The organism is Candidatus Methanarcanum hacksteinii (assembly GCF_964305265.1).
Taxonomy (GTDB): domain Archaea; phylum Thermoplasmatota; class Thermoplasmata; order Methanomassiliicoccales; family Methanomethylophilaceae; genus Methanarcanum; species Methanarcanum hacksteinii.
Genome location: NZ_CAYATA010000003.1, coordinates 456,601 through 508,131, shown reverse-complemented (window position 1 = coordinate 508,131; position 51,531 = coordinate 456,601). Strand labels below are relative to the sequence as shown.

The 51,531-nt window shown below is 48.4% G+C and carries 51 protein-coding genes, 2 tRNA genes and 1 rRNA gene (1 of these 54 only partly in view); 33 read left to right on the top strand and 21 right to left on the bottom strand.

The annotated features are described in order from the left end of the window. The 11 genes from ACI2NF_RS07415 to ACI2NF_RS07365 all read left to right on the top strand — a co-directional run. A 23S ribosomal RNA gene (locus ACI2NF_RS07415) occupies positions 1 to 400 on the top strand; the annotation flags it as partial. A gap of 118 nt (positions 401 to 518) precedes the next feature. Continuing rightward, positions 519 to 1,166: an MBL fold metallo-hydrolase gene (locus ACI2NF_RS07410; protein WP_400196486.1), complete on the top strand. Its 648-nt coding sequence runs from the start codon at positions 519 to 521 to the stop codon at positions 1,164 to 1,166. Next, a complete protein-coding gene (locus tag ACI2NF_RS07405) occupies positions 1,166 to 1,801 on the top strand; it encodes an L-threonylcarbamoyladenylate synthase (protein WP_400211288.1) in 636 nt (211 codons plus the stop codon). Before ACI2NF_RS07410 ends, ACI2NF_RS07405 begins: the two co-directional genes overlap by 1 nt. After that, positions 1,794 to 2,696, top strand: a complete 903-nt coding sequence (gene map / locus ACI2NF_RS07400) for a type II methionyl aminopeptidase (protein ID WP_400147193.1) — start codon at positions 1,794 to 1,796, stop codon at positions 2,694 to 2,696. Before ACI2NF_RS07405 ends, map begins: the two co-directional genes overlap by 8 nt. Positions 2,697 to 2,748: 52 nt before the next feature. Continuing rightward, positions 2,749 to 2,833 (top strand) — tRNA-Leu (locus tag ACI2NF_RS07395). Positions 2,834 to 2,947: 114 nt separating this feature from the next. After that, positions 2,948 to 3,883 carry an ABC transporter ATP-binding protein gene (locus ACI2NF_RS07390; protein WP_400147196.1) on the top strand — a complete coding sequence of 312 codons (936 nt, stop codon included), beginning with the start codon at positions 2,948 to 2,950 and terminating at the stop codon, positions 3,881 to 3,883. A 4-nt stretch (positions 3,884 to 3,887) separates the two neighbouring features. Beyond that, complete coding sequence (locus ACI2NF_RS07385; protein WP_400211287.1) at positions 3,888 to 4,670, top strand: ABC transporter permease; 783 nt, start codon at positions 3,888 to 3,890, stop codon at positions 4,668 to 4,670. 188 nt (positions 4,671 to 4,858) lie between these two features. Continuing rightward, positions 4,859 to 5,335, top strand: coding sequence for a 30S ribosomal protein S13 (locus tag ACI2NF_RS07380; RefSeq protein ID WP_400147201.1), 477 nt, complete (start codon positions 4,859 to 4,861; stop codon positions 5,333 to 5,335). A 13-nt stretch (positions 5,336 to 5,348) separates the two neighbouring features. Next, the gene (locus tag ACI2NF_RS07375; RefSeq protein ID WP_177971259.1) at positions 5,349 to 6,014 is read left to right on the top strand and encodes a 30S ribosomal protein S4; all 666 of its coding nucleotides are present in this window, start codon (positions 5,349 to 5,351) and stop codon (positions 6,012 to 6,014) included. Continuing rightward, a complete protein-coding gene (locus ACI2NF_RS07370) occupies positions 6,014 to 6,400 on the top strand; it encodes a 30S ribosomal protein S11 (protein WP_177971257.1) in 387 nt (128 codons plus the stop codon). Before ACI2NF_RS07375 ends, ACI2NF_RS07370 begins: the two co-directional genes overlap by 1 nt. Before the next feature lie 12 nt (positions 6,401 to 6,412). Continuing rightward, entirely contained in the window at positions 6,413 to 7,240 is an 828-nt protein-coding gene (locus ACI2NF_RS07365; RefSeq protein WP_400147206.1) for a DNA-directed RNA polymerase subunit D, read from the top strand. Between the two features lie 45 nt (positions 7,241 to 7,285). Here ACI2NF_RS07365 and ACI2NF_RS07360 read toward each other — a convergent pair whose 3' ends face one another. Genes ACI2NF_RS07360 through ACI2NF_RS07350 form a run of 3 tightly spaced genes read right to left on the bottom strand, consistent with a single transcriptional unit; the run spans position 7,286 to position 15,724 of the window. Beyond that, positions 7,286 to 10,699, bottom strand: a complete 3,414-nt coding sequence (locus tag ACI2NF_RS07360; protein WP_400147208.1) for a DNA polymerase II large subunit — start codon at positions 10,697 to 10,699, stop codon at positions 7,286 to 7,288. Further along, the gene (locus ACI2NF_RS07355) at positions 10,699 to 11,676 is read right to left on the bottom strand and encodes an NOG1 family protein (protein WP_400147210.1); all 978 of its coding nucleotides are present in this window, start codon (positions 11,674 to 11,676) and stop codon (positions 10,699 to 10,701) included. The genes ACI2NF_RS07360 and ACI2NF_RS07355 overlap by 1 nt, the downstream gene beginning before the upstream one ends. Positions 11,677 to 11,722: 46 nt before the next feature. Beyond that, positions 11,723 to 15,724: a lamin tail domain-containing protein gene (locus ACI2NF_RS07350; RefSeq protein WP_400211286.1), complete on the bottom strand. Its 4,002-nt coding sequence runs from the start codon at positions 15,722 to 15,724 to the stop codon at positions 11,723 to 11,725. A 145-nt stretch (positions 15,725 to 15,869) separates the two neighbouring features. On the opposite strand from ACI2NF_RS07350, the gene tes reads away from it, so the two are divergent. The 3 genes from tes to ACI2NF_RS07335 are packed head-to-tail and all read left to right on the top strand — an operon-like array spanning position 15,870 to position 18,859. Further along, a complete protein-coding gene (gene tes, locus ACI2NF_RS07345; protein ID WP_177971249.1) occupies positions 15,870 to 17,483 on the top strand; it encodes a tetraether lipid synthase Tes in 1,614 nt (537 codons plus the stop codon). 9 nt (positions 17,484 to 17,492) lie between these two features. Continuing rightward, positions 17,493 to 17,663, top strand: a complete 171-nt coding sequence (locus tag ACI2NF_RS07340) for a DUF362 domain-containing protein (protein WP_177971247.1) — start codon at positions 17,493 to 17,495, stop codon at positions 17,661 to 17,663. After that, complete coding sequence (locus tag ACI2NF_RS07335; RefSeq protein WP_400152359.1) at positions 17,660 to 18,859, top strand: NAD(P)/FAD-dependent oxidoreductase; 1,200 nt, start codon at positions 17,660 to 17,662, stop codon at positions 18,857 to 18,859. Before ACI2NF_RS07340 ends, ACI2NF_RS07335 begins: the two co-directional genes overlap by 4 nt. A 30-nt stretch (positions 18,860 to 18,889) precedes the next feature. Here the strand turns inward: ACI2NF_RS07335 and mvk are convergent, their stop codons facing one another. Genes mvk through ACI2NF_RS07320 form a run of 3 tightly spaced genes read right to left on the bottom strand, consistent with a single transcriptional unit; the run spans position 18,890 to position 21,547 of the window. Further along, the gene (mvk, locus tag ACI2NF_RS07330; RefSeq protein ID WP_400151028.1) at positions 18,890 to 19,825 is read right to left on the bottom strand and encodes a mevalonate kinase; all 936 of its coding nucleotides are present in this window, start codon (positions 19,823 to 19,825) and stop codon (positions 18,890 to 18,892) included. A gap of 1 nt (position 19,826) precedes the next feature. Then, positions 19,827 to 20,405, bottom strand: coding sequence for a hypothetical protein (locus tag ACI2NF_RS07325; RefSeq protein ID WP_400196475.1), 579 nt, complete (start codon positions 20,403 to 20,405; stop codon positions 19,827 to 19,829). Between the two features lie 11 nt (positions 20,406 to 20,416). Further along, a complete protein-coding gene (locus tag ACI2NF_RS07320) occupies positions 20,417 to 21,547 on the bottom strand; it encodes a pyridoxal phosphate-dependent aminotransferase (RefSeq protein ID WP_400211285.1) in 1,131 nt (376 codons plus the stop codon). A 170-nt stretch (positions 21,548 to 21,717) separates the two neighbouring features. Between ACI2NF_RS07320 and ACI2NF_RS07315 the strand changes: the two genes are divergently transcribed. Both ACI2NF_RS07315 and ACI2NF_RS07310 read left to right on the top strand, forming a co-directional pair. Next, positions 21,718 to 22,230, top strand: a complete 513-nt coding sequence (locus tag ACI2NF_RS07315; RefSeq protein WP_400206298.1) for a hypothetical protein — start codon at positions 21,718 to 21,720, stop codon at positions 22,228 to 22,230. A gap of 55 nt (positions 22,231 to 22,285) precedes the next feature. Further along, the gene (locus tag ACI2NF_RS07310) at positions 22,286 to 23,431 is read left to right on the top strand and encodes a YfbR-like 5'-deoxynucleotidase (RefSeq protein ID WP_400211284.1); all 1,146 of its coding nucleotides are present in this window, start codon (positions 22,286 to 22,288) and stop codon (positions 23,429 to 23,431) included. A 7-nt stretch (positions 23,432 to 23,438) separates the two neighbouring features. On the opposite strand, the gene serS is transcribed toward ACI2NF_RS07310, so the two are convergent. The 4 genes from serS to ACI2NF_RS07290 all read right to left on the bottom strand — a co-directional run bounded on the left by serS (position 23,439) and on the right by ACI2NF_RS07290 (position 26,432). Continuing rightward, entirely contained in the window at positions 23,439 to 24,710 is a 1,272-nt protein-coding gene (gene serS, locus ACI2NF_RS07305; RefSeq protein ID WP_400147231.1) for a serine--tRNA ligase, read from the bottom strand. A 10-nt stretch (positions 24,711 to 24,720) separates the two neighbouring features. Next, positions 24,721 to 25,014 (bottom strand): YhbY family RNA-binding protein, encoded by a 294-nt coding sequence (locus ACI2NF_RS07300; protein ID WP_177970875.1) that lies wholly within the window; start codon positions 25,012 to 25,014, stop codon positions 24,721 to 24,723. Further along, positions 25,011 to 25,331 carry a ribonuclease P protein component 4 gene (locus ACI2NF_RS07295; RefSeq protein WP_400196472.1) on the bottom strand — a complete coding sequence of 107 codons (321 nt, stop codon included), beginning with the start codon at positions 25,329 to 25,331 and terminating at the stop codon, positions 25,011 to 25,013. Before ACI2NF_RS07295 ends, ACI2NF_RS07300 begins: the two co-directional genes overlap by 4 nt. 75 nt (positions 25,332 to 25,406) lie before the next feature. After that, complete coding sequence (locus tag ACI2NF_RS07290; protein ID WP_177970879.1) at positions 25,407 to 26,432, bottom strand: hypothetical protein; 1,026 nt, start codon at positions 26,430 to 26,432, stop codon at positions 25,407 to 25,409. A gap of 181 nt (positions 26,433 to 26,613) precedes the next feature. Here ACI2NF_RS07290 and ACI2NF_RS07285 point away from each other — a divergent pair, with 181 nt between their 5' ends. The 6 genes from ACI2NF_RS07285 to ACI2NF_RS07260 all read left to right on the top strand — a co-directional run bounded on the left by ACI2NF_RS07285 (position 26,614) and on the right by ACI2NF_RS07260 (position 30,706). Beyond that, positions 26,614 to 27,132: a 50S ribosomal protein L16 gene (locus ACI2NF_RS07285; RefSeq protein ID WP_177970882.1), complete on the top strand. Its 519-nt coding sequence runs from the start codon at positions 26,614 to 26,616 to the stop codon at positions 27,130 to 27,132. Beyond that, positions 27,132 to 28,121 carry a diphthamide biosynthesis enzyme Dph2 gene (gene dph2, locus ACI2NF_RS07280; RefSeq protein ID WP_400147240.1) on the top strand — a complete coding sequence of 330 codons (990 nt, stop codon included), beginning with the start codon at positions 27,132 to 27,134 and terminating at the stop codon, positions 28,119 to 28,121. The genes ACI2NF_RS07285 and dph2 overlap by 1 nt, the downstream gene beginning before the upstream one ends. Before the next feature lie 62 nt (positions 28,122 to 28,183). Then, on the top strand, positions 28,184 to 28,933 hold the full coding sequence (mtxX, locus tag ACI2NF_RS07275) for a methanogenesis marker protein Mmp4/MtxX (protein WP_400152970.1): 750 nt from the start codon (positions 28,184 to 28,186) through the stop codon (positions 28,931 to 28,933). Further along, the gene (locus tag ACI2NF_RS07270) at positions 28,930 to 29,403 is read left to right on the top strand and encodes a 6-pyruvoyl trahydropterin synthase family protein (protein WP_400211283.1); all 474 of its coding nucleotides are present in this window, start codon (positions 28,930 to 28,932) and stop codon (positions 29,401 to 29,403) included. Before mtxX ends, ACI2NF_RS07270 begins: the two co-directional genes overlap by 4 nt. A 2-nt stretch (positions 29,404 to 29,405) precedes the next feature. Further along, positions 29,406 to 30,077, top strand: a complete 672-nt coding sequence (gene queC / locus ACI2NF_RS07265; RefSeq protein ID WP_400147352.1) for a 7-cyano-7-deazaguanine synthase QueC — start codon at positions 29,406 to 29,408, stop codon at positions 30,075 to 30,077. 5 nt (positions 30,078 to 30,082) lie between these two features. Then, positions 30,083 to 30,706: a 7-carboxy-7-deazaguanine synthase QueE gene (locus tag ACI2NF_RS07260; RefSeq protein ID WP_400150895.1), complete on the top strand. Its 624-nt coding sequence runs from the start codon at positions 30,083 to 30,085 to the stop codon at positions 30,704 to 30,706. On the opposite strand, the gene ACI2NF_RS07255 is transcribed toward ACI2NF_RS07260, so the two are convergent. Together ACI2NF_RS07255 and ACI2NF_RS07250 are read right to left on the bottom strand one after the other, a co-directional pair. Beyond that, on the bottom strand, positions 30,703 to 31,038 hold the full coding sequence (locus ACI2NF_RS07255) for a NifB/NifX family molybdenum-iron cluster-binding protein (RefSeq protein WP_177972130.1): 336 nt from the start codon (positions 31,036 to 31,038) through the stop codon (positions 30,703 to 30,705). The two genes, ACI2NF_RS07260 and ACI2NF_RS07255, sit on opposite strands and share 4 nt — an antisense overlap. 2 nt (positions 31,039 to 31,040) lie before the next feature. Then, positions 31,041 to 31,853 (bottom strand): Mrp/NBP35 family ATP-binding protein, encoded by an 813-nt coding sequence (locus tag ACI2NF_RS07250; RefSeq protein WP_400147248.1) that lies wholly within the window; start codon positions 31,851 to 31,853, stop codon positions 31,041 to 31,043. A gap of 84 nt (positions 31,854 to 31,937) precedes the next feature. On the opposite strand from ACI2NF_RS07250, the gene ACI2NF_RS07245 reads away from it, so the two are divergent. Continuing rightward, complete coding sequence (locus ACI2NF_RS07245) at positions 31,938 to 32,327, top strand: VOC family protein (RefSeq protein WP_400211282.1); 390 nt, start codon at positions 31,938 to 31,940, stop codon at positions 32,325 to 32,327. A 37-nt stretch (positions 32,328 to 32,364) separates the two neighbouring features. Here ACI2NF_RS07245 and putP read toward each other — a convergent pair whose 3' ends face one another. The 4 genes from putP to ACI2NF_RS07225 all read right to left on the bottom strand — a co-directional run bounded on the left by putP (position 32,365) and on the right by ACI2NF_RS07225 (position 37,236). Continuing rightward, entirely contained in the window at positions 32,365 to 33,900 is a 1,536-nt protein-coding gene (gene putP / locus ACI2NF_RS07240) for a sodium/proline symporter PutP (protein WP_400211281.1), read from the bottom strand. Between the two features lie 104 nt (positions 33,901 to 34,004). Then, a complete protein-coding gene (locus tag ACI2NF_RS07235; protein WP_400211280.1) occupies positions 34,005 to 35,177 on the bottom strand; it encodes an MFS transporter in 1,173 nt (390 codons plus the stop codon). A 113-nt stretch (positions 35,178 to 35,290) separates the two neighbouring features. Next, positions 35,291 to 36,505, bottom strand: a complete 1,215-nt coding sequence (locus tag ACI2NF_RS07230; RefSeq protein ID WP_400150256.1) for a SufB/SufD family protein — start codon at positions 36,503 to 36,505, stop codon at positions 35,291 to 35,293. Then, positions 36,481 to 37,236, bottom strand: a complete 756-nt coding sequence (locus ACI2NF_RS07225) for an ABC transporter ATP-binding protein (protein ID WP_400147260.1) — start codon at positions 37,234 to 37,236, stop codon at positions 36,481 to 36,483. Before ACI2NF_RS07225 ends, ACI2NF_RS07230 begins: the two co-directional genes overlap by 25 nt. A 149-nt stretch (positions 37,237 to 37,385) precedes the next feature. On the opposite strand from ACI2NF_RS07225, the gene ACI2NF_RS07220 reads away from it, so the two are divergent. Next, positions 37,386 to 37,958, top strand: a complete 573-nt coding sequence (locus ACI2NF_RS07220) for a flavodoxin family protein (protein WP_400147262.1) — start codon at positions 37,386 to 37,388, stop codon at positions 37,956 to 37,958. A 2-nt stretch (positions 37,959 to 37,960) separates the two neighbouring features. On the opposite strand, the gene ACI2NF_RS07215 is transcribed toward ACI2NF_RS07220, so the two are convergent. Further along, positions 37,961 to 38,683 (bottom strand): hypothetical protein, encoded by a 723-nt coding sequence (locus ACI2NF_RS07215; RefSeq protein ID WP_400211279.1) that lies wholly within the window; start codon positions 38,681 to 38,683, stop codon positions 37,961 to 37,963. 97 nt (positions 38,684 to 38,780) lie between these two features. Here ACI2NF_RS07215 and ACI2NF_RS07210 point away from each other — a divergent pair, with 97 nt between their 5' ends. From ACI2NF_RS07210 to ACI2NF_RS07200, 3 genes are read left to right on the top strand one after another with little or no spacing between them, the layout of a single operon-like run. After that, a complete protein-coding gene (locus ACI2NF_RS07210) occupies positions 38,781 to 39,272 on the top strand; it encodes a PUA domain-containing protein (protein ID WP_400147268.1) in 492 nt (163 codons plus the stop codon). A gap of 2 nt (positions 39,273 to 39,274) precedes the next feature. Further along, positions 39,275 to 39,616 carry a hypothetical protein gene (locus tag ACI2NF_RS07205; protein WP_177971770.1) on the top strand — a complete coding sequence of 114 codons (342 nt, stop codon included), beginning with the start codon at positions 39,275 to 39,277 and terminating at the stop codon, positions 39,614 to 39,616. A 4-nt stretch (positions 39,617 to 39,620) separates the two neighbouring features. Next, positions 39,621 to 40,949: an HD domain-containing protein gene (locus ACI2NF_RS07200; RefSeq protein WP_400211278.1), complete on the top strand. Its 1,329-nt coding sequence runs from the start codon at positions 39,621 to 39,623 to the stop codon at positions 40,947 to 40,949. Here the strand turns inward: ACI2NF_RS07200 and ACI2NF_RS07195 are convergent. Next, on the bottom strand, positions 40,939 to 42,390 hold the full coding sequence (locus ACI2NF_RS07195; RefSeq protein WP_400211277.1) for an RtcB family protein: 1,452 nt from the start codon (positions 42,388 to 42,390) through the stop codon (positions 40,939 to 40,941). The two genes, ACI2NF_RS07200 and ACI2NF_RS07195, sit on opposite strands and share 11 nt — an antisense overlap. A 36-nt stretch (positions 42,391 to 42,426) precedes the next feature. Then, positions 42,427 to 42,500 (bottom strand) — tRNA-His (locus ACI2NF_RS07190). A 284-nt stretch (positions 42,501 to 42,784) separates the two neighbouring features. On the opposite strand from ACI2NF_RS07190, the gene argF reads away from it, so the two are divergent. Then, positions 42,785 to 43,699: an ornithine carbamoyltransferase gene (argF, locus tag ACI2NF_RS07185; protein ID WP_400150673.1), complete on the top strand. Its 915-nt coding sequence runs from the start codon at positions 42,785 to 42,787 to the stop codon at positions 43,697 to 43,699. Here the strand turns inward: argF and ACI2NF_RS07180 are convergent. Continuing rightward, entirely contained in the window at positions 43,692 to 45,098 is a 1,407-nt protein-coding gene (locus ACI2NF_RS07180; protein ID WP_400211276.1) for a single-stranded-DNA-specific exonuclease RecJ, read from the bottom strand. The two genes, argF and ACI2NF_RS07180, sit on opposite strands and share 8 nt — an antisense overlap. Beyond that, entirely contained in the window at positions 45,088 to 45,840 is a 753-nt protein-coding gene (locus ACI2NF_RS07175; RefSeq protein WP_400147279.1) for a ribonuclease H-like domain-containing protein, read from the bottom strand. The genes ACI2NF_RS07180 and ACI2NF_RS07175 overlap by 11 nt, the downstream gene beginning before the upstream one ends. 58 nt (positions 45,841 to 45,898) lie before the next feature. On the opposite strand from ACI2NF_RS07175, the gene ACI2NF_RS07170 reads away from it, so the two are divergent. The 5 genes from ACI2NF_RS07170 to ACI2NF_RS07150 all read left to right on the top strand — a co-directional run. Further along, positions 45,899 to 46,624: a metallophosphoesterase gene (locus ACI2NF_RS07170; protein ID WP_400147282.1), complete on the top strand. Its 726-nt coding sequence runs from the start codon at positions 45,899 to 45,901 to the stop codon at positions 46,622 to 46,624. A gap of 153 nt (positions 46,625 to 46,777) precedes the next feature. Next, positions 46,778 to 47,416: a cobalamin-dependent protein gene (locus ACI2NF_RS07165; protein ID WP_400148882.1), complete on the top strand. Its 639-nt coding sequence runs from the start codon at positions 46,778 to 46,780 to the stop codon at positions 47,414 to 47,416. A 175-nt stretch (positions 47,417 to 47,591) separates the two neighbouring features. Continuing rightward, positions 47,592 to 49,802, top strand: a complete 2,211-nt coding sequence (locus ACI2NF_RS07160) for a hydantoinase/oxoprolinase N-terminal domain-containing protein (protein WP_400147287.1) — start codon at positions 47,592 to 47,594, stop codon at positions 49,800 to 49,802. Positions 49,803 to 49,896: 94 nt separating this feature from the next. Then, positions 49,897 to 50,928 (top strand): MtaA/CmuA family methyltransferase, encoded by a 1,032-nt coding sequence (locus ACI2NF_RS07155; protein ID WP_400147290.1) that lies wholly within the window; start codon positions 49,897 to 49,899, stop codon positions 50,926 to 50,928. Between the two features lie 124 nt (positions 50,929 to 51,052). After that, on the top strand, positions 51,053 to 51,531 hold the 5' portion of the coding sequence (locus ACI2NF_RS07150) for a methylamine methyltransferase corrinoid protein reductive activase (RefSeq protein WP_400148884.1). The gene runs 1,162 nt beyond the window's last position; the window shows 479 of its 1,641 coding nt (coding positions 1-479); it begins with the start codon at positions 51,053 to 51,055; its stop codon lies off the right edge, out of view.

Here is a 51,531-nt window from a genome sequence, read left to right as displayed (position 1 = left end):
TGGCTTGCTACTTCGCTGTCGGCTCTCCCTATCCTGGTGGTGCAGCAGCTGCCAAGGGTGGGGTTGTTCGCCCATTAAAAGGGATCGTGAGCTGGGTTTAAAACGTCGCGAGACAGTTTTGTTGCTTTTTGATGGAGGTGTTGGTACCTGATGAGAAGGACCCTTTAGTACGAGAGGAACAGGGGTTCGTCGCCTCTAGTTTATCAGTTGTCTGACAAGGCAAGCTGAGTAGCCACGCGGTAGTGGATAAGAGCTGAAGGCATCTAAGCTCGAAGCCATCTTGAAAAAGAGGTACCCATAGAACGCTCATAAATGATGAGTTTGATAGAAGTGGGGTGTAAGTACCGAGGTTTTCCGAGGTATTCAGCCCGCACTCACTAAAGTTCTTTTGACGTCGCTGGGGTGTGGTCTAGCAGTTAAACAGGTTGCGTATGAATGATTTCTCATTTCCTCGATTTTATTATTAATTATCTATTAATCAAATATGTTAAATAGGATATGTTTGTACTGTAATTTTGATGACGATTCAACAGATTGAACCTGCATTACTTTACGATTCCAACATCTATCTGATCACTGGATCAAAGGGTGTTGCTCTTATCGATACAGGTACAGGATTCCAATCAGATATCTTGATGAGTCGCATATCAGATACGCTCAATGGACGTAATTTGGATTACATCATCTTAACACACCGTCACTATGATCATGTCGGCGGTGTTTCAGCGGTAACTTCTGTGTATGATCCAAAGATTTACGCAAGCAGATCGGATGCGTCGCCCTTGAGGGCAGGAGATTCCGAATCTACGCTTGGTACCGTCTTTGGCGGACACATTGAACCGATGGACATAATCGACTTCAATGAAGGCGACCAGATCGATCTTGGCGAACATAAGCTCGTTTGTATTGAGACTCCTGGTCACACGATCGGTTCAATATGTATTCTTGATGAGACAACAGGATCGTTATTCTCTGGAGATACATTCATGGTGGGGAGCGTAGGAAATTATTCTCATCCGACTGGTTCGGCTGAGATGCTTATCAATTCTTTGAGAAAGCTGATGGATGTTGATTTCGATGGCCTTTATCCTGGTCATGGTCCGTTCGTCAAATCAAACGGCAAACAATTCTTATTGGGTGCATTACACATAATGGGGGAAGAATGATGCAGATATTGAAGTGCAATGATCAATTGGATCAAGAAACATTGAAGAACATCGGTATTGCGGCTGAAGCTATCAAGGACGGAAAGCTTGTCGTATATCCTACAGAGACAGTATATGGTATAGCTGCAGACATCTTTAACCAAAAAGCGATCAAGAATCTCTACCTTGCAAAGAATAGGCCTTTCGATATGCCGCTTTCAGTAGCAGTCGCAGATAAGGAGATGGTTCAGAATATCGCTGTGATGACAAAGAAGGTCGAGAAGCTCATTGATGCATTCCTTCCTGGTCCACTTACGATCATCACGAAGAAAGATTCCTCTGTATCAGACATCATCACATCCATGTCGCAGAAGGTCGGCATCCGTATCCCTGACAACAAGGTCGCACTCGAGCTCATAAGACAGGCTGAGAGACCGATCATTGCAACATCTGCAAATCTCCACTCCCATCCTGATGCTGTCAACGTCCAGGATGCAGTCAGGGATTTTGGAGAGACTGTCCCGTACTATCTTGATTCTGGGGCATGCACGCTCGGTAAACCATCCACAATCGTTTGGATAATGGATGATGAGGTTGAGATCATACGCCAAGGCGCAATCACGAAACAACAGATTGAGGGTGTTCTCAATGACTAGTCCTACAGATCTTGAGAAGATGCGTAGGGTGGGAAGAGTCTCGGCCAATGCCAGAGAAAAAGGCATGGCGATGGTCGATGAGGGCGTGAAGTTGTTCGATGTCGCTGAAGAGGTCGAAGGCTACATCAGATCACAGGGAATGAAGTTAGCATTCCCATGTAACATCAGTGTCAACGAAGTAGCTGCACATTATACGCCCTCCGTCAATGACAAGACCAAGTTCGAGATCGGAGATGTCGTCAAGATCGATTGCGGTGCTCAATTGGACGGTTTCGTCGGTGACACTGCCGGTACGGTAGAGGTTGGAACAAGAAGGTTCACAGACCTCATCGATGCTGCGCGTGATGCAAGGGATACTGTAATGGAGTTCATTGGTGAAGGGGTACCGATCAACGAGATCGGTGTTGCAGTCGAAGGGACGATCAAGAATCACGGATATGTGCCGATAAAGAACCTTTCCGGCCATCAGATCGAACCATACAACCTCCACGCAGGTCTTTCCATACCTAATTATGACAATGGCGACGATCAGCTTCTGAAGAGAGATATGGTCATCGCTTGCGAACCATTCGCAACGAATGGAGAGGGCCTTATCGATAATGGTAAACCAGGTAACATATGCCGCATAATCAGAGAGATACCGATCGCAGACCCTGTCCTTCAGGATTTCTTCAACTATCTGAAGGAGGAGTTCGCGACATTCCCGTTCTGTGCACGCAGCTGTGACGATCCGAAAGCGGAACAGAAGATCAAATCACTGATCCGTCACGGTCTTGTATCCAGCTACGCCATCCTCATCGAAAAGAAGAAGGGTTGTGTCACTCAATTCGAACACACAGTCCATATCGGCGAGGGAAGAGGAGAGGTGCTAACAATCTCAGATGGTGGTTTCTGATCACCATCTCCCCATAATCTTTATTACCAACTTTATTATCACAGTGAATAAGGCCGAAGTTGCCAAGCCTGGTCAAAGGCGACAGACTCAAGATCTGTTCTCGTAGGAGTTCGCCGGTTCGAATCCGGTCTTCGGCACTCATCATAAATCAAATAAAAAGTCGCAAGTCGCAGTCATCGTGCGTCCATCTATATCGGATGTGCGTGGCTACTAATTCTAATCAAGATCAATGGATGAAACGGAGGTAGTAGATGAGTTCCGCTCAAATCGAGATAGTTAATCTGAGGAAGGAATACAAGGATTTCGTAGCTGTTAACGATCTTACGTTATCGGTCAAGAAGAATAGTTTCACGGGCCTACTTGGGCCTAATGGCGCAGGGAAGAGTACGACATTGAAGATCCTGACGCATCTGATCAATGCAACATCTGGTAACGCATACATCAATGGCATAGATGTGACATCGAACCCCAAGGATGCTTTGGAAGGGATAGGCACTGTCGTAGAGACACCTGAATTCTATTCGTATCTCACACCGACACAGACTTTCCAATACATCGGAAGTATCTTTGGTATGAGGAAGGAGACGATCTCCGCAGAGACCTCAGAGATACTTGCGGACATGAGCATGTCCGAATGGGCCGATAAGAAGATCGGAACATTCTCCAAAGGGATGAAACAGAGGATAGCGTTGGGTCTCGCATTGTTGAACGAGCCTACGGCGATCATCCTCGATGAACCTACATCCGGTCTTGACCCTAGAGGTATGGCCGAGATGAGGAAGATCCTGAAGGATATCAGAGCTAAGAAGGATCTTACGATACTCACAAGTTCACACATGCTCCACGAGGTGAGTGATATGTGCGATCGCATAGCAATGATCAATCATGGCACACTGGTCAAGGAAGGCGATCTCAATGAATTGCTGGGATCCAATAATGCGAGAATGATCACAGTGAAGACCGTAGGAGGTTTCGATGATGCCATGATATCGAAACTATCCGCACTCAGTAACGTATCCAACGTCATGACAAGCGGTAACGTCATCAAACTTTCATTCAAAGGCGATGATGAGGATCAATATCAATTGCTCTCGGAGATGAGCTCTCTCGGCATGAAGGTCTTTAGTTTCAATGAAGAGGATGCTCTCGAGACGATCTATCTCAACATGATCAAGGAGTCGAGGTGATCACATGCCAGATAACAGTCTATGTAAGACAGGGATCATGGAGGATCTGCGCCAGGCATTGATAGTATCGAGGTACGAAGCTTTGAAGTTCCTAAGCGGTTATAAATTGTTGATCTTCGGCATAATAATGATAACATCATTGTTGCTGTTATTGATTGCCAACATCATATTCATGGACGATCCGACAGTGAACTCTGTGTATTCATCGTTCATATCATTCGTATCGTTGTTGGCGCTCCTTGGAGCAACACTGTTCACATCGACCACCCTATCATCAGAATTCGAGGAGAGGACAGCACTTGTTCTGTTCACGAAACCTATCAAGAAATCATCGATATTCCTTGGCAAGATCCTCATAGCATTCGCTCTGAACGTGGCCATATTCGCTATATACTACATCGTGACGACATTGGTGGGACTGATCATAACGCATGATATCTCCATCGACTTATTGGCATCGTTCGGTTATCTCGTGACATACATATTCACATTGACAGGTATCGCCGTGATGTTCAGTTCGCTGATGAAGAAATCAAGTTCCGCATCGATACTCACGTTCGTATTCGTGTTGCTTGTGCCAAGCCTTATCCTCGCGGTGATAATGCTTGCTCAGGATAACATGAATGTCAACGATTATTGGTATTTCCTCGACAGCGCAGCTGCATCCATAACATACTCTGTCACAGGGGATGTCGTCAATGGACCAAGGGATGTGGCAACCATGTTCGTATGGGGGCTGATCCCGATGATCATAGCTTATCGCCATTTTATCAAAAAAGAACTGTGATCATTCGTTCCGGGGCTTCGGCCCCACCCCATCTTTATATATCATTATTGAATGCCAACCATGCCGTAAACTCGATGGCGTATCCAAGATATGCCGTACCGAGAGCACAGCACACGGTCTTTGTCGAGATACGTGAGGCATGATGCTTGGGTAATTCCCAAATAAGGAACATTTACGGAGGAAGAACAATGGCAGACAAAAAGAATGCTAAACAGCAACAACAGGAAGATGAGGATTTCAACTTCATCGTCCGTATCGCTAACAGTGATATTGATGGTCTGAAGAGGACTGTTATCGGCCTCCAGCAGATCAAAGGCGTTGGAAAGAGAGTAGCACAGATCGTTGTCAAGAAAGCAGGCGTAGATCCCGCAGTCAAGATCGGTTCACTCTCAGATGAGGATGTTAAGAAGCTCGAGCAGTTTGTAACGACATATGTCGAGTACGCACCCGAGTGGGCGATCAACAGGCAGCTCGACTACGAGACAGGAGCAGACATGCACCTTATCGGTAACGAGCTCGAGCTCACAAGGAAAGACGATATCAACAGGATGAAGATGATCCGTTGCTACCGCGGTATCAGGCACGAGACCCACCACAAGGTAAGGGGTCAGAGGACAAGGTCCAACGGACGCCACGGACTGACAATGGGTGTCAGCAAGAAATGAGTGAGGCGGTAACATGGGAGATCCTAAATTTTCACGCAGGTCATATGATACACCTTCACACCCTTGGCAGGGTGAGAGGATCAAAGCTGAGGTCGTTCTCGTAAACCAGTACGGTCTCAAGAACAAGACAGAGGTCTGGAAGGCACAGTCCGTCCTTAGGAACTTCAGGAAGCAGTCCAGGGAGCTTCAGGCACGTCTCAGAAGCGGTGATGCACAGGCAAAGATCGAGGCAGATGCACTTCTCAACAAGTGCTCAAAGATCGGAGTCCTCCCTGTAGAGGGTGCAACACTCAACGACATCCTTACGCTCTCAGAGGAGAACATCCTCTCACGCAGGCTTCAGACACTCGTCTTCGAGAAGGGAATGGCAAGCACTGTAGGTCAGGCAAGGCAGATGATCGTCCACGGACACATCTTCATGAACGGCCACAGGGTAACGATCCCCGGATACATCGTCACAAGGTATGAGGAGTCATCCATCATGTATGATCCCGCATCACCCTTCAACGATGAGATGCACCCGATGAGGATCTCTGCAGAGCAGGCAGCTGCAAACGCAGAGCTCAAAGCATCCAAGGAAGCAGAGGAAGCAGCCAAGAAGGCAGCAGAAGCAAGAGCAGATGCAGAGGAAGCAGGAATCACAGCCGACGATGCAGCTAACCAGGAAGGTGACCACTGATGACAGCAAAATGGGGTATCGCTAACATTTATGCAAGTTACAACAATGTGATGATCACACTCACAGACATCACCGGAGCAGAGACGATTACGAAAGCAACAGGCGGAATGGTCGTCAAGACAGCAAAGGATGAGTCATCACCCTACGCAGCACAGAAAGCAGCCGAGAAGGTCGCAGATGTTGCAAAGGAGAAGGAGTTCGTTGGAATTCACGTTAAGGTACGTGCACCCGGAGGAAATGGTTCAACATCTCCTGGTCCTGGAGCACAGGCCGCAATCCGTGCACTCGCAAGGGCAGGTCTCAAGATCGGCCGTATCGAGGATGTCACACCCGTACCACACGATGGTACCAAGAAGAAAGGCGGACGCAGAGGACGCAGGGTCTGAGGAGGCCTGACCATGGAAATCCAGATAGTCGAAATGGCTGAAAGGAAGTGTAAGTTCATCCTTAAAAACTCGTCTCCAGCCATGGCGAATGCTCTTAGGAGGACCATGCTTACCGACATTCCAAAGATGGCGATCGACAAGGTGGAATTCCACCTTGGTCCCATCGATGTCGACGGCAGGGAGTTCGAGAGTATGACGCCCCTGTTCGATGAGATCATCGCACACAGACTTGGTATGGTCCCTGTCCCTACGACAGACATGTTCAACTTCAAGGATGAATGCGTCTGCGGAGGAGAGGGATGTCCGAGCTGTGAGATCATGTACAGTCTCAACAAGAATGGACCGTGCACTGTTCTCTCAGGTGATCTGCAGCCTCTTGGCAGCCAAGATCTCAAAGTCAAGGATGAAGAGATCCCGATCGTGGATCTCGCAGATGGTCAGTCGATTCTCATCTACGCACATGCTGTGATGGGAACCGCAAGGAAGCACGTCAAGTGGCAGGTCGCTAACGGTGTTGGATACAGCTACAGGCCTATCATCACCATCGATGGCGATGTGGATTCGCCTGAGGAGATTGCCGAGGCATGTCCGAAGAAGGTCTTCGATATCACGGATGGAAAGCTTGTCGTAGCACGCAGCGATGACTGTTCTCTTTGCATGACATGCGTCGAGAACTTCAGCAAAGGCGACGGGCCCATAAGTGTCGTCGGTGATGAGAACAACTTCGTTTTCAAATTCGAGACGGACGGTTCACTCACAGCCGAACAGGTCATTGACAAAGCAGTTGAGATCCTTAGCAAAGAAACGAAGGATTTCGCGTCACAGGTTGCATCCTTGTGAATAAACCAAGAGGGCTTCATGCCCTCTTATTTATATTCTCTAGAATCAGAAGAAATCTGATAATTTACACTTCTTCACTTTATCGTTGTTGAAGAGGGAATCCATGCTTATGGATAGGATCTCGACCCTTTCTCTCGTATAATCGGACATACCATACTTCTCGCAGACATCCTGTGATACGCCTAGGTATTTCCTTACGCTCTTCTCATGGACGGTGAGGTTCAGATCATGTCCGCAATTGGTGCAGATGCCACTGAGAGGTATCCTTCTGTATTTGGAGTTGCAATTGGTGCATCTGAACGTCTGAGCTGAGAAACTCCTGAGATTTCCTGCCATATCGGGCATGAAGTGCTTGTCTATGACCTTACTCGCTTCATCCTTCACATCAACAGCACGTAGTTTCTTACCGAGTTCCAACTGCGCGATCATCTTATCGCTCATGGTCTCCAACAGCGTATACGCCGATTTGTACGGACCTTCATTGATGTCATACGTATCATGCGTGAAACCGAATCCTTCGTATTGCAGATTGGTGCCTATGCGACCTCCGACGAGATCCATCAGTTTTTCCACATCCTTGGCATCCTTCAATTGCATCGCAGCTTCATACAATTCTATTGGATATTCCCTCAGACAATCGACGTTGTGTGCCTCCTTGTCGATCTCATTCGGATCCAACCTCGTAGTGAGAACGAGAGGTGTATCCATGAGTCCACCTCTGCTGCTCGGGATGTATACTTTTGAGAAGTTCAACAATCCATCCAACAGGAGCATGATACAATCCTCATCTCCGTCACAATTCCTTCTCTTCCCTGCGTGGAAGAACGGGTGCCCCATGCATCCGCTGGCCTTCGTATATCCGATGAGGCGACACAATATGCCTCCGGACGTGTGCGGCGCAAGACCCACTGTCATATGGCCTATCATGTCCGTCGGAGTCTCAACGTTATAGTATCTGGGCATCTTGTAGAATCTCTCAAGGAGATCATCCACGAATGTCGCTACTTTGACAAGATGTGCTCCGCATTCCACATTGGGGATGACATCCTGTACCTTCAATTCGCATATCTGGTCGCCATCTGTAAGCGGCTCCCCATTCCAATCATGCGTGTATCCGAGTTGATGCGCCTTCTCGATGGGAAGGCCGATCTCCCTCGGTTTGAAATGAGTTATCGGTATGTCGGTCATATCGAAACGAACAGTGCCGTCCTTGTAAGTGGTCAGATTGTTCCTCGCTCTGAGGATACCCTTCTCAAGAGGTTCGGGGGTCTTGATGATGGATGTGAAGTTCTCTATGGTCTTCACATCGTTTATGTCCTTCAATCCGAGATAATCCATGGCATCGCGGTATTCTTGTCTGATATCCACAGGAATGAGGGGTCTGTCGAACTTATCCACATCTTTAGCATCAGGTGGTAGTTCGGTGTGAACATTGCATTTCCTGCACCATGAACGGAAGGTCTTCTCCCCGCATCTCGGGCATGTCCTCTCAGCATAATCGATCAACAGTCCATTCTTATTGGCCTTGATACCAACGGCCTTCAATTGGTCAGCCGTCATGAATCTAGCCTTATCTTGAGTGGACATAGCCTCCTTCAAGGATTTCTTGATGCATGGTGCATCGGTCACCGCGAACAATCCGTTGCCGAATGCAGAATTGCCGCTGCTCCTGTCCTTTGCCTTCTCAGGCCTACCCATCCTTGTACCGATCCTCGTGCGGGCCCTTGCACGCACCTCTATGCCCATGGCATTGCTGACCGCTGTAAGCGAATCCTCTCCGTCGAATGCACTTCTTTCGACGATCTCTCCATCTGCGATATCCAATCCGAGTCCGTAGATCAAAGGTATCGCATATCTTTCGATGATTATGTGTCCATCACGTACTTTGTGCAGTGCACCTAGGTCCTCCAACGTCCTCTTGTCAACAGATGCTTTGGGGATGCTCAGTTTACCGTCTGTGAAGGCACCGTTGTTAAGGATGTCGTTCCTCAATCCCTTCAGTCTATCCACGTCGACATCGAACCAGAACAAGTTGTAATCAGGATGTAGCGGGACACCTAAGGTCCTTGACATCTCGAGTGCGCGATCCCATGTAGGGTGTTCCCAATCGTCTGGAAGATCCCCCTTCTTTTTCAATTCGAGTTTATGCCATTCGATAGGATAACCAGGCGGTACGAGGAAGTGGTTGTTCTCACAGAACTCGCCGAACGGTACAAGTATCTCTCCCGTATCGGTAATCTCGGCAATATCCTTCCTTACAGCCAAAGCCTCCTCTTTGGTGTTGCATTGGACGAGGTCCCCATTCTTCAATACGACGATAGGCCCTTCCAACTTATCGCATGGTGTCACTACACACGCTTTACCTGGTCTCTCGATCTTCAATTGTGTTCCAAGAGCAGGGAACTCATCCAAGATGAACATACTTGCCGGCGAATAGGCCAATGATGCCAATCCTGATGTCCTTGCTCTTCCATATCTGAGTCTGAACGCTCCCACTCTTGAAGGATAGCCGAATATCGGACGTCCAGCGACTATATCCTTCAGATATTTATCCGCCGGTTTCAACACCCTGCCCTCAGTATTGGAGCTTGTGGATGTCCCTTTCCCTTTCAGATATTCGTCAAGGAATTCCCAACCTTCGAGTTTGAGTTTATCAACGTGCTTCTTGATCTTCGGGGCCTTTTGACAGAGTCCTTCTGCAACGACGAGACATGCTCCTCCTCTGACCCTGTTCGTATCCAATCTCGGCAGATCCCTGAATCCTGAGATCTCCATCTGTTCGGTCCCTTCACCATCTATGCATATCGGACATTTCCCGACGATGAGTTGGATCTCCTTCGGCGATGGTGTGTATTGGAGGTGTTGACATTGTTTGTATAACGGGATCTCTTCGATGAAACGATTGATCTCTGCATCAGTTGGTATGTATTTTCCGATACCGACCTCTTGTCTGACGACATCGGCGATTAGAACGCTCATTGCCTGTGCGGTACCTCCCGCGGCACGAATCGGACCTGCGAATACGAGATCTATATATTCGCTGCCATCCGCATTCTTCTTGATCTTCGTGTCCGCAAGACCTTCCAATGGAGCAACTAACACACCTTCTGTAAGAACGGCAAGACCTACCCTTATCGCTCTATCGATGGCCAATTCAGGTCTTTCCGCAGGTCTTTTGGCAACCTCTTTGGCAACCATCAGACATACCAATTCCCTATTCTTGTATTCGTCAGTGAGCCTTCTGATGTCGTCGGCTATCTCGCCTACGTGATAATCTGCGAGAAGTTTCTCACAACGTGATGCAAGGTCCTCAGCTTGAGGTATCTCGACGAACGTTTCCGTATCACGTCCTAGGGCCCTTGCTCTCTCTGCAACATCGTAGCATTCGTTACATTTGGAGAGCATACTTTTGAAGTATTCATCCATCTCTTCGCTGTACGCTACTTTACGTGCAGGCATTATTCTTCCTCGAACCTGATCTTCCGGAGTTCGTCAACTATGGTCTTGCGAAGGATATCCATGTTCTCGCCAGTCTCTGCTGAGAAGTGGATGTTGTCGCTATCGGTCGTCATGATGTCGCTCTTACTCTCTGCGACGATGATCGGTATGCCTTCGAATCCTCTCTTTATGGAATCGAGCAGTGCAAGCTGTTTCTCCATGCTGTATCCGCATGTCTCTGACGGATCTATGACGATGATCATGACATTCGTGAGATATCTGAGTGCAAGGATAGCTTGTTTCTCAATGGCATTCCTCTCATCGATGCTCCTGTCAAGGAGACCAGGGGTGTCGATTATCTGATATTTCCTCCAATCATCGTCCATGTGACCGATCACTATGCCCTTGGTAGTGAACGGGTATGGGGCGATCTCCGGTGTTGCGCTGGAGAGTGTCGACACGAGTTTGCTCTTCCCTACATTTGGGAATCCTGCGACGACCAGCGTAGCTACATTGGAGTCGACTGCGGGCAATGCCCTGAATTTGTTCTTGCATTCCTGAAGGAACTCAAGTTCGTTCTTGACTTGTCTGATGATCGAGGAGAGCCTGCCATAGAACGCACTCCTTACGGAATCGATGACTGAACCATCCTTGGAGCGTCTAACGTTCCTGAGTGCTTCTGTTTTTATCTTCTCTGTCTTGTTCGCGGCCCAATTCATGGCGCCGAGCGATTTCTTGTACTTGTCAATGCCTATTACCAAGTCTACCAATTCTGGGAAGAAATCGTCATCCTTCTCGATCCTCGGAAATTTGTTGACATATCCGACGAACGTATCTTTGACGATATCTCCTGAAGCTGTTATCTTGGCCAAAGTGGTCTTCTTCTTGGTATCGAGGGCATTTGTACCGTTGACGGTTATCTTGGATGCCCTATGGAATGCCTTGTCGGTCAATTCCTCTGCTGAGAGGACTGTTGGGATTCTGTAGGACTTTGCCATATCCCTCCCTATATATTCCCTGTTCTTAAATGGATTGGGTTGGATTTCAGCCTCTTTGGAATTGCATGCTGATGAGCTGCAGATCGCAATGTGCGCCTTTCGCTTTATCGATCTTCTTCGGTATTATCTCGATCGGACAATCCTCGATGGCGATGCATGCCTCCAATCTCCAATCCATGTCCTCAGAACCAAGGACGGTGAACAGGCTGGATATATTGGCACCGAACGACACTCCTACGATGAGCTGGTCACCTGTATATTCAAGGAATCTAGGTGCACTTATGCCGGTATATACAGTGGTACGGAGGTACGTGTCATTGCACACGATATCGAACGGGTCAGAACACTCAGGTGCATTGATGAACGATCCCAACAATCCTGTCTGATCTATGAGCCATTTCAATCCATCCTCTATGAGTTCGGACCTCATATCGAGGGCAATCCTTGTACCAAGATGCTGTGTGTTCGCTAGATCAGTGAGCTCCAACTCTATGAAAACAGCAGCGCTGACAAGCATCTTTGCGATCTTCTCGATCACCGTATCTATGAAGATCTCCAGCATCTTCTTCAGGAATTCGGCTATGTCATCGACATTCCTCAGATGATTGCCCATCCGATACAACGCCTCCTCTCCTGATGAGATCAAACTATCGATGATGAAGGTCTTCGTTATGGCATCCGTCTTGATGATCGTTCCATTGCTCTTACCGGGGCTCCCTTTCTTGAACACCCATGAGGTGGAGCCATCGGATGACCTCTGCCATGTCCTATCGTCATTGTAACTGTCGCTCTTCCATGGTGTGGAATCTATGATGTTCTCATCCGGATCATACAACGTGATGGATTCTCCATTGTGATTGCCTGTCCTGCCTGAATTCTTGAGTGCCTGTCCGCTGAAATAGAATGCCTTCTTCTCCATCGGCTTGATAGTTCCTGACAATTCTATGCATTTCGATTCATTGCTTCCCGGGACCAATCTGTATCCCGTCAGATCGATCGTGGTTCCAGATGCATTGTACAGTTCAACGAACTCCTTCCCATTATCCTTTCCAGGCGGATTCGACTCGAACTCATTGATCATGAGCCCGGTCTTCAGAGGTACATTGTATTTGAGTTGGACGCCCATATCGAAACTGCCTTTGACACCCGGTATCGGAAGAGGGATGTTCTTGAGCATCGGACCTACTGCAGGTATGTCTGACACTCTCGTCTCCACAACATCATATTGTATTATCTCAGGTATCGTCGCTGTGAACCCGACCCCTCTGATATTTCCTGTGGCATTGAGGATCTTCTTACTGAATTTCATCAACGGGTCGATGGTCATCTTGACCATCCAATCGTTCGATACGATCTCACCATTCCCTTTGAACATCAGCCCTGTCTTCTTATTGTGTTTTAACTCGACTCCCGCTTTGATCGAGGTATCCCCAAGATCGGCCTTCATGGTGAGTTTGCATAGTGATTTCGTTGCCTTGGTGAGCGTAGCGGCTCTGAATTCCGCAGTCAGGGACATACCGCAATATGCGACAGTGAACGATTGATATCCGAGACCTATGTCGAATGATGTCTCAAGCAGCGAAGATATGCTGCTCTCGACGAAACTTTGTATCCTGTTCATCGGTTCCATTATCTTGTCGTAGAATCCCTCGACGATCCTGGAGACGTACGCACTAGCTTCGATTATCGCAGTGCTACAGAGTTCCGATAGTTGTTTGAGTGCCTTGAAGATATCTCTGAGCGGTTCCAATAGAGGTTCTATCAGATCCATCAACACTTTGACGGCTTCATTGACGATATCTGTGCTCGAAGTATACCTGACACCAGCCAGTGCCCATCCGCTTATACACGTTATATCGAATTTCATATCTACGGGGATATCGCCTCTGATGTTCGCATCACACCATCCAAGGGCCATCAATACGGATGATGCAGATTCTACGGAATAGCCGATGTTAGCTTTTACCGATATCGAGAACACCGTCGTATACGGGCTGAGGGAGAAACTTGAGAGATCTATGTTGTGTATGCATTTCGATGCATTGTTCCTAGGCGGTGTGATCTTCACTTTGATGTCGTAGTCATCCTTAAGTTTGATATGCTCCACAAAGGTGTTGCCGTTCTTGTCGGACAATCTGTACGAGTTGTTCATATCAAGATCCATCATGCCTGATTTGGTGTTGAGATCCTGGTATCTCACGATGTCATGGATCATTCTCTTAGAGAGTGAGGTAAAGGCATCGGATACAGTCTTCGATGACATCGTAGCCTTCAACGTCAATTTCAATAGCAGCTTGATATTGCCGTTGTTCTCCTCAGGTATGTGCGTCAGAACACCCTTCAATAATGATATCCTATTGTCTATCTCATACCCTATGCCAGAATACGCATCCGCATAGGCCTTGGAACCTAGAACATCGTCGCATAACGACTCGATCACGGATTCATCGAGTATAGCGTAGTTCTTCGAATTCAGAGTGTCCTTTATCTTCGCTTTGATCAACGCCCTATCCTTCGTATGGACGGAATTCAGGTCGAATATCGATGATCTGTTGTCTTCGAGTTTATTGAACAATGCGATATAGGAGGGACTGTAGAATGTACTCCTATCCACCAAAGACACCATCGTACTCCTTATTCTATCCAATCCATCCGAGAGTGCCCTATCTATGGAATCGGAGAGTAGTGCGTAATATGTAGTATCATCGAAGGCATCGCACCTCACTTTGATGGAACCGAGGTTTCTACAGACATCTGCGGTAGCACCATTCAGTATGTTCTTCATCCTTTCATCTACCATTCTTACCGAGAGGATGCCGTCATCGAGGAAGTTGCCCCATCCCTTCCATGAGAATATGTCGATGCCCGGGGATTCTATGTAAATCTCGAAGGGCTCTATCTCGATGGTGTCCTTGCCGATATCATACGCCCCTCCATCCACCGTCAATCTCAATCCATGGTTGCCTATGTATCTGTAATCGGATTCACCGTATCCGTATTTCTTCATTATACTGGATATGTAATGTTGTGACGATGTCAGGTCCTTTCCGATTATCGTTCCGATGAGGGATCTCAGGGCATGTTCTGTGACGTCATCGACCTTATCGAGGAAATCCATGGCATCATCCATAAGGAAGAATTCAAGCCATCTTCCCACCAATTGGTCTGCAACCGCGGTTATCGATTGCGATACTATCTGAGAGATATCGATCTCGAAGTAACCATCCTTGGATATCATGTACTCGGCTGCATCGATATGCTCATGGGCATTCAGATCCGAGGAACCGTCGCCCGTCGTTCTAAAACATAAGGATTCCACTATGGACAACGAGTTCCTGAACGATTCCTTCACATCCTCTTTCGTGATTATCGATTCCGTTCCCTTATCGCCATTCGATGATATCGCACCGTAACCATTGATCACTCTATGTTGTGCCAGAGATGACAATTGATAGGTCATGAGGTCAGTAAGGACGGATGAGTTGCCGGATGATGAGAGTTCGAATCTGGTGATGTTATCCACGATGAATGGTAGCCCAGAGGTCCCGTCTGCAACGACAGGTATCCTCTTCACGGTCTTACTTGTAGGTGTCGCATACTCAACATCAGCATATCCAGAGGTTCTGAGGTAACAGGGTTTCGTACCACCGATCAATTCGTCAGTGGACAGTCTGAGGTTCTCTACGGTCAGGCCGATATCATGCTCAACAAGGGATGCGGTCACTCCCTTATCCACCAATGGGAATGCTTTCCTCATCCATGCGTTCGAACGTTCTTTGAAGGCATCTATCCTTTTCAGAAGGTTACCTCCATTCGGATCCGTACTGATCTCGTTGATTATCCTCCCGAGTCCGGACCCTATGTATCTCTCCGTATCATCTATCGCCTCTTCCACGGACATCAGCTCACTTATGATGTTATCCGTCGAATCATTGACGTTCTGTATCTCGGCATAGACTATTCCAGATATCGAACAAATGAGGAGTAGCGTTACAGCGATCATCGCGAACGGCATCTGTCCTCCCCTTGAACCTCTGAGCGCTCTCATACCACATCCATCGTCGGGGATGGGTGATATAGTGGGGCAGTTACAGTTAGCAGGTTAGTATCGACCGGCCTTAATTTTCTTATAATATAATGCGACGGTTTTATATCCCTACAGGGGATGGGTGTGAACAAGAAGTGTGGATGCAATGACCATCACGACGAAAGAATACAGTGCAATGAAAGGACTCCCTAAGAAGGTCGAGTCCGTCTGTCCAGAGTGCGGTAAGGTCCTTGAAGCCGAGCATTATGAGAAGGACGGTAAAGTCTACTCGAAGAAGACCTGTCCTGAACACGGAGAATTCGATTGCCTGATATGGTCTAGTGTAGAACAGTATCTTAGAGCTGAGACCTATGCTAAGGACGGTATCGGTTTAGAGAACCCGGATGATACTACGGCAAAAGGAAGCAATGTCATCATCAAGATAGGCGACAAGCCCGTTTCTCTGAAATCATCCACGTCATTGGCGAACATAGATCTCACGAATAGGTGTAACATGACCTGTCCGATCTGTTTCGCAGAGGCCAATAGCGCAGGATACGTCTATGAGCCCTCATTCGATCAGGTCATGGCCATGTTGAAGACACTCAGGGATGAAAAGCCGATCAAGTGTACGGCCGTACAGTTCTCTGGAGGAGAACCTACAATCTACCCGAGATTCGTCGAGGTCATCAAGGCAGCTAAGGATATGGGATTCGCTCAAGTGCAGGTCGCTACGAACGGTATCGAGTTCGCAAAGAGCGTGGAGTTCTGTCAGAAGGTGAAGGATGCGGGATTGAACACGATCTATCTTTCATTCGATGGTGTTACCGATGAGCCGTACATTCAGGCAAGGAACAGGAAGATGTTCCATGTCAAATTGCAGGTACTTGACAATCTCAGGAAGATCGAACACCCTCCATCAGTCGTTCTCGTACCGACGATCGTCAAGGGTGTGAACGACCATCAGATCGGTGACATAATCAAGTTCGCATTCGACAATTCAGATATCATCCGCGGTGTGAACTTCCAGCCGGTGTCATTCACAGGCAGGATAACACGCGAGGAATTGGAGAAGGGAAGATACACGATCCCTGATTTGATGAGGGATGTACAGGAACAGACAGGATATGCGAAACCTGACGATTGGTTCCCTGTACCTGTTGTATCATCAGTCTCCAAATATGCTTCCGCATATCTCGGTAGGCCGATGGTGACATTCACCGCACACCCCCACTGTGGTATGGCAACATACATCCTCAAGGGAGAGGATGGGGAATACGTTCCGATGCCCAGGTTCATTGATGTCAAGAAATTCGTGATGGGATTGGACGAATTGGCGGATGCGATGGAGAAAGCAAGATTCAAGAAATGGCAGCTCTTCAAACTCGTCGGCCTTTTGAACACATGCATCGATGAAGATAAAATGCCGAAGGGAATGAAGAAGAAGGACATCGTTCGTTTGATAAAAGGCGTAATGAGCGACAGTTCTAAGAAGACCCTTGCAGGATTCTCATGGAATGCCATGTACATCGGTGCGATGCATTTCCAAGATGCGTACAACTACGATATTGAAAGAGTAGAGCGTTGTGCGATTCACTACGTCACGCCGGATCTTCGCGTGATACCGTTCTGTGCATACAACGGCGGCCCATACTATCGTATGGAAATTGAGAAGAAATATTCCATGCCGATTGCAGAATGGAAAGAGAAACATAAGGAAGAAGCAAAATCACTCGAGAATGCATTGATCGTTCCCGAGGATCAGAGACCCGATCAATAAGGTGAAAAAATGAAGGTTGATTACAACAAATGTCTCCATTGCGGAGGATGTGCCGGTTCTTGTCCTAAGAATGCGATCTATCTGAATGATTACATCCTTGAGTTCAATGATGACTGCAACGGATGCGGAAGATGCGTGAAGATCTGTCCTGTCGGGGCACTCTCCAAGGAAGTGGCATGATGGTTACAAGATACGATTGTGATGTGGTCGTGGTTGGTGCTGGTCCTGGCGGAAGCATGGCTGCGAAATATGCCGCGGATGGCGGTGCGAAGACGATCCTCATCGAGAAGAAAGCTGAGATCGGAGCACCGTTGAGGTGTGCAGAGGGAGTATCCAAGAAGTGGCTCGCAGAACTTGGCATCGAGGCTGATCCCGCATGGGCTCGTGCAGATATGGCTGGAGCAATCATAAGATCGCCCAACGGCACAGTGTTCCAACTCGATGAGAGTAAAGCTGGTGCAGAGGTCGGTTACGTCCTCGAGAGGCACATATTCGATAAGCGTCTCGCTGAGGAGGCTGCATTGTCCGGTGCAAAGATCCTCATGCGCACAGGATGCACAGGTGTCCTGAAGGATAAGGACGGAAAGCTCATCGGGATAAAAGCAAGGTCCATGGGTGAGGAGATCGAGATCTATGCGAAATGTATCATCGCAGCTGACGGTTTCGAATCCCAGGTCGGAAGGTGGGCAGGTATCGACACATCATTGAAGATGGATGATATTGACACATGCATACAGTACAGGATGACGAACGTAGAATTCGAGTCGAACTTTTGTGAATTCGTCATAGGTTCCGCTGCTCCTGGAGGATACATATGGGTGTTCCCTAAGAGTAAGACGGCAGCCAATGTCGGTATCGGGGTGATGGCTAGCAAATGTTCTCACGGTGCTGATCCGAAATACTATCTTGACAAATTCATCTCGACCGATCCTAGATTCAAGAACGGTCAGATACTGGAGGTCGTCGGAGGTATGGTCTCTACGATACCTGGACTTGATGACACGGTCGCCGACAACATCATGCTCGTTGGAGATGCAGCAAGGATCATCGATCCGATTACTGGCGGAGGTATCGCTCACGCATGCAGATCCGGTAAGTATGCCGGCGAGGTCGTTGTAGAATGCCTTAAGACCGGTGACTTCTCAAAGAAGGCTCTTGGAGCATATGAGAAGAAATGGCGCGACAGGATGGAAGATAAGCTCTACAGGAATTGGATGGCCAAGGAGAGGTTCGCCACACTTGACGATCAGACTCTTGACGAACTCATACAGTTGATCAAGGACTCCGATATCGGAGAGGTCAACGTGTACAACCTTCTCAAGATCGTGAAAGAGAAGTACCCCAAGGTCGTAGAAGGCTTTGAGGACCTGATCTGATAAAAACATGGGGGCTTGTCCCCCTATTTTTCATACTATTGTTACTCCATCGACCCCTGTCTTCACAGTGTACGGGATTCCCCCGTGGAGTCTGATGTCCTCACATACTATCTCTGGTCTATCGGTGAGTGCGATCATACAACCCCCTCCTCCAGAGCCTGTCAGTTTTGCGCCATATGAATGTCTCTCGGCAGCGTTTACCAGCTTATTGAGTTCATTGCATGAGACACCAAGGATTGAAAGTAATTTGTGATTCGCAGTCATGTTCTTTCCGAGTGATACGACATCATCGTTCCTCATGTCATCGATGCCTTGCATCGTCACCATCTCGATCTCATCGATGACATCCGATGCGAATCTGTTGTGTTCTTTGTATTTTCTGACCTTCTCGACCAAAGGTCCCGTCGATGCTTTGATCCCTGTATATCCTATGACGAATGTCATCTCAGGTACCTTCGTCTTAGAGATCGACCATCTTCCATCTTCCTTCTCTGCATCCCACAGGTGCGTATCCGTCTCTTTGACGTTGATCGCAACCCCCTTTCCGAAGGTACATGTCGATGTATCCAACGGGGATGCTCTTCCCTGTGCGTAGTATTCCGCCTCGAAGGAATCCCTTGCGATCTCCACAAGGTCCATGTCCTTCTTGGTAAGGTTCCTTATCGCAGCATCTAGTGATGACGATAATGCGGCGGAGGATCCAAGGCCGGAACCGGATGGGATGTCGCTCCAGGTTGTTATATTAATATTATTAACATTTAGTCTCGATAATATACATTGAATATGCGGGTGGCGAGATAGGTCTATGGGGACACCATTCAAGGAATTATATTCCCCTGCGGACACACTGCACGAAAAACTCATATCGATGGCCAAAGCAACGGCCGGTTTTCCGTAGACCACGGCATGTTCGCCAAGGAGGATGAATTTTCCTGGCGATATAGCCGTCGAGATATCGTCGTTCATATCATTCATTTAACTTGTATTTAGCTAACATTTCGAGGATCGCATCGTTTGCATTCCTCATGTCAAGTTGTGGCTGACTGATCGTCCACCAATGATCATCGATGGCTTCGATAGCTCTCGCATAATCATCATCGGTGTCGTAGTCCTCTCTCTTGACGATGGATACTGCTTTCTTCTCTTCCTCAAGGAGGTCGCAGTCATACTTCTTGTTGACGAGAGCGAGTGCGATGGTGTGATCCAATGCGTATGATATCTCCAATGCGATGTCATCAGGTACGCAACCCATGATCATGTCCATGACGCTATTGACGCTCATGAGGAATGCAAGGTGTCTCTTACCTTCCTCATCCTGCGTCTCCTCTTCAACTGCCTTCTGGAGTTCATCATACCAAAGGTCAGCCATAGCTTGACTTCTGCGCGGATTCTTCTCCCATATCTGTTTGTTCAGATTCACTTCGTCGTCCTCGAATACCTGTTCGATGAGACCTGTGTTGGGGTCGACTTTCATCTTGGGTTGAACCGTGTTGAACAATTCATCGATACTCTGCCCGTCCTGTTTTTCATCCTTCTTTGTTGTCATCTTGCACCCCTTCATTGTTTCGAGATCTTCTTCGCTGTAGAAGCGAGGATATCCATTCCCTTATCGATCTTGCTCTCATCCGCAGCATACGAGAATCTGAGGTGACCCTCTCCGAAGGGTCCGAATGCGGATCCTGGCGTACAGATGAGTCCATTCTTGATGAGTTCCATCGCGAAATCGTTCGAACTGATGTCATAATCGAATGACGGGAATGCATAGAATGCTCCTTTCGGCGGTATGATCTCCATGCCATCGATCTCATTGATCCTCTTCACGATCAGATCCCTTCTCTTCCTGAATGTCTCCCTTGCTTTCACAAGGTAATCGTCGATCGTCGGCAACGCATTCAGGACACCATACATCGCAGGCATGTTAGGGCTTGCGCATACGTGGTATTGCATCTTGATCAGATCCTCCATCACATCGTCATTGGCCATGAGGAATCCGAGCCTCCATCCTGTGACGGCCATCATCTTCGAGAATCCACCGACAACAATCGCTTTGTCCAACTGTGAGAGGAAGGATATGTGTTCGCCTTCATACACGAATGAATCATACACCTCGTCGGAGAGGATCGTTATGTCCTTGTCCTCTGCGATATCGCACAAGGTCTTGAACGATTCCTTGTCGAGTGTCCCTCCGGTAGGATTGCATGGATTGTTGATGACGATCATCGTCGTCTTATCAGTGATCTTCGACTGTATGTCATCGATATCGGGTTGGAATTCCTTGTTCGTCAGTTTGTAATAGACGGCCTTCCCTTCTGCTAATTCCGCATGCGGGCCGTATATGACGAATCCCGGACTTGGCACCAATACCTCGTCTCCAGGATCTATCAGCGTTTGCGTGATCTCAAGGAGTGCCGATGAACCGCTTGGTGTCACCATGACATTCTGTCCATCAATGGGGGCATATTTGGAATAATGTTTCGCGATAGCGTCCCTCAACGGCATTATCCCTGCCGTCGGCCCGTATTTATTCAGACCGTTGTGAGCCGCTTCACACATACCGTCGATCGCAGCCTTGGGAGGAGCCAAATCAGGTTCTCCCAGACCCAAATTGATGCTGTCGGGTGTCGCCAGATCGAACATCTTTCTTATTCCGGACATCGGAATCGAATTGAGCCTACGAGAGATCTTCATAGTGCCCCGATACTTTTCTTGGTATATAGATAGCACTAAATGTCGATATTTTCTCAATTCGGAAGGACGGGTTGATGTCCTGCAGATGAAACATTGTTTCATTGGAACAGGACCCAGACATGATAATTTTTAGATAATCTATATAAACCCATTACTCATACGTATGCACGATGTCTGCGAAACAGTTTTCGGGATTGGTGGCTTCAATACTCGGTTTCGTCATCCTGATTATTGGTTCGCTCGGATATATGGATGTGTTTGCTCTAAGCGATACACTCAGCTACATGTTGATGGGAGTTGGGATCATCATGGTGATCTCGGCCTTAGCATTCATTAGCCTGATGGGAAGGAAAGAGGAGCTTACAAGTCTGAAGGAGGAATGTGATATGGGATTAATGGACAAACTCAAATCGCTCTTTAAGAAGGGCGACAAGAAAGATGCAGCTCCTAAGTTAAACGGGACTAAGATGGAAGCTGTTCAATTCAAAGGCGAAGGCAGAGTACCTGATGCACTCAGATATGCAGCGAATAAACTCGATGCACAGGTCAAAGCAGGCAAGTTCGATGACAAGAGGGCATCGGCATTCATTGCACAGCTTAGAGAGTGTGAAGCATCTAGTCTGTCAGATGACGAGAAGCTCGTTCAGATCGGACAGATCATCGGTGCAATTACGTTCCTATAATTATTGAAACCTATTCTTTTGCATCCTCTTCATGAGGATGCAGAAGGTGATTTTTATGTCAAATGTCATGAATATGGATTTGATCTACAAATTATTCGATGCGGCCAATATGCACAGATGGAATGATCATCTGCGCCCCATCGATCTTACCGAGATAGATAAACAAGCGCACAAAGCCACTATTGCATGGGTTCTTGGGAAATACGAGGAACAAGAGAGGGGCATAACGCTGGATTGGAGAAGGATAATTGAAGGATCATTGTTCTCATTCATGAAAAGGACAGTATTGACCGATCTGAAGCCTCAATTGCTCCATAGGATGGAGGATGAGAGGTTCGACGAGGTCAACGATTACGTTCTCTCCGAGATCTTCAGTTCGATACCCGATCTGAATGCAGATTTCTTGAAAAGATTCGAGGATCACATACGTTGTACGGAGCCGGTCTTGGAGGACAAGATAGTGGCTGCAGCACATTATCTGGCGACGAATTGGGAATTCAATCTGTTGTATGATATGAACAGACATTCATACGCCATAGATCAGACGAAAGCTGCTATAACATTGGAATTAGCTCAGTATTCCGATCTCATCGGTGTCAAGAATACTATGGGGTCTCAATCGATGACATTCATCGATCTGATAGGGCAACTCAGATTCCAACAGAGGTGGACACGCGTACCAAGGATCCCTGCGACCACAGTCCTGGGCCATTCCTTGATGGTAGCGATTATGATGTACATGCACGATCTCGATGTCGGTGTCGATGATAAGCAAGCTTACAACGATTATTTCACCGGACTCTTCCATGATCTACCAGAAGTTTTGACGAAGGATGTGATCTCGCCTGTGAAGGTGAATGTGAAAGGTCTCACAGACATCCTTGATGAATATGAGCACGAATTGATAGAATCAAGGATGATGCCCTCGATACCAGAGGCATGGAGGGATGAATTGAGATTCTTTGTTTACGATCCCTTCACAGATAAGGACGACGTCAGATTCGGCAAGGTCGCTGGAAGGGAATTGAAGATGTGTGACGTGATGGGTGCATATATCGAAGCGAACGTCTCCAGACGTTATGGGATATGCTCTTCAAAACTCCTCGAAGGCGAGGAATCACTCCGTAAAAGGTTGATGGATGAGGGAGATTGCATCAACGCCGAATCCCTCATAACGAGATTCGACGAGATGCGTATCTGAGCCCTCATCATTTTTTCGTTATCTTTTCCTGACCGCCCATATATGGCCTGAGTACCTCAGGGATCGTGACGCTTCCATCCTCGTTCTGATAGTTCTCGAGGATAGCGACGATCGTCCTCGGAAGTGCTAATCCTGAACCGTTGAGGGTGTGTACGAACTCACTCTTGAGATGCGGTTCCGGACGGTATTTGATCCTTGCCCTGCGTGCCTGGAAGTCCGTGAAGTTGGAACACGAGGAACACTCGAGCCATGCATCCTTACCAGGAGCATAGAGCTCCAGATCATAGCATTTGGAGCATGAGAAGCTCATGTCTCCAGTGCAGAGGAGGAGCACTCTGTATGGGAGTCCAAGTCCTACGATGAGGTCCTCAGCATTCTTCCTGAGTTCCTCGAGTCTCGCATACGAATTCTCAGGGAGCACGAAATTGACCATCTCGGTCTTCCTGAACTCATGTACGCGGATGATCCCTTTTGTATCCGCATGCTTACCTACTTCGCGCCTGTATGACGTGAGGTTCGCGGTGTAGTAGATCGGGAGCTGTTCCTTCTCTAGGATCTCATCCTGCAAGAGGTTCGTTATGGGGACCTCTGCTGTCGGGTTGAGGAACATATCGTCCCTCTCAAGGTAGTACATATCGTCCTTGAGGTTAGGATACTGTCCCGTTCCGATGACAGCGGCCTTGTTTATGATACCGGGGACAACGAGTTCAGTATATCCCTGTTTCATGTGTGTGTCGAGGAAGTAGTTGATAAGGGCACGTTCGAGTCTCGCACCATCCCCCTTCATGACATAGAATCCGCTTCCGGAGATCTTCACTCCTCTCTCGAATTCGATTATGTCGAGATCCTCTGCGATCTCCCAGTGCTCTTTGGGTTTGAATGTGAATTTCCTCTTCTCTCCAACTTCGTAAACGACCACGTTGTCATGTTCATCCTTTCCGATGGGTACGGACTCATGTGGTATGTTGGGGATGTTGAGAATGCAATCGGACCTGATGACCTCGAGTTCTGACATCCTGTCATCATTCGCCTTGATCTTGTCAGCGACTTCGCGCATCTCCTTGATCTTCGAATCCTTCTCTTCGCCTTTGGCCATCTTGGAGATCTCCATCGAGACCTCGTTCCTCAATTTCCTAAGGCGGTTGTTCTCATCAGTGAGGGATCTCCACTCTGAATCCGCATCGAGAAGCCTGTCTAGGATGGCATCGTCCTTGTTCCTGTTCTTCAGCATGGTCCTGATCTTCTCAGGGTCCTGTCTGATTACGTTAATGTCCAACATTCAGATCAACTCAGAATTTCTTTTGGCAGAGAGAGGTCCAGGTTCTCTTATCGGTCAGGATGACGACACTTCCGCGAACGTCAACGACTATCGCACCTGTCGCTTCGGCTAGATCATCTGCTATATCCTTCGTCTCGCTCTCTGCATTAGCGAGAACTTTGACCTTGATGAGACGGTTCTTCTTGATCTGCATCTTGATCTCTTCGTAGAGGCTGTCTTTCAGACCATCCTTGCCGACATGTACGGTCGGTTCGATCTCCAGTGCTCTGCGCATGAGTTCCTTCTTTGCTTCTCTCTCCGTCATTCTCTTTGCTCCCTGGTGTATGGCATACGTTTGATGGTGCCGCATTTGAGACAGGTGATCTTCACTCTCCCGTCACCGATCCTTACTCTGCAATCGGCTTCGATGCTCAATGGCATCCCGCAACCCTTGCAGAATCTGACATCGTCCGGGATAGGCGTGCGTGTCTTCTGTCCAATGCGTCTTGCGATGGAAACATATCTTATCGCCCTCTTGTCATCACCGTTCTTCGCGGCATCCTTTGAGAGTTCGAACAGCTTCGACATCCTATCGCTCGCGATCTCAGATGCGATTTTCGATGAGATGCGTCTCCTTGCCATTGTATGCCTCTAATGTAGTTCCCCACATATGAGCGCATATAAAAGTTTGTGCGCATGTGCGCAATACATAGAGGCTTATGCGACATGCGAGAGCAACGCGGATTTGACCTCCAATTCCTCCTCGCTCAATCCCTCATCATCCGATTCGGTGTATTGGGACCAGAGGAACACGAAGTAGTCGTGGAAGGATTGTACAGCAGAATCCCAGCTGTCACTCGAACTCATGATGCCTAGGTCCTCGTTCGAGAGTATCCATTTGTTGTTCTTGAATGAGACCTTCGCCTCGACCGGCGTGGTGACAGAGACATCTCCGGTGGGGGAGATCAACCTGTGGAACTTTATGGATTCCACTTCGCACATATCCTCGGCATTGTCTATTGAGATCAGGTCTCCATTGTCGGAGTATGTGAACGTACCTGCAACGACGACGATGCAATCCCCGATGAATTGTAAAGACCTCTCCAACTCATCCCTGTCCTTGAATGAGATTCTGGAATGGACATCCTTGCCTGTGGAGAAGATGTATCTCGGTCCTTTTCCGGATTTGGATTGTGACCTCTCCAGTATCCCTATGGTCGCACCATCGAATGACAATCCTCTTCTCTTGATGAACGTCGAGAGTTTTTCAACATCGACATATCCGAATCTCTTGAGCTCATCGGTCGATCCGTATTCAAGATGGAAACCATCGGAATCGACAAGATCCTGGTGTAGTGCTACGATGTCATAGATGATGGCATTCCTGTAGAGTGCATCGGCGAAATTATCTTCCATCCAATAACTTCCGGTACCATTTCCCATGACATCCAATGTCTCTTCCATCTTAGCAATGGTGTCCTCTATGATGTCACCGAATCCCTTGGTCTCAGGATCATCCGTAGAAGCGTTGAACGACATCTCACCGTTGCCATCCATATATATCCTGAACTTCTCATCGAACTTCGGATTGACAAGTGTCTGTATGCGGAGTTCTCTGGATGTCAGATATTCTCCGATATGAGTGAATAGATCCTGGATGTCGATCATGATCTGTCCTGCCAATGCGACAGGTACTCTGCTGTCATCTTTATCGGAGACGATGTTAACGGTGAAATTTACCATCTTGTGCACCCTTTATGGATAAGGTTATGCAGACAACATTAAAGATAATTCGCATCAATACCTCTGAAAAATAGGAAAGTCTTATATTGGTCGCTATTATCAAGAGGGAAGGATAGACAATATCGTTAAATACAGAATGACGATTGTCAGCCCTACTCACTAACGATAATTGGTGGTGCAAATGGCAAGAAAGCCCGCAGTAATGTACAGAGAAATCAAAGGAATGGCATACACCCGCAGAGAATACATGGGTGGTGTTCCTAACAGCAGGATCAGTCAGTTCGACATGGGAAACCTCAAAGACGAGTTCCCGATCACACTCACACTCAAATGCAAGAACCGTGTCCAGATCAGGCACACATCCCTCGAGGCAGGGCGTATCGCAGCCAACAGGGTCCTGACAAAGGATGCAGGTGTCGCAAACTATCACCTTAAACTCAGAGCATACCCCCACGTTGTCCTCAGGGAGAACAAACTTGCTACCGGCGCAGGAGCTGACCGTGTTTCAAGTGGTATGCGTTTAGCCTTCGGAAAGAATGTCGGCACTGCAGCAAGACTTGAATGCAACCAAGCAATCATGACTGTAAGCTGCACACCCGCAGCATTCAACACAGCAAAACTCGCACTTTGGAAAGCATCGATGAAGTACCCCACACCGTGCTACATCGATGTTGAGAAAGGTAAAGAGTTCGTCAACTGATGTTCGACCTGAAACTCAGTGATATTACTGCGTGGATCAGCGACAGAGGATATTCCTCTGTCGCACTCCAGTTGCCAGAAGGATTGAAGATAAGGGCAACTGAGATAATCGATTTTCTATCTGATAATACAGATTGTAGTTTTGTGATCCTGGGGGATCCGTGTTATGGTGCATGTGACCTGTACGTGGATTACAAGGATGTCGCGGATGCATTGGTCCATTTTGGACATTCCCCGATACCTTCCCAGGGAGATGATGGCGATGTGTTCTATGTCGAATCGTTCTTCGATACCGACATAAGGGAGCACGTAAAGAATATCCTTGATGAATTGCCTGAGAAGGTCGGATTGTTGGCCACGGTCCAATACGTTGGATGCATAAATCAGGCAAAGGAAGTCATAGAATCGAGCGGAAGGAAGGTATCCGTCGGTATCGGTGACAAGAGGATAATGTATCCTGGTCAGATCCTCGGTTGTAATTGTTCAGCCGCAGAGTCTGTGGCGAATGATGTTGATATGTTCCTATTCATCGGAGAAGGTGATTTCCATCCATTGGCGACCGCTTTTGGTGTAGGGGCGCCTATGCGCGTACTCAATCCGATAACAGGTGAATTCAGATCCGTGGATGAGGTCAGGGACAGGATCCTTAGGAAGAGATTCGCAGCCATACAAAGAGCAGTGCCTGCTGAAAGCTATCTTGTCATCGTTTGTAGCAAGATCGGTCAGGAGAGGAATGCTCTTGCTGACGATATCATCAATAAGATAAGATCGTCCAGGAAGAAGGCATACAAGGTATACATGAATGAGATCTCGCCACAGGGACTCATGGCATACAGAGTCGATGCATTCGTGAGCACTGCATGCCCTAGATTGGCCATGGATGATTATTCTAGATATGACAAACCAGTCCTTACGCCGATAGAGGCGGAGGTCGCATTGGGCATCCGCGAATGGGATGATTATGTCTTCGATGCGATAAGGCCAGAGTAAGAAGGACAGTATGTTTTGTTACGTCCGCAATGGTTTATATCTTGAACGTGATGGGTGAGCAGATGTTCACGACGCAATCCCTTTTCGACGGCCATATGCCATCTGGCGTAAGAATCGGCATCGGTAGCAGTGGAACGTCTGGCAAGATATATGAGAGCACGAAGGAGTTCGGCGACTCTGTCACGGTCTACACGGATCCAGGACGTATGATAGACGACCTCTACGAAGGAAGGATCGATGCTGCAATACGCGGCGACATATCTTCATCCGAACTACTCCCGATCATCAAGAGAAGATTCGGTATCGATGAGTTGGAGAGGATAGTATTCCTTGAACCGATCGGAAGGAAGTTGATAATAACCGCTCCCGTAGGCATAGATGAGGGGTGGACGATCCAACAGAAACATGATCTCGTCACCCGGTCAGTGAGATTGATGGAACGTATCGGCATGGGTACGAGGATAGCGATCATGTCTGGCGGGAGAAAGGACGATATCGGGCGCTGTAAGGCCGTGGACGATACGATAAGGGACGCATTGGAATTGGTGGACATCCTTGTGAAAGAAGGTTATGATGCATATCATTCAGAGATCCTTCTGGAGAACGCGGTCGACGAAGCGGATCTGATCATCGCACCCGACGGGATATCAGGCAATCTTCTGTTCAGATCGATGCATTTCATCGGAGGAGCTTTGGCGCTTGGTGCACCTGTCATCAATATCGACAAGGTGTACATAGACACATCTCGTGCCAAAAAAGATTATAGAGATTCAATAATGCTAGCAATGAGGTTGACGGAGGGAAAAAGATGATGTTAGAGATAGACGGTGAGCATTCAGGAATAAGGTTTTCAGCATGTCATTTCATCCCAAGACATGAGAAGTGTTCTAGACTTCATGGACACTCATACATCCTTAGGCTCAGGGTCGATGGGGACATCGGAGAGAACGGTATGATCATGGATTTCGTATCGTTGAAGAAGGAACTTAGGAAGTTCATCGATGAATTTGATCACAGGACCCTCCTTCCAGGTAAATCAGACATCGTCAAGATAACGGATGATGATGATTCCTACGATGTCATCTGCGATTCGAAGAGATACGTCTTCCCCAAATCGGATGTCGTCATATTGGATGTACCTACGACTACGGCCGAGGAGATGACCAAGATGATGGTCAACAGGATGGTGAATGACATAGAATTCCCCAAGAATGTGCGCTCGATCTCCATAGGAATGGATGAGGAGAGGGGACAGACCGCTTGGTACACGTTGGAGGTGTGACCATTCCCAAAGCAGTCGTTCTTCTATCCGGCGGGTTGGATTCTACGACCTGCCTCGCTCAATCCATCGCTGATGGCAATGAGCCGATAGCACTCAGTTTCAGATACGGTCAGAGACATACCAAGGAGCTCAAATCGGCGGCGAATGTTGCAGCACATTATGGTGTGAAGCACATAATCATCGATATGGACCTCAGTATGTTCCATTCCGCACTCACAGATATGTCACTCGATGTTCCTGAGAACAGGGATGAGGATTCGATGGGATCGGACATTCCGATAACATACGTGCCTGCGAGGAACATAATAATGCTGTCCGTGGCCGCCGGTGTTTGCGAATCATTCGGTGCGGATAAGATATACATCGGTGTGAACTCGGTGGATTATTCAGGTTATCCTGATTGTCGTCCGGAATTCATCAAAGCCTTCGAGGATGCCATCAACAAGGGTACGAAAGCAGGAGTGGAAGGCCATCCAATCAAGATCGTGACCCCGATCCAATATGCTTCAAAATCGGATATCGTGAAGTTAGGGAAGAAATTGGGCGCTCCTTTGCATCTCACGTGGTCATGTTACGAAGGCGGAGAGAAGGCTTGTGGTAAGTGTGATTCATGTCAACTCCGTCTGAAGGGATTCGCGGATGCAGGATACAAGGACGAGATAGAGTACGAGTGATACAGATGATGATTTCCGAGACGTTCAGATCGATCCAGGGAGAGGGTAAGAGGATTGGCGCCCTGACGTATTTCATAAGGACTGTCGGATGCAATCTCGACTGTTCATGGTGTGATACGCAATACGCGATGAATGGCGGAGGGGACTTATCGATCGAAGAACTGATCGATCTGGTGAGATCCGATGATGAGATCTGTCTTACAGGCGGAGAGCCATTATTGCATCGTGAATCAGCGATTCTCATAGAGAAGTTGACAGAGATGGGGAAGACAGTGGTCGTGGAGACCAACGGTTCCGTGGATCTCTCCAACATGCCGAACAATGACAATGTGATCTACAGTATGGATATCAAATGCCCATCATCTCACATGGAGGATCGCATGATGTTCTCAAATATCGATCTTCTTCAAGCTAAGGATCAGGTCAAATTCGTCATCTCGGACGGGAATGATCTGGAGTATGCCATCTCGGTAGTCGAGAGATACAGCCCGAAGTGTGAAGTGATATTCTCTCCAGTGGGAGGGATGGATATCGAACCGCTCGCTGAGGAGATCATAGCGAGAAGATTGAAGGTGAGGGTCCTCCCTCAATTGCATAAATTGATATGGGGAAATAAGAAGGGTGTTTAAGCGAACTTCCTGTCGCGTTCCACCCTTCTTTTGAATGCATTCATGCATTCTTCCACAGTACCTTCCTCATCGAATGATACCTTGATTCCGGCTTTGGTCAGTATGTCGTATCCGTGGGAACCGATCCCCCCAGTTATCACTGCATCCACGCCGATGCCAACGATCGCGTTGGCTACCTTCATACCTGCGCCTTCCGCATCCATGAACTCATTCTCGACCACTTCGTAATCCAGTGTGTCATAATCCACGATAAGGAAGTATGGTGCGTGACCGAAGTCCTCAGATACCTCTGATGACAGGTCATCGCCATCGGATAGCACGCCGACCTTCATATTCATTCCACTGTCTTTATGATCTTGTCCACGATCGTGTTGAATGCTTTCGCGGATTCGGACTCAGGTGCATCTATGACAATTGGCATGCCCGAATCTCCAGAATCCACGATCTTCGGTTCGATCGGGATCTTTCCAAGGAATTGTATGTTCATGTTCTTTGCGGTAGCCACTCCACCGCCTGATTTGAAGATCTCAGTGATCTCTCCGCAGTGAGGACATACGAATCCGCTCATGTTCTCAATCAATCCTATGATCGGTATCTCTACCTGTGCTGAGAATGTCACTGTCTTCCTGCAATCCATGAGTGCAACATCCTGCGGTGTGGTGACAAGGACGATACCGTCCGCTTTCTTCATGAGTTGTGCGACAGAGATCGCTTCATCGCCCGTTCCTGGGGGCATATCGACGACAAGGTAGTCCAAGTCTCCCCATTTGACGTCCTCGATGAATTGTCTGATGGCTGTTCCTTTCACAGGGCCTCTCCAAACGATTGCCGAGTCCTTGTTCGGAAGGAGGAATTCCATGGATATGACCTTCAATGATGGTGGTACGAGGACAGGTATCAATGATTCATCCTGCACGTCGAGTTGCTCATACTCTACGCCGAACATCTTCGGGATGTTGGGGCCGGTGATATCGACATCCATTATCCCTGTCTGATAGCCTTTCATGGACAGGGCCATAGCTATATTGGATGACACGGTACTCTTACCGACTCCTCCTTTTCCGCTCATGACGATGATTATGTGTTTGATCTTTCCAAGACTCTCTTGGAGTTTGAAGTCCTCAGCGTTGATCATTGGTTTGGGCATGATATCAATCCTGTGAAGTTCCAATTAACTTCGTTAATGCGGGTAATGGTGAACTCTTTATTAGCCGTTTGCTATATCTCACTCATGCCACTGGGTGATCCGCATGGCGGGAATTTCATATACACCAACGAAGGCCTACCTAACGGTATCGCGGCCATATCCATCCCTACGAAGAATGTCGATCGTTCAATCAGGTTCTACGTGGAATTATTGGGATTAAAATTGTTGTCACGCAGTGATGCTGTCGCGATCCTATCTGTCGGGAAGGATGTCATCATCCTCAGGAAGTCGGATGTGGTCGGCGTGGATACAGGCCTTTACCTTAGCACCGAGAGTCCTTTCGATCTCCACAGGAGATTGATAGATGAGGGCGTGATATTCGTGATCGATCCGAAAAGAATCGATATCGGATTGATAACAAGATTCAAGGACGATGACGGGAACATCATCGGCGCTATGGAGATAAATCAATAATAAAGAATAAAGGAGGGGCTTGCGCCCCTTTCATATCTCAATAGAATTTTCCAGCTGTCGCTTCATCGAATTCTCTCTTGATATCTTCAGTAGGCTCTTCGGTCATTCTGCTGACGACGACACCTACGATCAATGAGAGGATGAATGCTGGGAGAAGTTCGTACAATCCGCTATCCCATACGAATGTCTGGATTCCGAACATGTTTCCGAACACTCCTCCCGATATGAACAGTGTGTTCCATAAGATGACTGTCAGGAATCCGACAATCATGGATGCGAGTGCACCCTGTCTGTTCATGCGCTTCCAGAACAATGCAAGGACCATGACAGGTCCGAATGATGCACCGAATCCGGCCCAAGCGAATGAGACGAGGCCCATGATGTTGTTGTTTCCGCTGAGTGCTATCAACACACCGATGACTGCGATGATGGCGACGCATATCCTGGACATCCACATCAGCCTGTTGTCCTCGATCTTCTTCTCTCCCTTCTTGTTGTAGAGATCGTTGGTTATCGCGGATGCAGCGACCAGTAATTGTGAATCGGCTGTACTCATTATAGCAGCCAAGATCGCAGCATAGAGGAATCCTGCGATGATCGGTGCACTGTTGCCGAAGAGGTTCGAGACCATCTGAATGAACACATTCTCTGCATCGAAACCTGCTGGGTTCCCGAGATATACGCGACCGATGACTGCGATGAATCCCACAGATGCGAGTGCAACGACGACCCAAAGTGTACCGATGCGGCGTGCGACCTTCACTTCCTCAGGGTTCTTAATCGCCATGTACCTGACAAGGATGTGAGGCATACCTACGTATCCAAGACCCCATGCAAGGCATGACAGCAATACGATGGCTGTTATCGGTTCTCCGCCTGACCATAAGAGATTGGTACCGTTCTCGACCAAGGAATTGAATGTTGAGGATACTGTATCCCATCCGCCTCCGATCTCTCCGAGTGCTACCAACGGGACAACGACAACGGCGATGATCATCATTATCGATTGGATGAAGTCGGTCCAACAGACAGCCTTGAATCCGCCCGAAAATGTGTATAACACTATGATGAATCCTGTGATGATGACAGCCAACTCATAACCTATCTCGCTGAACACGAGGTTGAAGAGTTTTCCGCCTGCAACGAATCCTGATGCGACATATATCGTGAAGAAGAACAGGATGGCGACACCCGCCACGACCCTTATGTATCTCTTATCATCTCTGAAACGGTTGGAGAAGAACACAGGGACCGTAAGTGAATTGTTACATTTTTCCGAATATTTTCTTAGACGTTTGGCAACGAACAGCCATGCGAGGTAGGAACCTATCGCAAGGCCGATACCGATCCAGATCTGGCCCATTCCAAAAAGATAGATGGAACCGGGTAGACCCATGAGTAGCCATCCGCTCATGTCTGATGCTTGTGCGGACATCGCTGTCACGTATGGGTTCATATCCCTTCCGCCGAGAACATAATCGGACATGTTGTGGGTTTTGTTGTAGAAATAGAAGCCCACACCCAATACCGCTATGAAGTAGATGATGAAGGCCAATAAGACAAGCATATCCATTTGATACTCTCCGTAATACTATGGGAAATGCAATTATAATATAAATGAGGGATGGGGGAAGCTGGACGCTTTTTCGACGTATCGTCGAACGGCCATCATAACCTTTAGGTGATAGAGTCTGTACTCTTCATCCGTTTCACAAGGTATGTGCATGTGAATATCAGAGCGATCATCGTGAATGCACCGCCCACATAACCGATCGAACCGATCGATATCGTATCCGTGGTTATACCTCCGATGATGGATCCCATCGCTATCCCTACATTGAATATCCCGCTGTACATGGACATCGAGATCGCGGATGCATCCATGGGCGATGTGCGTATGGCCTCACTTTGGAATGATACGTTGAATGCGGTCGCGAAGAATCCCCAGAACATACAGATCATCATCATCATGATAGCGGAATATGCGGATACATTCAGGAGCATGAGGCATACGGATACGCCCAATATCGAACCGATCAGGAATTCGTAACGTATCCTGTCGTAGTACTTGATGAAGACGAAACTTCCGACTATGCCCGCGAATCCAAAGATCGTAAGACCGACGGTCGTCATCGATTCGGATAGGTTCGCTATTTGTATCATGAATGGTTCGATGTAGCTGTATCCTGTGTAGTATCCTGTGACGAATATCGCTATGACGACATATATCCCGACGAGGGCTTTGTTCCTGAAGAGTTCCGGAAGCCTTCTCAATGTGAACGTACCTGGATTCTCCACTCTGGGGAACACTATCACAAGAAGGATCAATGCGAATATCGCCACTATGGCGATGGATATGAATGATGCTCTCCATCCCATCGCGAGACCTATCATCCTTCCTATCGGAAGGCCAGCGATCATAGCGATGGATGTTCCCGTGGCCACCATGCTTATTGCCAACCTTCTGTATTCCATGGTCACGACCCTGACAGCCAACGGAGTGGCTATGGACCAGAATATCGAATGCGAGACTGCCACGCCAAGACGTGCCATGATGAGCATCTCATAACTGTCGGATATCCCCGACAATATCTGGAATCCTGCGAAAAGGGCTATGCACATCAATAGCATTCTGCGATACTCCATCTTCCTCAGGAGGAGCATTATGGGCAAGGATAGTATCGCCACAGCCCAAGCGTAGATCGATATTATCATCCCTGCTTTGGATTCGGTTATCCCCAAGTCCATGGATATGTCCGTAAGCAACCCGATGGGCATGAATTCGGACATATTGAAAATGAATACGCTGATGGTTATGCCGATCAACGGTAACCAGTTCTTTGGGGACATCGTGGATGCTCGATGTACAACTTATGGATAAAGATTATTACATCACCATATCGAATCGAAGGGATGTGAGGGATGATAGGGCCCTCCGAATCCTCATCGAAGGGCGATGTCAATCAGTTTCCGACGTTAGCTTTGGTCACAGCTGCATCGATCTCGTTCCTGAGATGATCAGGAAGTCCGTTGATGCCTCCGACGAGGAATCCTCTGACGATCATACTGACCGCATCATCCTCCGACAGTCCGCGTGACATAAGATATTCGATCTGATCCCTTGCGATCTTACCGACAGCGGCCTCGTGCGTCATCTCGACATCCGCTACCGTCGATTCAAGTTCTGGGATGGCATCCGTGCTACCGCCATCGGAGAGCATGATGCTTCTGCATTCGAGGTGTGCTTTCACACCAGGTGCATGACCCTCCAGACGACCGCGTGCCTTGATCTTACCTCCGTGAACGATGTTCCTGGAGATAATCTCCGCTGAAGTGTTCGGTGCATTGAGTATGACGCTACCGCCCATATCGACATCAGAACCCTCGTTCGCGATGCAGATTGTGTTCATCTTGCATGTGGCACCCTCGCCATTGAGATAACAGGCAGGATAGCTCTGCAATGTGCCTACAGGTTTTAACAGGACGTAGTTGTTGACGTACCTTCCACCCTTCTCCACTATGCATGCGGTCCTGGGACGGACAGCCGTCTGTGTTCCCCAGTTATGGATCATGGAGAATACGACAGATCCCCCTTCCTTGACATAGATCTCCGATACACCGACGTGCAATGCGTCATTGACATGGTTGCCTGTGGCGCATCCTGTGATGATCTCCAACGATGCGTTCTTATCGACGATGACGATATTGTGGAGCGTCTGTATGGATTTCTTGCTGTCTATCATCATGCACGTCTGCACAGGATTCTTCACCTTGTATCCTGGTTTGACATAGATGAAATAACCATCTCCGTCTTCGAGACATGTCTTCGCAGTGTACTTGTCCTTGTCAGGTTTCACTGCATTCCAGTAGTAGTCCTTCACCCAATCATACTTGGCGAGGGCCTCTTTCGTGGACATGACTTCCACGCCCTCTTCAGCCTTGTTGTTGCAGTGACTCATGGCGTTATCGATGAACATGATCGTTCCGTCACGACCTTCCTCATTGGATACGACACCGATATCGTCCATGATCGCACGTGTGGCCTCATCCGCCTTCTCAAGATCATCGATCTCATGCGGTTCGAAGGAACCCAATTCATAATGGTCGAGGTCGATATCCGGGCCGTATGCCGCTTTTTTGTCAAGTGCTTCCTTCAATCCATCTTTACCATTCTGCATGATATACACTCTCCGTAACCCCTTTCTCTGATGTCCTTGAGTATGTCCATCGGACGACCCGTGCATCTGATGAGCCCTTCCTTGAGGACGAATGCCTTGTCGGCACCGATGTAGTCGAGGATCTGTCCAGTGTGTGTTATGACAAGTGAGGAGACATGTCTCTTCGAGTTAGAACCGCAATTCTCGCATTTGCCGTTGTTCTTGGTGTAGAGCAGGTCGTGTACCTTCTTTCCGATGAGATCGATGCTTTCGAGATCGACTCCAGACTCAGGTTCGTCCAGGAGTACGAATTCAGGTTCCTGTGCCGTCAGTTGCAGGAGTTCGGATCTTTTGATCTCTCCGCCAGAGAAACCGACGTTCACATCCCTTGCAAGGAAGTTATCCATCCTGAAATCGGTCGCATCAGGGACATCCTTTCCATTCGCCGTGGCCTTCACAAGGTCTCCGAGCTTCACTCCTACGACATTCGGTGGTCTTTGCATCATCATGCCTATTCCGAGCCTAGCACGCTCATTCACAGGCATATCCGTGATGTCAATCCCTTTGAATATGATCTTTCCACTCGTCACTTTGCATGTTCCGTACCCCATCACCGCTGCGAGGAGCGTGGATTTGCCTGAACCGTTGGGACCGAAGAGCACACAGGTCTCCCCTTCTCCAACACTCAATGTGACGCCTTTGAGGATCTCCCTTCCACCGGCTTCAACGTGAAGATCGACGATGTCTAACATTCTCTCACCTTGGTGGGGTCATACACGTTAATGTAATTAAAATATTCATAACGGCGTTAACTCACACCTCTCGATAGATGCGTCAAGCAATACCATCTGCGCACATCATTGCCGATTTGTTTATACGGCATCATTCATAACGTGTAGGCATGAAGGTCGTTGCACTGAACGGGAGTCCACGTCTACTAGGGAACACATCCAATGCATTGAACGTGGTCCTTGATGAACTCAATAAGGAAGGTATCGATACCGAATACATCCAGGTCTATGAGGATCACATGAATCCATGTAACCATTGCAGTTCATGCGAGGTGCGCGGAGACGGGAGATGTGTCGCAGAGGACGACAATATGAATCTCTACCTTGACAAGATGAAAGCGGCCGATGGGATAATATTGGCATCCCCAACATACTATGGATCATGTACGGCTCAATTGAAGATATTCCTGGAACGTGCTGGATTGGCATGCATGTTCGATAAGGATCGCCCACTCAGAGGAAAGGTAGGGGCGGCATTGGTCATCCAAGAACGCAATGGAGGGTACGCTGTCTATTCAGAATTGGTCAATTGGATGCTCAGCAATGAGATGACAGTAGTCGGTTCCAATCCATTGTGTGTGATCAACGCGAAGAACCCGTTCGACTATGAGAATGATGAGAAAGGGATGAAAGCCCTGAAGATGATGTCCAAGAACATCATCTCAGAGCTAGAGAAAAGATGAACTCAGAAGAATAGGAAGCCGCAACCTTCCTTCACGGAGACGTTGGCCAAAGATTCCAAACGCTCGAGGGGTCCGGAGTATCTTCTCACATACATCTTCCCTTCCTCTGGAAGAGCGACTTTGAGGATCTCCACCTCTTTGAGCAGTTCCTTCGCATCATCGGGTGTGAACTTCCTCTGTTCCTCGGAACTCTTGAGTGCGGATGCGATTATCCTGCAGTCATGTTTCTCCGCGATCTGAGGGAGAAGGCTGTTATTCGGTCCGAATGCACCTATGCACCCCCTTCCTTTATCCCATGATAACGGACATCTTGCACAGGCATCATTCATCTGATCGAAATCGAGAAGGTCCCATCTCGTGAGACGGTCATCGGGTTTGGATAGTCCTATCGCTCTCTCTTTCTTGGAATCATCAAGTCTGTCAAGGAGGACCCAACCAGTGTACTTCTTTTGTATCTTAGGTCTGAGTTTCTCAAGATCCTCTTCCTTCTTCACCTTCTCGATGTATATGGCATCGGATTCCTCGTTGATCCTGTTCCTCTTGATGAATTCCTCGAAGTCGGAGAAGATATCCTTGGCATCCTCCAAAGAAACGAATTCATCGATCTCTGCCGCATCCGCGAATTGTGACGGATCATCAACGATGACCTTCACGAAATTATTCTTATCACTGCGACAAACCGCATTCTTAGCTTCCATCTCACAGACACCGATGTTTATTCCCATCCAAAAGCACCTCTCTGACGATATCATTCGCCGATGATATAACGTTATCACCGGTCAATCGCCATCGTTATAATCATTCAGATGTATCTAGAGGCCAATGGCTGACATAATGATACGTAAGAGGAAGAGGATGAGAGAGAAGGATATCAAGGCTCTCAAAGAGGATTTGAACACTTTGCTCTCGATCGAGACATTCGCTGATAAGGATGTCATAGATATGGCCGAGAGTTCGGATTTCGATGTGATCTTCGTCAACAACTCGATCCTTGCTTTGGTGTATCAGGGAAAACCGTTCCTTACGATCAGAGGATTGTTGAAATACAGGCCAGAATCGTATTCGGTGACAGTGGATATGGGTGCTGTGCAGTATGTCACGAACGGTGCCGATGTGATGGGCCCAGGTATCGTGGGTGCGGACGACAGGATATCCGAGGGGGATCTCGTTTGGATAAAGGATTACAAGAACAATGCACCTTTGGCCGTAGGCGTCGCATTGCGTGATGCGGCAGGACTCAAGGGCAGGCAGAAGGGTAAGGCCATCCATACGATACACTACGTCGGAGACAAACTATGGAAATCCGGTGAGTGATGATGTTAGGCATCGGAAAGAGGAAGGATCTCAATATCAAATGCGATGCGATATTCGTGGATCTCTCGAAGGAGGAGATCCCGGGGGATGTCTCCGCGCAAAGGGTCAAAGTGATAAAGGTACGCAACCCGTCCGATGTCGAAAGATTACCTGGCGTGTTGTTATCGGAATGTGTCCTGATCGTGAATCTGGATGGATTCAGTGGAGATGTGGATGCATCCGTAGAGAGGATGAGGACGATGGCCCGTATGTCGAAGTTCGAACATCAATCCATCAATCCGATGACCTTCATCTTCATCCCTGAGAAGGTCAAATTGACGAATCTTGCCATACGTGAGAAGTGAGAGGATGGCCAATAAGAGCAAAATCGTCCACGATCCCATCCATGGGAGCATAACCATCGCCCCACCTTTCTTGGATATATTGGATAGGCATGAGATGCAGAGGATACGCTCGGTCAAACAACTTGGGTTGGGTGATCTGGTATTCCCTGGCGCGAATCACACGAGATTCGAGCATTGTCTCGGCGTATACCATTTATCGGGAAGGATGGGCAAGGTCTTGGACTTGGATGACGAGGACATCACGGCACTCATGGCGGCTGGTCTGCTCCATGATGTCTGTCACGCACCATTCTCACACACATTGGAGGAATCGATGGAATCCATCACCGGCAGGAATCACATGGATCTCGCCAGGGATCTGATATTAGGCAGGATCCCCACATTCATGGAGAGGGACAGGGATATCCTGGATGGTATCGATTCAATATCGGAGATCCTGGAGGATGGCGGGATATCAGCGGACATGGTCTGCGATCTCATTGCATATCCGAAATCAACGCTCGGTCCGTTCCATATAGGTGATGAGATGCCTTATTTCTCATCAAGGGACTATATGCACCAGGTCATCCACGGCCCTGTGGATTCGGATCAGATGGATTATCTTCTTAGAGATGCGCATTACACGGGTGTGAATCTCGGCACCATCGACATGGAGAGGTTGTTGAGTCAGATGGTGAAATACAACGATCAATTGGTCTTGAAGAGAGGAGGCATAGTCGCGGCAGAGGGACTCGTGGTCTCACGCCTGTTGATGCATTCCTCGGTATATTTCCATAAGACCATACGTACGGCCGAGATGATGTTGGTGAAGGCCGTGGATGAGGCGATGGATCAAGGTTGCGACATGTCCGAGATGTATCTCATGACGGATTCCGATCTCATCCAGAGGTTGATGTCGTTCGGAGGTAAGGCATCGGACATCACCAGGAATATCATGTTGCGCAGATTGTACAAGAAGGCGTACATTTTGTATTTCAGTTCGTTGAGCGATGACGATGTCATCGAATTGGCAAGATATGCTTTGGACTCGAATGCGAGGAAGGAATTGGAAGGGCGCATCGCTGCGAGAGCAGGCGTTGATGTGTCGGATGTCATCGTGGACATGCCGCCAAGATCCGCATTGCTGTCCGAGCAGAAGATCGGTAAGACCGATGTGAACATACTGGACGGCGGAAGGATCAGGACATTATCATCATTCTCGACCTTGGCTAGATCACTTCAGAGCAGGTCGAATTTCGATTGGGCCCTCATGGTATCCGCACCTGCAGGCATGGAGGGTGCGGTCGCTAAGGCTGCACGCAATATAATCGGAATAGAGGACGTCACCCTTTGATGACGCCTATGGGCCTCATCCTGGCGACCTTACCGGTGAGTCCTGCATCACACACGACGGATACGACCTGACCGACATCCTTGTATGCCTGCGGGGCCTCCTCGACCAATCCCTCGTCGGAGCCGCTTCTCAAGTATATGTCGTCGCCGGACATGCGCGTCCTTATGGAGTCCGCAGTTATCGAACCGATTGCCTTCTTCCTGGACATGACCCTTCCAGCACCGTGACACGATGACCCGAAGGTCTCCTTCATAGATCCCGGCCTTCCGACTAATATGTACGTTCCTGTGCACATGTCACCAGGGATTATCACAGGTTGGCCGATGTTGCGATATCTCATCGTGATCTCAGATCTTCCAGCGGCGAAGGCCCTTGTCGCACCTTTCCTGTGCACCAGTACATCCATGGATTTTCCATCGACATCATGGCGTTCCTTCTTAGCTATGTTGTGCGCCACATCATACAACACTTCGATGCCCATGCTCTCTGCGGAACAACCCATGATCGTCTCGAAGGATTCTCTGATCCAATGTGTTATCATCTGACGATTGGCCCATGCGAAGTTCGCTCCGCATGACATCGCTTTGAAGTATCTCTCCCCGATATCGGTATCCAACGGGGCACATGCGAGTTGTCTGTCTGGAAGGGAGACTTTGTTGTCCCTTATGTATTGCTCCATACTCATGAGATAGTCCGTTGCGATCTGGTGGCCGCAACCTCTCGAACCGCAGTGTACGGTCACGGTTATCTGTCCTTTCTCCAATCCGAATGATCTTGCGACATCCTCATCGAATATCTCATCGACCACATCCAATTCCAAGAAGTGGTTGCCTGAACCGAGCGATCCCAATTGAGGGATCCCCCTCTTCTTCGCTTTATCGCTGACGGTGGTCGGGTCCGCTGTGGCCATGGTCCCGCATTCCTCGGTGACATCCAGGTCCTTCTCCCATCCGAATCCATTCTCTACTGCCCATCTCGATCCCTCAGAGAGTATGTCGTTTATGACGTTCATATCGACCCTGGTGAGTCCTTTCGAACCAAGGCCTGACGGGACGTTCTTGTAGAGGGCATCTATGAGATCGGACTTCTTACCCTTGATGTCATCCAACGTGAGATTGGTCCTTATGGTACGGACACCGCAATTGATGTCGAAACCGATACCGCCAGGGGAGATGGATCCCGAATCAGCATCGACGGCAGCGACACCCCCTATGGGGAATCCGTATCCGAAGTGTATGTCAGGCATGGCCAAGGATCTGCCGACGATGCCTGGGAGGCATGCGACATTCGCTACCTGTTGCGGAGAATTATCGTCCATGATCGAATCCAACATGCTTTCGTTCGAGAAGATCACCGCATCGGTTCTCATACAAGGCATATGCTCTTTGGATATCTCCCATCTGTTATCATCGATCTTTCTGAATTTACCGCTCCAAGCCATGATTACATCTCACCAGATGAAGTTATTAGAAGTAAGGGCCGGGACCGAGATTTGAACCCGAGTCAAGGGATCCACAATCCCCTAGGATAACCAAGCTACCCTATCCCGGCCATATTTCAATCCGTGCATTGTATAGTTGTAGATAAAGTTATCTAATTCAATACTAAACGCTACGCTGTATCATCAAGAGTTATTTCGTTCCTCTGGAGTCATGAGAGGTCAGAAAGAGATTATGGACAGTAATGATCCATCAAAAGACAGAGCGTCAAGGTATGCTCTGTCAATGATCATTCTGATGGAGGGCGATTCAGATCCGCATCCGTGATATGTATAACGTATCGACGGTATCTTCGGACTCTTTCGTCTTATATATAAGTGAATTATATGAATGCTCATGGTAAAACGCAACATCATCTCCGTCCTCGACATGAAGGACGATATGCCTCAGCTCGTTGAACTCGCCGAAAAGCTCAAGAAGGAACGTGGGAACCATGGAGAACCTCTGAGAGGGAAGACACTTGCAATGATATTCGAAAAGCCCAGCACAAGGACCAAGATATCATTCGATGTCGCGATGAGTGAACTCGGGGGACACCCGCTATATCTTTCAGCAAGGGATATGCAGCTCGATCACGGCGAGACCGTTGAGGATACCGCAAGGGTGATGAGCCGTTTCGTACACGGGATAATGTACCGTGCATTCGACTATAAGATGATGGATAGGCTCGGGGACAGTGCTACAGTCCCTGTGATCAGCGGATTGGACAATCTCGAACACCCATGTCAGGCGCTTGCTGATATGCTCACGATAAAGGAGCACCTCGGCTCATTCAAGGGTAAGAAGCTCGTATATCTCGGAGATGGGAACAATGTCTGCAACTCGCTCCTCTATGCATGCGCCATAATGGGTGTAGACATGATCGCATGCTGTCCGGCCGTCAGGATGCCGAATGCCGAGATCATGCTCGGTGCCGCACGTATCGCAGATCAGAACGGAAGTAAGATCCTGGCATCCCATGAACCTTTGGAAGCGTGTGTGGATGCAGATATCCTCTACACGGACACATGGGTCTCGATGGGCGACAGCACATCCGAAGAGGTAGCTGTGAAGATATTCAAGAAATATCAGATCAATCAGGAATTATTGGATATAGCGAAACCGGATTGCATCGTGATGCACTGTCTCCCATGCCACCGCGGACAGGAGATAACCGATGATGTCATCGAAGGTCCGCACAGCGTGGTATTCGACGAGGCGGAGAACAGACTTCACGCACAGAAGGCCATCCTGTTGACACTTCTCAAATGAGTTGGGATGCGACCATATCCTCGACTATGTCGAGGAATTGGTCCTCTTTGTCTACAGGTATCGTGGCCCCTGCCGCAACGTTGTGCCCTCCACCATATCCGCCGACGATCTCAGCCGCCCTGTTCATGATGATGGACAGGTCCAACCCCCTTTCTCCCAATGAGCGGTCCGCTCTTGCAGAGACTTTCACTCCATCATCGGCTTTGGCGAATGCTATTATCGGCATCATCCGATTGAATCCCTCTGTACTTAATATCATGCCTGCAACTATTCCGACGACGGTGTCCTTTATGGCATCGCCTGCGTCGAAGTATTGTATGAATTGTCTTCTGTGGATCAGATCGTTGTGCTTCACGTACTGCAGTGCTGATGAGATGTTCTTCCTATGTTCCGCACGATTCCTCTCAGCATCCGCCATCGCGGACTGTTCGCCGAAACATATCTTCACACCTGTAGGGGCATCATCATATCTTCCGCACGAGTTGAGAGAGGTCGCGAATTCCTTCGCATCCCTGAGGCCTCCTGTCAAGGGGAATCTAGGCAATGTGTATGTCTCCCCTATCAGTATCCATTCATCACACGGTCTGATGTGCTCTCTGAGCGCGTCACGTACCTTCTGTTTCTCATCCGGTGACAGGTCGAGCCATTTACGGCTCACATTGTTCTCGGTCAAAGGTATGCCTAGATCATCGAAGAACTCATGACATGCATGGGAATCATCCGTCAACCCATCCAGATTCGGATCGTTGCTGTATTGGATGAACTGCACCAGAGGTCTGCTTGCTCTCCCGAATAATCTGAGATCCTTCTCTGCGATCACATCGCCATTGGCTATGGCATCGTTGAGTGCAATGCGATTGACGCCTATCAACCCATATTCATTGCGGTCCTGGAGATCCCCGCACGCACCTATCACACCAAGATATGCAAGGTCTCTGTTGGATTGGTCTATCGCTTTGGATATAAGGTATGTCGTGGTGGCACCGCAAGCCTCTGTGGATCCATCCATCCCATATGTGTGACAGTTCACATGTTCGATGATCTGAAAACTATCGAGCGTCAATTGTCCTCTGCGCCATTTGGGATCCGGTACATGATGATCGGAGACGACGATCCTGTCCCTCTTATAATCAGAGAGGTATCCGCTCCCCAGATCCACTATCCAAACGGTATCCTTGTCGGTCGTGTTTATGGTGTGGATGGTGTCGCTATCCATCTTGTTCGCAAATAGTACGTTGTACTCCTTACCAAGACGTTCACATGTCTTCGACGCTATGGCCGCGGATGTTATCCCGTCCGCATCGATATGTGCGACTATGAGCACATCCTTGGCTTTGCGGATCATGTCCGCTGCGTGTTCCGCATCCGCCATCAATCTGTCGATCGGTTCAGAAGCCATGTTGTCTCACCAGTCTATCATAGGTCTCTTCAGCGACATTGACGAGATTCACTGTATCGGCGCGGTTGTATTCCGTCAACAGTTCCAAGGCACGGGAGTCCCCGTTCTTCTTCCATGACTTCCATAAGCGTACCGCTTCCTCCCCGTCTATGTCGGATATGTCATCATCCCTCTTCAGTCCGAGCTCCACCTCGACCTTCTTGAGGCCTCCGGGCAACCCTGCCTTCCTGCAACCGAACCTCAGATCGAAATGAGGCATGTCGAAGTCGACTGTCGGAAAACTATTCTTCAATACAGGTACGTCGAAGCATCTCCCGTTGAATGTAACGAGCATCTTGACGCCATCCAATGCATCGGATAGCGATCCCGCATCTAGGTCTTTCTCACAGGTCAATGTGGTCGTATCATCCTTCTTGTGGATGGTCACTACGGTCACCGTGGAGTCCCTTTCTAATCCATCTGTCTCTATGTCCAGATATGCTACGTCATCATGGAATCTCCCATACAGTCTCCATTGTTCTCCTGGCGGTAGCATCTCGCCGAGTCCATAGCAGTCACGATCATCAAGGAGGTCGTATGCCTCAGCGAACAATAGGTCATATTCCGCTTTCTTGGAATCTTTGACACCGGGTATGTCGCTGGATTCCATGAAATCGCTCCAGGTATTGATGCCGGACGACCAGAGTCTACTCTCTTTGCCTTTTCCGATGCCCTTCGCGATTAGGAACGTACGCTCTATCATTGCAACCTGATGTACCGTCCTACTAAAATATATTTTACTAGTGACAGGATACACGGGCATGGATTCCGTGGAGATAATGCCTGGCGTCAGAGTGACCAAGGAGAGGTGTCTTTACATCGACGATGGTCCAACTGTCGTACTTGGGGATCTTCACCTAGGCTATGAGAAGGCATTGGAGGAGGACGGGATGTTCATCCCTCGCATCAACACGGACTCGATAAGAGAGGAACTCAATCTTATAATATGCAAATATGAGCCGAAGCGCATCGTTCTCCTCGGGGACATAAAGCATGACTTCAAGAGGACGAGGTACGAAGGAAAGGAAGAGGTGCACAGGGTCATCGAACTTCTGAAGAATGCATCGGACGTCATAGTGGTGAAGGGGAACCATGATAATTTCCTTCAGAATATCCTGCAGGACACCGGCCTCATGGCGGTGGATTATGTGGATATCTGCGGTTTCAGGATGGAGCATGGACATGTGGATTCCGGAAAACGTCCTGTGATAATCGGACATGAGCATCCATCGGTCAAGGTGCATGGCGCCGTATTCGGAGGCGTCAAGGTGCAGTGTTTCCTCCATCTGAAGAAAGACGGGATAATCGTGATACCTCCGTTCTCGCCTTTGTCATCAGGCTCGGATCTCACCTTGGCGGGGCCGGAGACGTTCATGTCTCCTGCTTGTAAGGCCGCAGACGTATCCGATGCGGATGTCTACGGTGTGACCGAGTTCGGTATACTCCCTATGGGCAAATTAGGCGATATCGAAAATTTGGAAATTTGATATGTTAACATCATTAAGAGAGAAAGTTTTAAATATGCTCTTAATATACGCGCGTAATATAGTACATGGATATATAATCCATCCATAAAACCCTTTATATCGGTTGAGGCGAATTATGTTCCATCGTCTTTTTGACAAGACGGAGGAATAGAAATGAGCGCAGAAATGGATGAACTCATCGACATTGTCGTAAAGGGTAAGATCAAAGAAGGAAAGGACGCAACACAGAGATGCCTCGATGCAGGACACGATGCAAAGGACATCATCTTCAACGGACTTTCAAAAGCAATGTCGATCGTCGGAGACAAGTACGCAGCAAAGCAGTACTTCCTTCCCCAGGTTCTTCTCTCGGCAAACACACTCTACATGGGTCTCAACCTTGTTCTCCCTATGCTCACAGGAGCAGGCGGAGAGACAAAAGGTAAGGTCGTTCTTGCAGTCGTCGAGGGAGATGTCCACGACATTGGAAAGAACATCGTGAAAGCCATGCTTACCGGTCTCGGACTCACAATCTACGACTTGGGTAAGGATGTCCCGATCAAAGACATCGTCGAGAAGGCAAAGACAGAGGGAGCACAGATCATTGCAGAGTCCACACTCATGACACCTACACTCGCAGGTATGAAAGAGTGCGAGAAGATGCTCGCAGAGGAAGGACTCAAAGGAAAGATCAAGACAATGATCGGTGGTGGAGCAACCTCGAAAGAGTTCGCAGACCAGATTGGAGCAGACGGCTGGTCCTACGACGCAGTCGAGGCTTCACACGTTGCATCAGCATTCCTTGGGCTGTAAACACGTAGAAGCAAATTCATACTTTTTCCCTCAACTTTTTCCCTCATGGGGGGATGTCCTGCCCCCCCTTGAGGTTTTTCACATATTCTTCATCATTCCCTTTCTTCATGGAACGTTATACGGTATGTTCTGTGGTACTGCTCACTATTATACGGTATGCGTCGATACGTAATCTATGAAACAGTCGGAATTCGATCAATGGGTCCAGGATTGGATCAAAAGAGAGAAGGAAGCAGGCAGGAAATGCTTCGAAGTTAAGAAATCCGGTAACAATTACTACGTCTATTTCCAGTCGACAAGATATAATGCCGAGACGAAGAAGAGAGAGAAAGTATCCGGATATCTGGGCAAATTGGTCGAAGGAGAGGGACTGATCGAACCCGACACATACTCTGAGGATGATGAGAAGTCATCTGTTGCAAGGTATGGTCTCGGAATCGACACCGGAGGTACGTTCACGGATGCGGTCATCGTCGACCTTGACGATTATTCCGTCGTGGTCAAGAAGAAATCGCCCACGACGCATCACGATCTGTCGATAGGATTGTACAATGCAGTGGATGCGGTCTTCAGATCTACGGATATCAGACCATCGGATATATCGCTCGTAGGAATATCCACTACATTGGCCACGAATTCAATCCTGGAAGGCAGTGGCGGAGAGGTAGGACTCATCCTCATAGGATGGAATCCGATGGAACCTGTCAATTTCGGTGAGAAGAAGCAGGTGATCATCAAGGGCGGTTGCGATAGCAAGGGCAGACAGATAGCCTCCATGAGTAAGGATGAGGTCATCGCAGCATTGGACAGCATGAAGGGAGAGGTGGATGCGATCGCTATCTCGGGATTGTTCGCCAGTATGAATCCGTCACAGGAGAAGAAGGTGAAGGAATTGGCAGCATCCTATACAGGGCTTCCAACCGTTGCAGGACATGAGCTCTCTGCCGTTCTCGGTATCGATACAAGGGCAGAGACGGCTGTGTTGAATGCTAAACTGATCCCTGTCGTCAGTAAGTTCTTCGATGATGTGGAGGCGACATTCAGGAAGAAGGGCATAGAAGCACCGATAATGGCATACAAGGGAGACGGTTCCGTCATGACATTGGAACAGGCAAGGTTGTATCCTGTCGAGACCATACTTTCCGGACCCGCAGCCAGTTCCATGGGCGGAAAGATACTTTCAGGCCTCGAGGACTGTGTGATAGTGGATATCGGAGGCACATCCACAGATATCGCGATAATGGATTCTGGATTCCCTCAGATCCAATTCAACGGTGCATCGGTTGGAAAATGGAGGACCCGTGTGAAGGCTGTCGATATGTACACGGTCGCATTGGGCGGGGATTCGAGGATAAGAGTGGATGGACACAGCATCACGATAGGTCCTGAGAGGGTGCAACCATTATGCAGATTGGCCGAGAAGCACCCTGATGTGGTCGGCAAGATCATGCACTCCAACATCTACGACTACTACGAGGCGGTCGATGATTACAACCTTCAGGTACTCACCGAGAAGGAACAGAGGGTGTACGACTCGATAATCGGAAAAGGACCTCTTTCGAACATGGAAGTGAAGAATGAGGTGGAAGGCCTCTGGATGATCGATGATGAATTATCCTCATTGGTCACGAAGGGTGCGATGATCCTGTCATCACTCACGCCTACGGATATAATGGTCTACGACGGTTCATTTAAATTGGGATCGAAGGACGGAGCGAGAGCAGGTGTCCATGCGGTGGGCGAGAAGCTCGGTATGACCGAGAGGCAAGCATCACGCATAGTCTTCGATGAGGTGAAGGAGAAGATCGCAGAGGCGGTCATGAGCAAGATGCTCGACGATCAGATGCTGGAATGGAGGGACAGAGGTTCAGAGCTCCTGCTGAGAAGGATGTTGACATTGCATCACGGCGATACCGCGATGAATATGAAACCAAGCTTCAGCATACCTGTCATCGGAGTGGGAGCACCATCTAAATACATGATGTCCGACCTCAGCGAGAGATTGGGTGCCGAGGTGGTCTTCCCCGATAACAACGATGTCGGTAATGCAGTAGGTGCTGTGTGCAGTAAGATAAGCGAATCGCTGTCAGGGAACGTGATCCCTACGCCCGACTACAAATTCTTGACGACGGTCCCGTTCATAGGCTCATCATACCATGTCCACTTGGATACGGCGATATCATCCGCCAAACGCAGTCTGGAGTCATATCTCGAGAACAAGCTGAAGGCGATGGGTGCTAGGAATGTTATGACATCGTCCAAGATAAAGACATATATGGCTTCTGAAGGAGGCATAGGGGATTACACCGATGAGGGATTATCGGGTACTGTGAACTATGTTGAGATAATATCAAGAGCGATAGGAGATCCACCTGAAAGGGATTGAGTCGCACGTTTCAAACAATTTCCGCTAAACACTTTTACCCCTCCCTTTCCTTTTTATAACTGTAATCATATCCTCCCGATAGAGGAGACTTATCATGGCAATGACACCAAGAGAGAGAGTACTCGCAGCAATGAAACAGGAGAAGCTGGACAGACCCCCAGTCGCAGTCTTCACACAGTCAGCAACCATCGACCAGATGGATGCATTAAACATCTACTGGCCCGAAGCACACTCAAATGCAAAGATGATGTGCGAGCTCGGAGCAGCACAGGCAACCGTCTTCGGATTCGAAGCAGTCAGGTCCTCATTCTGTCTCACAGCAGAAGCAGAGGCACTCGGATGCAAAGTGGATCCTGGAAAGAAAGACAGGACACCTATGCTCAAAGCACACCCCTTCAAATTCGACCCCATGTCCGGTGAATACGACGAGCCCAACCTCATGTCCCCTGAGGAGTTCCTCAAGACAGGAAGGCCCGCAGTCATTCTCGAGGCAACAAAACTCATGAAAGAGAAATACGGAAAGGACTACGCAGTCATCGCAGGTAACACTGGACCTTTCACACTCGCAGGTCACCTCGTTTCAACAGAGAACCTCGTTTTCGGAATCATGATGGAGCCCGACAAGGTCAAAGAGTGGGTAGATGCAGTCAACCCCATCGTTAAAGCATACTGCCAGGCACTTTCAGACGCAGGAGCAGACATCATCCAGATGTCAGAGCCTTCAGCATCAACAGACCTTCTTTCACCCGACATGTTCACAGAGTATGCAGGATCATACGTCAAGGCATCACTCGCAGCAACAAAGGGAGCAGACACAGTTCTTCACATCTGTGGAGACACAGCACCTATCCTCGACCACATGATCGAGACAGGCGTAACAGGTCTCTCAATCGAGGAGAAAGTCGACTCCGCAGAGGCAGTCAAGATCGTCGGTGGACGTGCAGCACTCGTCGGAAACGTCGGTGTCGTCTCACCCTTGCTCCAGGGAACACCTGAGGACTGTGCAGCAGCAGGAAAGAGGATCGCAGAGGCAGGATTCAACGTAATCTCACCTGGATGCGGACTTTCAGCTCTTATCCCCGGTGCAAACCTCAAAGCACTCGTCGACTCTGTCAAATCACTCTGATTGCAGAATCACAAACGAATTAATCAAGGGGGCATCAGCCCCCACTTCTACATATACTTCGATACGTTTTCGTTGCAAGGCCATTTTATACTCAACATTCCAATGCACTGGAAGAGGATTTACTATGGCATACGGAATAGCACTCGATCTCGGTACGAGCGGGTTCAGATCCCACCTTGTCGATCTTGACAAAGGTGCCAAGATTATTGATACGGCGATAACGGTCAGACACCCGCTTCCGGGTGCGAACATAATGGATCATATGCACTTCTGGATGACTTCGGGAAGGGCGATTACGCATAACATCATCGCGCAGACGGTGTACGATCTCATAAGCCTCTATGGAAAGGAGAAACTCTCTGAGGTGAAGAAGATATCAGTCTGCGGTAATCCCATCCAGTTGTCATTGTTCGAGGACATCGAGATAAGGGATTTGGCATTCGCTGGTGAGAACAAGATCAAGAACCTCGGTGTGACCCCTCCATCAAGGAAGGCACACATAACCACTGCTGGTGATATCGGGCTGTTAGGCATCAATCCCGAGGTGGAGGTGCTCATGCCCCCTGCGATAAGGCACGAGATCGGTGCTGATGCATTGGCCAT

Coding starts and splice junctions, on each gene's coding strand:
- ACI2NF_RS07175 (WP_400147279.1), bottom strand. CDS start 45,840: ATGATAGAGCGTACGTTCCTAATCGCGAAGGGCATCGGAAAAGGCAAA.
- argF (WP_400150673.1), top strand. CDS start 42,785: ATGGTAAAACGCAACATCATCTCCGTCCTCGACATGAAGGACGATATG.
- ACI2NF_RS07355 (WP_400147210.1), bottom strand. CDS start 11,676: ATGGCAAAGTCCTACAGAATCCCAACAGTCCTCTCAGCAGAGGAATTG.
- ACI2NF_RS07270 (WP_400211283.1), top strand. CDS start 28,930: ATGATGTTAGAGATAGACGGTGAGCATTCAGGAATAAGGTTTTCAGCA.
- ACI2NF_RS07335 (WP_400152359.1), top strand. CDS start 17,660: ATGATGGTTACAAGATACGATTGTGATGTGGTCGTGGTTGGTGCTGGT.
- ACI2NF_RS07300 (WP_177970875.1), bottom strand. CDS start 25,014: ATGACGGAGAGAGAAGCAAAGAAGGAACTCATGCGCAGAGCACTGGAG.
- ACI2NF_RS07380 (WP_400147201.1), top strand. CDS start 4,859: ATGGCAGACAAAAAGAATGCTAAACAGCAACAACAGGAAGATGAGGAT.
- ACI2NF_RS07405 (WP_400211288.1), top strand. CDS start 1,166: ATGCAGATATTGAAGTGCAATGATCAATTGGATCAAGAAACATTGAAG.
- ACI2NF_RS07390 (WP_400147196.1), top strand. CDS start 2,948: ATGAGTTCCGCTCAAATCGAGATAGTTAATCTGAGGAAGGAATACAAG.
- ACI2NF_RS07215 (WP_400211279.1), bottom strand. CDS start 38,683: ATGGGAATAAACATCGGTGTCTGTGAGATGGAAGCTAAGAATGCGGTT.
- ACI2NF_RS07350 (WP_400211286.1), bottom strand. CDS start 15,724: ATGAGAGCGCTCAGAGGTTCAAGGGGAGGACAGATGCCGTTCGCGATG.
- map (WP_400147193.1), top strand. CDS start 1,794: ATGACTAGTCCTACAGATCTTGAGAAGATGCGTAGGGTGGGAAGAGTC.
- ACI2NF_RS07160 (WP_400147287.1), top strand. CDS start 47,592: ATGAAACAGTCGGAATTCGATCAATGGGTCCAGGATTGGATCAAAAGA.
- ACI2NF_RS07360 (WP_400147208.1), bottom strand. CDS start 10,699: ATGCCTGCACGTAAAGTAGCGTACAGCGAAGAGATGGATGAATACTTC.
- mvk (WP_400151028.1), bottom strand. CDS start 19,825: ATGAACGACGATATCTCGACGGCTATATCGCCAGGAAAATTCATCCTC.
- ACI2NF_RS07375 (WP_177971259.1), top strand. CDS start 5,349: ATGGGAGATCCTAAATTTTCACGCAGGTCATATGATACACCTTCACAC.
- ACI2NF_RS07255 (WP_177972130.1), bottom strand. CDS start 31,038: ATGAAGGTCGGCGTGCTATCCGATGGCGATGACCTGTCATCAGAGGTA.
- mtxX (WP_400152970.1), top strand. CDS start 28,184: ATGTTCACGACGCAATCCCTTTTCGACGGCCATATGCCATCTGGCGTA.
- ACI2NF_RS07310 (WP_400211284.1), top strand. CDS start 22,286: ATGTCAAATGTCATGAATATGGATTTGATCTACAAATTATTCGATGCG.
- ACI2NF_RS07230 (WP_400150256.1), bottom strand. CDS start 36,505: ATGCAGAATGGTAAAGATGGATTGAAGGAAGCACTTGACAAAAAAGCG.
- ACI2NF_RS07260 (WP_400150895.1), top strand. CDS start 30,083: ATGATGATTTCCGAGACGTTCAGATCGATCCAGGGAGAGGGTAAGAGG.
- ACI2NF_RS07325 (WP_400196475.1), bottom strand. CDS start 20,405: ATGACAACAAAGAAGGATGAAAAACAGGACGGGCAGAGTATCGATGAA.
- ACI2NF_RS07200 (WP_400211278.1), top strand. CDS start 39,621: ATGGCCAATAAGAGCAAAATCGTCCACGATCCCATCCATGGGAGCATA.
- ACI2NF_RS07370 (WP_177971257.1), top strand. CDS start 6,014: ATGACAGCAAAATGGGGTATCGCTAACATTTATGCAAGTTACAACAAT.
- ACI2NF_RS07365 (WP_400147206.1), top strand. CDS start 6,413: ATGGAAATCCAGATAGTCGAAATGGCTGAAAGGAAGTGTAAGTTCATC.
- ACI2NF_RS07235 (WP_400211280.1), bottom strand. CDS start 35,177: ATGTCCCCAAAGAACTGGTTACCGTTGATCGGCATAACCATCAGCGTA.
- ACI2NF_RS07315 (WP_400206298.1), top strand. CDS start 21,718: ATGTCTGCGAAACAGTTTTCGGGATTGGTGGCTTCAATACTCGGTTTC.
- ACI2NF_RS07245 (WP_400211282.1), top strand. CDS start 31,938: ATGCCACTGGGTGATCCGCATGGCGGGAATTTCATATACACCAACGAA.
- ACI2NF_RS07410 (WP_400196486.1), top strand. CDS start 519: ATGACGATTCAACAGATTGAACCTGCATTACTTTACGATTCCAACATC.
- ACI2NF_RS07225 (WP_400147260.1), bottom strand. CDS start 37,236: ATGTTAGACATCGTCGATCTTCACGTTGAAGCCGGTGGAAGGGAGATC.
- ACI2NF_RS07165 (WP_400148882.1), top strand. CDS start 46,778: ATGAGCGCAGAAATGGATGAACTCATCGACATTGTCGTAAAGGGTAAG.
- ACI2NF_RS07220 (WP_400147262.1), top strand. CDS start 37,386: ATGAAGGTCGTTGCACTGAACGGGAGTCCACGTCTACTAGGGAACACA.
- ACI2NF_RS07285 (WP_177970882.1), top strand. CDS start 26,614: ATGGCAAGAAAGCCCGCAGTAATGTACAGAGAAATCAAAGGAATGGCA.
- ACI2NF_RS07385 (WP_400211287.1), top strand. CDS start 3,888: ATGCCAGATAACAGTCTATGTAAGACAGGGATCATGGAGGATCTGCGC.
- ACI2NF_RS07155 (WP_400147290.1), top strand. CDS start 49,897: ATGGCAATGACACCAAGAGAGAGAGTACTCGCAGCAATGAAACAGGAG.
- ACI2NF_RS07205 (WP_177971770.1), top strand. CDS start 39,275: ATGTTAGGCATCGGAAAGAGGAAGGATCTCAATATCAAATGCGATGCG.
- serS (WP_400147231.1), bottom strand. CDS start 24,710: ATGTTGGACATTAACGTAATCAGACAGGACCCTGAGAAGATCAGGACC.
- dph2 (WP_400147240.1), top strand. CDS start 27,132: ATGTTCGACCTGAAACTCAGTGATATTACTGCGTGGATCAGCGACAGA.
- ACI2NF_RS07320 (WP_400211285.1), bottom strand. CDS start 21,547: ATGAAGATCTCTCGTAGGCTCAATTCGATTCCGATGTCCGGAATAAGA.
- ACI2NF_RS07290 (WP_177970879.1), bottom strand. CDS start 26,432: ATGGTAAATTTCACCGTTAACATCGTCTCCGATAAAGATGACAGCAGA.
- putP (WP_400211281.1), bottom strand. CDS start 33,900: ATGGATATGCTTGTCTTATTGGCCTTCATCATCTACTTCATAGCGGTA.
- ACI2NF_RS07195 (WP_400211277.1), bottom strand. CDS start 42,390: ATGGCTTGGAGCGGTAAATTCAGAAAGATCGATGATAACAGATGGGAG.
- ACI2NF_RS07170 (WP_400147282.1), top strand. CDS start 45,899: ATGGATTCCGTGGAGATAATGCCTGGCGTCAGAGTGACCAAGGAGAGG.
- tes (WP_177971249.1), top strand. CDS start 15,870: ATGACCATCACGACGAAAGAATACAGTGCAATGAAAGGACTCCCTAAG.
- ACI2NF_RS07340 (WP_177971247.1), top strand. CDS start 17,493: ATGAAGGTTGATTACAACAAATGTCTCCATTGCGGAGGATGTGCCGGT.
- ACI2NF_RS07295 (WP_400196472.1), bottom strand. CDS start 25,331: ATGGCAAGGAGACGCATCTCATCGAAAATCGCATCTGAGATCGCGAGC.
- ACI2NF_RS07180 (WP_400211276.1), bottom strand. CDS start 45,098: ATGGCTTCTGAACCGATCGACAGATTGATGGCGGATGCGGAACACGCA.
- ACI2NF_RS07210 (WP_400147268.1), top strand. CDS start 38,781: ATGGCTGACATAATGATACGTAAGAGGAAGAGGATGAGAGAGAAGGAT.
- ACI2NF_RS07250 (WP_400147248.1), bottom strand. CDS start 31,853: ATGCCCAAACCAATGATCAACGCTGAGGACTTCAAACTCCAAGAGAGT.